The organism is Tardiphaga sp. OK246, assembly GCF_900188215.1.
Taxonomy (GTDB): Bacteria; Pseudomonadota; Alphaproteobacteria; order Rhizobiales; family Xanthobacteraceae; genus Tardiphaga; species Tardiphaga robiniae.
The window spans coordinates 580,348-638,018 of record NZ_FZOX01000004.1 but is presented as its reverse complement, the minus strand read 5'-3'; the positions used below and the strand labels follow the sequence as shown (position 1 = coordinate 638,018).

The 57,671-nt window shown below is 58.1% G+C and carries 52 protein-coding genes and 1 pseudogene (2 of these 53 only partly in view); 18 read left to right on the top strand and 35 right to left on the bottom strand.

The window, feature by feature from the left end; translation table 11 throughout:
- Positions 1–259 carry the 3' portion of a VOC family protein gene (locus CHC01_RS21350; protein WP_210421695.1) on the top strand. The gene continues 140 nt to the left of window position 1, outside the view, so only the last 259 of its 399 coding nucleotides appear in the window; the start codon falls outside the window, past its left edge; its stop codon occupies positions 257–259.
- Positions 260–308: 49 nt separating this feature from the next.
- Positions 309–1,082, top strand: a complete 774-nt coding sequence (locus CHC01_RS21345; protein ID WP_089266200.1) for an SDR family NAD(P)-dependent oxidoreductase — start codon at positions 309–311, stop codon at positions 1,080–1,082.
- Between the two features lie 1,284 nt (positions 1,083–2,366).
- Here the strand turns inward: CHC01_RS21345 and CHC01_RS21330 are convergent.
- The 6 genes from CHC01_RS21330 to CHC01_RS21305 all read right to left on the bottom strand — a co-directional run bounded on the left by CHC01_RS21330 (position 2,367) and on the right by CHC01_RS21305 (position 7,235).
- Positions 2,367–2,672 carry an antibiotic biosynthesis monooxygenase gene (locus CHC01_RS21330; protein WP_089266197.1) on the bottom strand — a complete coding sequence of 102 codons (306 nt, stop codon included), beginning with the start codon at positions 2,670–2,672 and terminating at the stop codon, positions 2,367–2,369.
- 36 nt (positions 2,673–2,708) lie between these two features.
- A complete protein-coding gene (locus tag CHC01_RS21325; protein WP_244558466.1) occupies positions 2,709–3,683 on the bottom strand; it encodes an ABC transporter ATP-binding protein in 975 nt (324 codons plus the stop codon).
- 68 nt (positions 3,684–3,751) lie between these two features.
- Entirely contained in the window at positions 3,752–4,552 is an 801-nt protein-coding gene (locus CHC01_RS21320) for an ABC transporter permease (protein ID WP_089266196.1), read from the bottom strand.
- Positions 4,545–5,282 carry an ABC transporter permease gene (locus CHC01_RS21315; protein WP_244558465.1) on the bottom strand — a complete coding sequence of 246 codons (738 nt, stop codon included), beginning with the start codon at positions 5,280–5,282 and terminating at the stop codon, positions 4,545–4,547. The genes CHC01_RS21320 and CHC01_RS21315 overlap by 8 nt, the downstream gene beginning before the upstream one ends.
- A gap of 117 nt (positions 5,283–5,399) precedes the next feature.
- Positions 5,400–6,434: an ABC transporter substrate-binding protein gene (locus CHC01_RS21310; RefSeq protein ID WP_244558464.1), complete on the bottom strand. Its 1,035-nt coding sequence runs from the start codon at positions 6,432–6,434 to the stop codon at positions 5,400–5,402.
- Positions 6,435–6,557: 123 nt separating this feature from the next.
- Positions 6,558–7,235 (bottom strand): DUF1028 domain-containing protein, encoded by a 678-nt coding sequence (locus CHC01_RS21305; protein ID WP_139285964.1) that lies wholly within the window; start codon positions 7,233–7,235, stop codon positions 6,558–6,560.
- A 169-nt stretch (positions 7,236–7,404) separates the two neighbouring features.
- Here CHC01_RS21305 and CHC01_RS21300 point away from each other — a divergent pair, with 169 nt between their 5' ends.
- Positions 7,405–8,421 carry a LacI family DNA-binding transcriptional regulator gene (locus CHC01_RS21300; RefSeq protein ID WP_141137143.1) on the top strand — a complete coding sequence of 339 codons (1,017 nt, stop codon included), beginning with the start codon at positions 7,405–7,407 and terminating at the stop codon, positions 8,419–8,421.
- A gap of 30 nt (positions 8,422–8,451) precedes the next feature.
- On the opposite strand, the gene CHC01_RS21295 is transcribed toward CHC01_RS21300, so the two are convergent.
- The 6 genes from CHC01_RS21295 to CHC01_RS21270 form a co-directional block, all read right to left on the bottom strand.
- Positions 8,452–8,739 carry a DUF1330 domain-containing protein gene (locus CHC01_RS21295; RefSeq protein ID WP_089266297.1) on the bottom strand — a complete coding sequence of 96 codons (288 nt, stop codon included), beginning with the start codon at positions 8,737–8,739 and terminating at the stop codon, positions 8,452–8,454.
- Between the two features lie 134 nt (positions 8,740–8,873).
- Positions 8,874–9,551 carry a DUF1028 domain-containing protein gene (locus CHC01_RS21290; protein WP_089266192.1) on the bottom strand — a complete coding sequence of 226 codons (678 nt, stop codon included), beginning with the start codon at positions 9,549–9,551 and terminating at the stop codon, positions 8,874–8,876.
- 157 nt (positions 9,552–9,708) lie between these two features.
- Positions 9,709–10,491, bottom strand: coding sequence for an ABC transporter permease (locus CHC01_RS21285; protein ID WP_089266191.1), 783 nt, complete (start codon positions 10,489–10,491; stop codon positions 9,709–9,711).
- A gap of 4 nt (positions 10,492–10,495) precedes the next feature.
- The gene (locus CHC01_RS21280; RefSeq protein WP_089266190.1) at positions 10,496–11,323 is read right to left on the bottom strand and encodes an ABC transporter ATP-binding protein; all 828 of its coding nucleotides are present in this window, start codon (positions 11,321–11,323) and stop codon (positions 10,496–10,498) included.
- Complete coding sequence (locus tag CHC01_RS21275) at positions 11,323–12,366, bottom strand: ABC transporter substrate-binding protein (protein WP_089266189.1); 1,044 nt, start codon at positions 12,364–12,366, stop codon at positions 11,323–11,325. Before CHC01_RS21275 ends, CHC01_RS21280 begins: the two co-directional genes overlap by 1 nt.
- A gap of 102 nt (positions 12,367–12,468) precedes the next feature.
- Positions 12,469–13,557, bottom strand: coding sequence for an Ldh family oxidoreductase (locus tag CHC01_RS21270; RefSeq protein ID WP_210421694.1), 1,089 nt, complete (start codon positions 13,555–13,557; stop codon positions 12,469–12,471).
- A gap of 512 nt (positions 13,558–14,069) precedes the next feature.
- On the opposite strand from CHC01_RS21270, the gene CHC01_RS21265 reads away from it, so the two are divergent.
- Positions 14,070–15,095, top strand: a complete 1,026-nt coding sequence (locus tag CHC01_RS21265; protein WP_089266188.1) for a LacI family DNA-binding transcriptional regulator — start codon at positions 14,070–14,072, stop codon at positions 15,093–15,095.
- Positions 15,096–15,301: 206 nt separating this feature from the next.
- Here the strand turns inward: CHC01_RS21265 and gfa are convergent, their stop codons facing one another.
- Together gfa and CHC01_RS21255 are read right to left on the bottom strand one after the other, a co-directional pair.
- Positions 15,302–15,868 carry an S-(hydroxymethyl)glutathione synthase gene (gfa, locus tag CHC01_RS21260; RefSeq protein WP_089266187.1) on the bottom strand — a complete coding sequence of 189 codons (567 nt, stop codon included), beginning with the start codon at positions 15,866–15,868 and terminating at the stop codon, positions 15,302–15,304.
- A 20-nt stretch (positions 15,869–15,888) separates the two neighbouring features.
- Positions 15,889–16,998: an S-(hydroxymethyl)glutathione dehydrogenase/class III alcohol dehydrogenase gene (locus CHC01_RS21255; RefSeq protein WP_089266186.1), complete on the bottom strand. Its 1,110-nt coding sequence runs from the start codon at positions 16,996–16,998 to the stop codon at positions 15,889–15,891.
- Positions 16,999–17,094: 96 nt separating this feature from the next.
- Between CHC01_RS21255 and CHC01_RS21250 the strand changes: the two genes are divergently transcribed.
- A complete protein-coding gene (locus CHC01_RS21250) occupies positions 17,095–17,979 on the top strand; it encodes a LysR family transcriptional regulator (protein ID WP_089266185.1) in 885 nt (294 codons plus the stop codon).
- Positions 17,980–18,165: 186 nt separating this feature from the next.
- Here the strand turns inward: CHC01_RS21250 and CHC01_RS21245 are convergent, their stop codons facing one another.
- Positions 18,166–18,612, bottom strand: a complete 447-nt coding sequence (locus tag CHC01_RS21245; RefSeq protein ID WP_089266184.1) for a MarR family winged helix-turn-helix transcriptional regulator — start codon at positions 18,610–18,612, stop codon at positions 18,166–18,168.
- A 146-nt stretch (positions 18,613–18,758) separates the two neighbouring features.
- Here CHC01_RS21245 and CHC01_RS21240 point away from each other — a divergent pair, with 146 nt between their 5' ends.
- Both CHC01_RS21240 and CHC01_RS21235 read left to right on the top strand, forming a co-directional pair.
- A complete protein-coding gene (locus CHC01_RS21240; protein WP_244558463.1) occupies positions 18,759–19,916 on the top strand; it encodes an HlyD family secretion protein in 1,158 nt (385 codons plus the stop codon).
- 1 nt (position 19,917) lies between these two features.
- Positions 19,918–21,540: an MFS transporter gene (locus tag CHC01_RS21235; protein ID WP_349636624.1), complete on the top strand. Its 1,623-nt coding sequence runs from the start codon at positions 19,918–19,920 to the stop codon at positions 21,538–21,540.
- A 21-nt stretch (positions 21,541–21,561) separates the two neighbouring features.
- Here the strand turns inward: CHC01_RS21235 and CHC01_RS21230 are convergent, their stop codons facing one another.
- The 5 genes from CHC01_RS21230 to CHC01_RS21210 all read right to left on the bottom strand — a co-directional run bounded on the left by CHC01_RS21230 (position 21,562) and on the right by CHC01_RS21210 (position 25,345).
- On the bottom strand, positions 21,562–22,452 hold the full coding sequence (locus CHC01_RS21230; protein WP_089266183.1) for a LysR family transcriptional regulator: 891 nt from the start codon (positions 22,450–22,452) through the stop codon (positions 21,562–21,564).
- Between the two features lie 8 nt (positions 22,453–22,460).
- On the bottom strand, positions 22,461–22,820 hold the full coding sequence (locus CHC01_RS21225) for a DoxX family protein (protein ID WP_502695679.1): 360 nt from the start codon (positions 22,818–22,820) through the stop codon (positions 22,461–22,463).
- A 56-nt stretch (positions 22,821–22,876) separates the two neighbouring features.
- Positions 22,877–23,503 carry an alpha/beta hydrolase family protein gene (locus CHC01_RS21220; protein WP_089266181.1) on the bottom strand — a complete coding sequence of 209 codons (627 nt, stop codon included), beginning with the start codon at positions 23,501–23,503 and terminating at the stop codon, positions 22,877–22,879.
- Positions 23,500–24,291 (bottom strand): DODA-type extradiol aromatic ring-opening family dioxygenase, encoded by a 792-nt coding sequence (locus CHC01_RS21215; protein ID WP_089266180.1) that lies wholly within the window; start codon positions 24,289–24,291, stop codon positions 23,500–23,502. Before CHC01_RS21215 ends, CHC01_RS21220 begins: the two co-directional genes overlap by 4 nt.
- Before the next feature lie 145 nt (positions 24,292–24,436).
- Complete coding sequence (locus tag CHC01_RS21210; RefSeq protein WP_089266179.1) at positions 24,437–25,345, bottom strand: LysR family transcriptional regulator; 909 nt, start codon at positions 25,343–25,345, stop codon at positions 24,437–24,439.
- Positions 25,346–25,483: 138 nt separating this feature from the next.
- Here CHC01_RS21210 and CHC01_RS21205 point away from each other — a divergent pair, with 138 nt between their 5' ends.
- The 5 genes from CHC01_RS21205 (at position 25,484) to CHC01_RS21185 (ending at position 29,129) form a co-directional block, all read left to right on the top strand.
- Positions 25,484–25,687 carry a tautomerase family protein gene (locus tag CHC01_RS21205; RefSeq protein WP_089266178.1) on the top strand — a complete coding sequence of 68 codons (204 nt, stop codon included), beginning with the start codon at positions 25,484–25,486 and terminating at the stop codon, positions 25,685–25,687.
- A gap of 57 nt (positions 25,688–25,744) precedes the next feature.
- Positions 25,745–26,746: an alpha/beta fold hydrolase gene (locus CHC01_RS21200; protein WP_089266293.1), complete on the top strand. Its 1,002-nt coding sequence runs from the start codon at positions 25,745–25,747 to the stop codon at positions 26,744–26,746.
- 63 nt (positions 26,747–26,809) lie between these two features.
- Positions 26,810–27,166, top strand: a complete 357-nt coding sequence (locus CHC01_RS21195) for a putative quinol monooxygenase (protein ID WP_089266177.1) — start codon at positions 26,810–26,812, stop codon at positions 27,164–27,166.
- 87 nt (positions 27,167–27,253) lie between these two features.
- Positions 27,254–28,237, top strand: coding sequence for a zinc-binding alcohol dehydrogenase family protein (locus CHC01_RS21190; protein ID WP_244558461.1), 984 nt, complete (start codon positions 27,254–27,256; stop codon positions 28,235–28,237).
- Between the two features lie 190 nt (positions 28,238–28,427).
- On the top strand, positions 28,428–29,129 hold the full coding sequence (locus CHC01_RS21185; protein WP_210421693.1) for a LamG domain-containing protein: 702 nt from the start codon (positions 28,428–28,430) through the stop codon (positions 29,127–29,129).
- An 85-nt stretch (positions 29,130–29,214) separates the two neighbouring features.
- Here the strand turns inward: CHC01_RS21185 and hpaH are convergent, their stop codons facing one another.
- The 3 genes from hpaH to CHC01_RS21170 are packed head-to-tail and all read right to left on the bottom strand — an operon-like array spanning position 29,215 to position 32,228.
- Complete coding sequence (gene hpaH / locus CHC01_RS21180; protein ID WP_089266176.1) at positions 29,215–29,997, bottom strand: 2-oxo-hept-4-ene-1,7-dioate hydratase; 783 nt, start codon at positions 29,995–29,997, stop codon at positions 29,215–29,217.
- A 27-nt stretch (positions 29,998–30,024) separates the two neighbouring features.
- Positions 30,025–30,864, bottom strand: coding sequence for a cyclase family protein (locus CHC01_RS21175; protein WP_089266175.1), 840 nt, complete (start codon positions 30,862–30,864; stop codon positions 30,025–30,027).
- Positions 30,861–32,228, bottom strand: coding sequence for an MFS transporter (locus tag CHC01_RS21170; RefSeq protein ID WP_210421692.1), 1,368 nt, complete (start codon positions 32,226–32,228; stop codon positions 30,861–30,863). The genes CHC01_RS21175 and CHC01_RS21170 overlap by 4 nt, the downstream gene beginning before the upstream one ends.
- A gap of 142 nt (positions 32,229–32,370) precedes the next feature.
- Between CHC01_RS21170 and CHC01_RS21165 the strand changes: the two genes are divergently transcribed.
- Positions 32,371–33,270 carry a LysR substrate-binding domain-containing protein gene (locus tag CHC01_RS21165; RefSeq protein WP_089266173.1) on the top strand — a complete coding sequence of 300 codons (900 nt, stop codon included), beginning with the start codon at positions 32,371–32,373 and terminating at the stop codon, positions 33,268–33,270.
- A 404-nt stretch (positions 33,271–33,674) separates the two neighbouring features.
- Here CHC01_RS21165 and CHC01_RS21160 read toward each other — a convergent pair whose 3' ends face one another.
- Genes CHC01_RS21160 through CHC01_RS21150 form a run of 3 tightly spaced genes read right to left on the bottom strand, consistent with a single transcriptional unit; the run spans position 33,675 to position 36,602 of the window.
- On the bottom strand, positions 33,675–34,952 hold the full coding sequence (locus CHC01_RS21160) for an ATP-binding protein (RefSeq protein ID WP_089266172.1): 1,278 nt from the start codon (positions 34,950–34,952) through the stop codon (positions 33,675–33,677).
- Positions 34,949–35,860 carry a response regulator gene (locus CHC01_RS21155; RefSeq protein ID WP_349636623.1) on the bottom strand — a complete coding sequence of 304 codons (912 nt, stop codon included), beginning with the start codon at positions 35,858–35,860 and terminating at the stop codon, positions 34,949–34,951. Before CHC01_RS21155 ends, CHC01_RS21160 begins: the two co-directional genes overlap by 4 nt.
- Positions 35,748–36,602, bottom strand: coding sequence for a DUF3313 domain-containing protein (locus CHC01_RS21150; protein ID WP_089266171.1), 855 nt, complete (start codon positions 36,600–36,602; stop codon positions 35,748–35,750). The genes CHC01_RS21155 and CHC01_RS21150 overlap by 113 nt, the downstream gene beginning before the upstream one ends.
- Before the next feature lie 693 nt (positions 36,603–37,295).
- Between CHC01_RS21150 and CHC01_RS21145 the strand changes: the two genes are divergently transcribed.
- Together CHC01_RS21145 and CHC01_RS21140 are read left to right on the top strand one after the other, a co-directional pair.
- On the top strand, positions 37,296–38,453 hold the full coding sequence (locus tag CHC01_RS21145; RefSeq protein WP_244558460.1) for an efflux RND transporter periplasmic adaptor subunit: 1,158 nt from the start codon (positions 37,296–37,298) through the stop codon (positions 38,451–38,453).
- Between the two features lie 50 nt (positions 38,454–38,503).
- Positions 38,504–41,590, top strand: a complete 3,087-nt coding sequence (locus CHC01_RS21140; protein ID WP_089266169.1) for an efflux RND transporter permease subunit — start codon at positions 38,504–38,506, stop codon at positions 41,588–41,590.
- Between the two features lie 288 nt (positions 41,591–41,878).
- Here CHC01_RS21140 and CHC01_RS21135 read toward each other — a convergent pair whose 3' ends face one another.
- The 5 genes from CHC01_RS21135 to CHC01_RS21115 form a co-directional block, all read right to left on the bottom strand.
- Positions 41,879–43,123: a c-type cytochrome gene (locus CHC01_RS21135; protein WP_089266168.1), complete on the bottom strand. Its 1,245-nt coding sequence runs from the start codon at positions 43,121–43,123 to the stop codon at positions 41,879–41,881.
- Positions 43,120–44,886: a GMC family oxidoreductase gene (locus CHC01_RS21130; protein WP_089266167.1), complete on the bottom strand. Its 1,767-nt coding sequence runs from the start codon at positions 44,884–44,886 to the stop codon at positions 43,120–43,122. Before CHC01_RS21130 ends, CHC01_RS21135 begins: the two co-directional genes overlap by 4 nt.
- Positions 44,887–44,890: 4 nt before the next feature.
- Positions 44,891–45,640 (bottom strand): gluconate 2-dehydrogenase subunit 3 family protein, encoded by a 750-nt coding sequence (locus CHC01_RS21125; protein WP_089266166.1) that lies wholly within the window; start codon positions 45,638–45,640, stop codon positions 44,891–44,893.
- A 277-nt stretch (positions 45,641–45,917) separates the two neighbouring features.
- On the bottom strand, positions 45,918–46,307 hold the full coding sequence (locus CHC01_RS21120) for a c-type cytochrome (protein WP_089266289.1): 390 nt from the start codon (positions 46,305–46,307) through the stop codon (positions 45,918–45,920).
- A gap of 101 nt (positions 46,308–46,408) precedes the next feature.
- Positions 46,409–48,574: a pyrroloquinoline quinone-dependent dehydrogenase gene (locus tag CHC01_RS21115; protein ID WP_210421691.1), complete on the bottom strand. Its 2,166-nt coding sequence runs from the start codon at positions 48,572–48,574 to the stop codon at positions 46,409–46,411.
- Positions 48,575–49,530: 956 nt separating this feature from the next.
- On the opposite strand from CHC01_RS21115, the gene CHC01_RS21110 reads away from it, so the two are divergent.
- Positions 49,531–50,631 (top strand): LLM class flavin-dependent oxidoreductase, encoded by a 1,101-nt coding sequence (locus CHC01_RS21110; RefSeq protein ID WP_089266165.1) that lies wholly within the window; start codon positions 49,531–49,533, stop codon positions 50,629–50,631.
- Positions 50,632–50,719: 88 nt separating this feature from the next.
- On the top strand, positions 50,720–51,274 hold the full coding sequence (locus CHC01_RS21105; RefSeq protein ID WP_089266164.1) for a flavin reductase family protein: 555 nt from the start codon (positions 50,720–50,722) through the stop codon (positions 51,272–51,274).
- 29 nt (positions 51,275–51,303) lie between these two features.
- Here the strand turns inward: CHC01_RS21105 and CHC01_RS21100 are convergent, their stop codons facing one another.
- Positions 51,304–53,163, bottom strand: a complete 1,860-nt coding sequence (locus tag CHC01_RS21100; protein WP_089266163.1) for a sigma-54-dependent Fis family transcriptional regulator — start codon at positions 53,161–53,163, stop codon at positions 51,304–51,306.
- 262 nt (positions 53,164–53,425) lie between these two features.
- Positions 53,426–53,665, bottom strand: a pseudogene (locus tag CHC01_RS21095) (ABC transporter ATP-binding protein); the annotation flags it as partial.
- A gap of 122 nt (positions 53,666–53,787) precedes the next feature.
- On the opposite strand from CHC01_RS21095, the gene CHC01_RS21090 reads away from it, so the two are divergent.
- Positions 53,788–54,018 carry a DNA-binding protein gene (locus CHC01_RS21090; protein ID WP_089266162.1) on the top strand — a complete coding sequence of 77 codons (231 nt, stop codon included), beginning with the start codon at positions 53,788–53,790 and terminating at the stop codon, positions 54,016–54,018.
- Positions 54,019–54,608: 590 nt separating this feature from the next.
- Here the strand turns inward: CHC01_RS21090 and CHC01_RS21080 are convergent.
- Positions 54,609–55,775, bottom strand: coding sequence for a PepSY-associated TM helix domain-containing protein (locus CHC01_RS21080; RefSeq protein ID WP_089266160.1), 1,167 nt, complete (start codon positions 55,773–55,775; stop codon positions 54,609–54,611).
- A gap of 57 nt (positions 55,776–55,832) precedes the next feature.
- A protein-coding gene (locus CHC01_RS21075; protein WP_089266159.1) for a TonB-dependent receptor crosses the window boundary here: on the bottom strand, positions 55,833–57,671 show its 3' portion. Its footprint extends 177 nt past the window's final position; the window shows 1,839 of its 2,016 coding nt (coding positions 178–2,016); the start codon falls outside the window, past its right edge; its stop codon occupies positions 55,833–55,835.

Here is a 57,671-nt window from a genome sequence, read left to right as displayed (position 1 = left end):
AACGACCGAGTTCCATATCGCGCCGCAGGATCTTGGAGTGGCCTTCCGCACCAAGCAGAGTCTCAACCCTCTCGATCGCGGCCATATCGCATTCCGCACCGATGATATCGAAGCGTTCAAGACGATGCTGAACGAAAAAGGGATCCAGTTCGCCGACTACGGCGTCTGGGCCGTCGGCGGCTGGTACCAGATTTTCCTTCAAGATCCTGATGGAACGATTATCGAGGTGCATCAGGTGGATTACAAGGAAGCAGGCTGACCTGCAGCTTCCTCTCGATCGCGGATCAAACTTAGAGGCGAAGACCGATATGCTTCTCAATGACAAGGTATGCCTCATCGTGGGTGCGGCATCCGAACGGGGAATTGGCTTCGCGACAGCTAGACTGTTTCGCGAACACGGCGCATCTGTCGTCGCGCTCGATATCCAGATGGAAGGCAGTATTGTCGCCACACTCAATCGGGTTGCAGGGCATGATGGTGGACCTGCGGGCAGGATTGAAGGACGACGGTGTGACGTGACCAACCGCGACGATTGTGCAGAAGCCATTAGGTGGACCTGCGAACGCTTCGGTCGGATCGACGGACTGGTGAATTGCGCGGGCATCGTGACAGCTGGTTCGATGTTGAGCATATCGGCGGCGGAGCTGGATCGAATGATCGACATCAACCTAAAGGGCGCCTTCAATGTCTGCCAGAGCGTCGTCGAGGTAATGTCGAGGCAAGGCAGCGGATCGATCGTGAATGTTGCCTCCGTGGCAGCGCAACGGGGCGGCGGACTGGTAGGCGGCGCGCATTACGCGGCATCGAAAGGAGGCGTCATCAGCCTGACGCGCTCGATCGCCCGGGAGTTCGGCCCGACCGGCATGCGAGCAAACACGGTTTGCCCATCCTTGATCGAAACCGCCATGCTGGATGGCAACATCAACGAACAACAAATGAGTTCGCTGCTTGGGCAGATCCCCCTGGGGCGCGCCGGGCACCCCATCGATGTCGCCGGTGCCTGCCTATTTCTGATTTCCGAGCTATCCGCCTACGTCACGGGCGCAACCATCGATGTGAATGGCGGCAGCCACATCCACTAGCGTCACCCAGTACCGGTCTCGGCGCCGCGCAAGACGATCTCCGTGAGCTGACCGCACGGCGAAGAAAGGCTCGACAAATCCGTTCAACTCAGTTTGCCCTCCGTTGCCGCGGCCACGAGATGGTCCACGACATAACGTACGCGAGGACTGAGCTGGACCTGACGCGGCCAGACCGCATGGACGTCTACCCGAATGGTGGAATGCCCCTGAAGGACCTTCTGCAAGGTGCCACGCCCAAGGTGATCTCGGACAAGCACATCGGGAGCTGGCAAAGCCCCAGCCCGCCGACGGCGGCATCGACCATCGCGTCCCCATCTCCTACCTGGTGCGTGACCGGAGGCGAGATGCGCTTTTCCGATACACCATCGCCTACCTGCCTCCCGATGTCCATTGGCTCGTCAACACCGTGACACGGAAGGGCTACGTCGCGCGGGTTACATGTGCGATTGCGGTTTGAGCTACTCCGAATGCCCTGCTGTCTCTGGTCAACGGCACTTGTCTATCCCACTTGCCCACCCTCGATGCTGACGCCACCATGCGGCGCTCGGGTGCGGTTGTTCGTGGTGATGAAGACTAGCACGGCATTCGGAGTAGCATTCTGGGTCCAGCCCCCGGCGCGCCCGCCCTCTAACGGCCAGCGACAGACCTTCGGTTCAGTCCGACGAGCGCTCCAAAGATGACACCGACGCATATCGGCATTCCGATCATTGACAGGGGCGACACGAGCAACTGCATTAGCACCGCGTAACCCTTGCCATCAGCCTCGCTTGCCGACTGAGACTGCAAGAAGCTCGTCACGAACACGGCTAGGAGCATCCCGGCCACCGCGACCTTGAGCCATGTGATGCCCCTCGGGAGGCGCCGCGCAGTGTAGCTCACTGCGACCGCCGGGAGTACAGTGAGTGCGACGAACAGCAGAATAATGAACATCAAGACCAGTCTCGCTTGCAGCGGCGCACGGTCCTCTCGACACTTGAATGCTGTGGCAGAACTAACGTGATCGCCGTGAATGTCGTGATCCAGAGCAACATGTAGAGCGGCAGAGCGACGCCTTGATAGTACGCTGACTGGCTCGATGTTGACAGCGCCAATTGGTAGTCAGCGATCTCCCGCTGGGACTTTGGCAAATTCGGCCTGAACTAGGCATGCTGGCAGATCGACATCAATAATATCTTCCCGAGGGCACAAAGCGCGACGCGGTTACCTTGCGAGCGCGCTTCGCCCCTTCGACGTTTTGAACGCGACACCAGCACACGCGCTAGACAGCCGACGATTGCCGGATGGTCACGGGCACCAGGTCGCTTCGAAATGCGCCGACCTGTCATCCCAGCGCGTCAGGAAAACCTGCGTTTCCGGCGGCACGACCGCCTTGGTGCTGTCCTGCCCCGCGAAGGCTTCAATCGCGGCCATTGATTCCCAGAACGTGATCTCGACGATGGCGACTTCGTCCGCCTCGTTGTTGCGCATGAAGTACGAGCCCTTGTAGCCGGGCACCCGATGCAGTGCAGGCAACGTTTCCGTCGTCAAAAGTTTTTCATAGGCGTCCGCCTGTTTCGGCTTTGCCCAGCCACGCCATACGCGTCCAATCATCGTCGTCTCCTATGTGATGTGAAATTCGACCCGAGTTCAATCGAGAACCCGAATACGGTTCGCCGCGACACGTAATGTAACCGTGTCACCTGCCCTGAAATTCTGGCTGTCAGTGGCGAGACATCGAATGTGATGGGCGCCCACCGAGACCACGTAGCGGACCCGTGATCCTAGAAAGATTGCCGTTTCCACCCGCGCACTACATCCCGCTTGGCCCGCCGAGGCCAATTGTACGTCTTCCTGCCGAAAGGTGATGGTCGACGCGCCTTCGCGGACATGGCCGTCCGCCAATGGAAGCGCACCTTCAGCAGAGATTCGTGCATGACAAGTGGCGCCATCTGTTTCCAGATTCACATCAAGAATATTGGAGGAGCCCATGAAGGCCGCAGAGAACCGCGTCGCCGGTGCGCCGTAGAGTTCGGACGGCGTGCCCTGCTGTTCGATCTTCCCTTCATTCAGGAGAATGATGCGATCCGACAAACTGAGCGCCTCTTCCTGGTCATGTGTCACGAAGATGGTGGTCAGCCCGGTCTGCCGATGCAGCTGGATCAGTTCCTCCTGCATGCTTTCGCGCAGGCGGGCATCCAGGTTGGACAGCGGCTCGTCGAGCAGCAGCACCTGCGGCCGCGAGACAACGGCCCGCGCGACCGCGACGCGCTGCTGCTGGCCACCGGACAGCTCACGCGGCCTGCGCGCGGCGAGATGACTGAGCTGAACCATCTCCAGCACGTCTTTCACCCGCTTGGCCTGTTCCTGTCTGGTCCCGATGCTGCGCATCCGGAGCGGAAACATCACGTTGTCGAACACGCTGAGATGCGGCAGCAGCGCATAGGACTGGAACACCATGGCGATGTCGCGCTTCTCCGGGGGAAGCGCGGTCGAATCCTTGCCGCCGATGACAATCGATCCGCTGGTCGTCTGCTCAAGACCGGCGATCATCCGCAACAGTGTTGTTTTTCCGCAACCACTCGGTCCGAGCAGGCTGACGAATTCGCCCTTGGCGATCGACATGGAAACGCCCTTGATGACGGCGGCATCACCGAAGCGCTTCGTGATATCGATAAGCTCAACCGCGGCCATCAAGCTGCTACCTTCTGCACGCCGAGCAGCCGGTCGATTGCCAGCAGCATCACAATGGTCAACCCGATCATCAGGGTGGAGACGGCCGCGATCGACGGATCGGGGCTGAACTCCAGTTGCGTATAAATTTGAATGGGCAGGGTCATGATCTCCGGCGAGCGCAGGAATAACGAGACGATGGCCTCATCGAACGATATGTTGAAGGCGAAAAAGGCGCCTGCAGCGATGCCGGGAAGGCACTGCGGAAGAATCACGTAGAGCAGTGTCTTCCAGCGGCCTGCCCCCATGGTGCGCGCCGCTTCTTCCAAAAACTTGTCGGACGTCGACAGCACCGCAAGCGTGGTGCGGATGACGTAAGGCACCGCGATCACGGTATGACCAATCCAAAGGGATACGAAGGACGTCCGGCCGATCTGCGCACTCCAGAACATCAGAAGTCCGAGCGCGAACACGATCGTTGGCAGCACCAGCGGAGACAGCACCAACGCCGAGAGGATGCCGGTACCCGGAATGCGCCCGCGATGAAGTGCGATGGCCATTCCCGTTCCGACGACCGTCGCAGACGCCGTCACGACCGCGGCGAGCTGCAAGCTGTTCCAGGCTGAATGAACATAGACATTCGAGTCGAGGACCGTGTGATACCATTTCAGACTGAAGCCCTGCGGCGGAAACGCAATGTAGTCACCTGCCGTGAACGATACGCCCGCCACAACGACGATCGGTCCGAGAATAAAGACGAGCATGACCGCAACGAAGAGCGCGGTGACGATACGAACCCAGGAAGGAATGGACCTAACCATGGGATTTCCTCGTCAGCCGAATATAGGGGATGAGGAGGATCAGCACCCCCACGAAGAGGATCAGTGACTGGGCAGCAGCGAAGGGCCAGTCCTGTGATTTGGTCGCGGTTTCGTAGATCGACCCGGCGAGCACCGGCAGGCGAGCGCCGCCGAGCAGTGACGGCGTGATGAAGTAGCTCACCGACAGCGTGAACACCAGCAGCGACCCGGCAACGATTCCCGGTACAGACAGCGGAAGGACCACGCGCCTGACGGAAGCGAGAAAGCTGCACCCCATGACGCGCGATGCTTCTTCGAGGCGCGGATCGAGTCTCAGTATGACACCGAGGACGGACAGGACCATGAATGGAAAGAGGATCTGGATCATGCCGATCACGATGGCGGCCTCGGTATGCATCATCGAATAGTTGCGCCGGACAAAACCCATCGCATACAGCGCCTCGGGCAATAGCCCGCCCCGCCCCAGCAGCACCATCCAACCGAATGTCCGGACGACGACGCTGGTCATCAAGGGCAGCGTGATGAAGATCATCAGCCAGACCCGCAGGCGGGGCCTCGCGCGGGCCATGACATAGGCGAACGGGAAGCCCGCGATCGCGCAAACCAGCGTGATGATGCAGGATAGTTTGATGGTTCGCCATGCAACGCCGAGGTAATAGGCGTCGGTCAGAAAACGTTCGATATAGGAAAGCGTAAAGGATCCGTCCGGGTACTTGACGCCGAGCACCATGATGCCGGCGACAGGAACCAGAAACGCCAGACACAGAAGAAGAATCCCGGGAGCGGCAACGATCCAATCGTCATAGTACCTGTTCATCGCGCCCTCGGTATTCGTCTATTGCAGCGGTCAGCGTGCGATCAGCTTCTTCCAGCTCTCGATCAGTGCCGCCCTGTTGCCGTCGACCTGAGCCGGGTCGAAGCGGATCAGAGACTGCACGCCGTCGCCGAACACCACTTCGGATGCGACGGCATCATCAAGCTTGGTCTTGCGGTTGGTGGGCGAGTATCGCATCTCGCGGGCAAATGCCGCCTGAACGTCCGGAGACAGTTCGAAGTCGATCAGCTTCTTGGCAAGCGCCTGGTTGGGACGACCGGCAACGAGATTGGCGGTAAAGAACACCGCCGGCGCGCCTTCTTCGGCCATCACGAACTTCACCGGCTGGCCGGCTTGACGGATGACATGGGCGTAGTCCTGCGAGAACGCGGCAACCCATGCATCATTCTGGGCAAAGTTCTGTTGCACTTCCGGCGATGACGAGATGATCACCGAACGGTTGAGCAACTGGCCGACCTTCTCGAGGCCCGGCTTGGGGTCGTCGAGCGCTCCGCCCCACACCTTGTTCATCATCAGGAAGCCGAGCAAGCCATAGGAATTGGACAGGTCGGTGAGCACGAGATGGTCGCCGTATTCGCTCTTCCAAAGATCCTTCCACGCCTTCGGCGGAGCCGGAACCTTCTTCTCGTTGTAGAGCAGGCCGATTGCCGTTACCAGATGGACAGGGCCTTCGCCGCGCGCCATGCCTTCGGTGGCGAACGGATAAAGATCGGCGGCATTCGGCAGTTCCTCGGGCTTGATCGGCGAGATCAGGCCTTCCCGTGCCGCAACCACTTCCTGGCCGCCCGAGAAATGCACCACGTCATATTGCGGAGCGCCCTTCTGGGCACGCAGCTGCGCCAGCGTATCCGCAGAGTAAACCGTCACGACCTTGATCTTGACGTTGTTGGCCTTCTCGAAGGGCTCGAACACGAGCTGCTTGTGCAGCTTCTCATAGGCGCCGCCCCACGAATTGACGACGAGCGTCTCCTGCGCAACGGCACCGGAGACGGAAGGCATGATAAGGAAAGACGTTAGGAGCGCCAGAATGGTCTGATTTGCTTTCACTGCACTTCACCTTTCAATGTCTGATCAATGCTTGCGGATATTGCCTCGATTGAAGCGCGTAGCCGCGCTTCAAGACCCCTCGGAATTTTGCCGGAGTATCGCGCGAGACACCGGCAATTTGCCCTAGACGTTCATGGGCGAGTTTTCGAGCAACGTCAGTTCACCGGGCGTCAGGACCTGCTTGATGAAGCGCTCCTGGTGCGGCTTGTAGAAATCCCACAACCGGCGCAGTTCGAGATGCGGATTTTCAGCCCAGTCAATCCGCAGATCGACAAGCGGCCAGGTTTCACGATCGGCAATCAGCAGCGCAGACGACATGATGGGCTTGGTCTCGCCACCCGCAGCCAGCCCTGCATCGACCGCGGCCAGCAGCCGCTCCGCAAAGACCAGGTGCTCGCTCGCCTCGAACGTCTCGACCATCGCGCGCGGCACGTCTGTATTCGCAATGAAGTTGCCGGTCGAAACGCAAGATTTCCCGGTGAAGCCCGCATTGATGCACTCGATCTCTGGACCGTTGAAGAAGGCGACACGCCCCTCCTTGTCGACCGCTGCGAATTGGCGCTCCTGAGGAAAGTCGTTTGTCGCGGCCAGCAGGTTGACCGTTTCCTGCGCAGAACACCCGCGAGACAGCAGGTCGATACCGAGCGGGCCTGCCCGCGTATCGGTACGGTGCTGTGTCGTGACGGCCCCGACCCCGGCCTTCACCCAGGGACAGCGATTGCCGACCGCAACCGCGGATGTGGCGATGCCAATGCCGAACATTCCTGACTTTGGATCCCGTGCCATGATGGAAAACGTCAAAACTCTCTCCAATACCGTTCGAACGTGTTATTTTAGCGCTACAATATGGTAAGAGTTTCGCTCGTCAACTTAAAAAAGCAGCAGATTGCAGCAATGTCTGAAATTGGGGCAGCATGACCAAAATCGGGCAATCTATGCAACTTTCCGACGGCAGAAGGTGGATGACATTTTGAACGACCAGAAGAGCCCAAAGCGCTCCATCAAGATGTCCGATGTCGCGCGGGAAGCCGGCGTCTCTCCCATGACCGTCTCGAACGCGTTCAAACATCCAGCAAAGGTCGTTGCGGAAACGCGCGAGCGGGTATTCTCGGTCGCGGCCCGGCTCGGCTATGTGCCAAATCTGATGGCAGGAAATCTGGCATCGGGTCGCAGCAACATCGTCGCCGCCATCGCGCCGTCGATCCAGAACTCCAACTTTGCCGGCATGATCATCGGGCTCGAGAACACACTGCGGGCCCGCGGCTACCATCTCATCATTTCCGTGGTGGATAAGATCGAGAGGGAATTCGAAGCCGTACGCGCGCTGATCGGGCGCCGGGTCGATGGTATTGTTCTCACGGGAGTGAATCGTGATGATGCGACGCGGACAATGCTCGTTAATGCCGGCATTCCCCTTGTCGAGACCTGGGATCTCGAGGGGCCGTTCATCGACATGGGTGTCGGCTTCTCGGCCCGGAAAGCTGCCAAGGACATTACGCGCCTGATGATCGCCAGCGGCAAGCGGCGCATCGGGCTGGCGGGTTACGAAGTCAGCAACAACCGTCGCTTCCAGGAGCGGGTCATCGGCTTCAAGGAGGCGATGATGGAGGCCGGGCTAAGCCCCAACCTCACGGCATTCGTTCCGGACTGGTCCGGTTTCTCGGGCGGTCGTCTTGCGATGGACGAGCTCCTTGGGCGTGAGCCGCTGCTGGAAGGCATGTTCTGCTTCACCGACGTTCTGGCAACCGGCGCACTGTTCGAATGCATGCGGCGAGGCTGGGACGTGCCGGGTCGATTTGCCATTGCTGGATATGGCGATTACGAAATCGCTGCGGAAGTACCTCCCGGGCTGACCACGATCCACACGCCGGGCGACAAGATCGGTGAAGCTGCCGCCGACATGATTCTGCGCCGCATTAACGGCGGCGACACGTCGGATATGATTATCGACGTCGGCTACCGTCTTGTGGTTCGAGGCAGCGTCTGACGCTGGGCGGACCCAGTGTCAAATAGCCGATCAACCTACGCCTTCGACAGCAACCACGTGACGCTCGGAAGCGCCTTCGGTAAATTGCCGGGCTTCGGCATATTCTGACGAATGGTAGCATGCCTCTGCAGCCGCGAGGCTGGGAAATTCGATCACCACGGTGCGTTCGAAATCTCCGCCCTCGAAGATGATCTGCGTGCCTCCCCGCGCCAGCATGACCCCACCGTATTCCTTGATCGCCGGGCCAGAGAGCGCGACATATTTTGCGTAACGCTCGGGATCGGTAACGTGCACCCTGGAACACCAATAGGCGGGCATGCGACTCTCCATTGCTACAGAACGAGATGTGTCGGGAAGCCAGCTCGTCATTCGGAGCCGGCGCTGTTCCGCCGCACCGACAGATCGTTCCCGGAGCGGGTGATCGGGTGCGGCGGATTCTTGCGCTGCGCGCGTCAGACGTTCATCGGAGAGTTAGCCAGGAGCGAAAGCTCCGATGGAGCCACGACCTGCTTCACGAAGCGTTCCTGATGCGGTTCGTAGAAATCCCAGAGGCTGCGCAGTTTCGACAGCGGCTGCTCCTCCCAATCAACGCGCAGATCGACGAGAGGCCAGCTCTCCCGATGGGCGATCAGCAGCGCAGCCGACATGATCGGCTTCGTTTCGCCGCCGGCTCGCAGACCCGCATCGACGCCGTCAAGCAAGCGGCGGGCAAACGTGTCGGCCTTCGACACATGATAGCCGTCGATAATGGCCTCCGGCACGGAAGTGTTGGCAATGAAGTTTCCCGTGGACACGCAGGCATTGCCGATGAATCCGGCATTGATGCATTCGATCTCGGGGCCGTTGAACAAGGCGGCGCGGCCTTCCTTGTCGACGGCAGCAAACTGGCGTTCCTGCGGGAAGTCATTGGTCTTTGACAGGACATTGACCGTCTCCTGTGCCGAGCAGCCCTTCACGAGCAAGTCGATGCCGATCGGGCCGGCTCGGGTGTCAGTGCGGTGCTGGGTCGTGACCGCGCCGACACCGGCACGAACCCACGGACAGCGATTACCCACTGCTACCGCCGACGTGGCAATCGCAATTCCGAACATGCCGGTCGCCCTGTCGAGGGCAGCTATCGAAAACGTCATTTTCTTCTCCTTTGAGTCCTTCAGTAAAGGTCAGCCTATAGACGAGCGAAACCGTCGCACCGGATTGCCAGGGCCATGTTGGTCGCGCGTTTATCGATGCAGGGCGACTAGCTTGAAACCGCCGCCGTTGAAGCGACAGGATGTTTCAACCGCTGCGTCATGTTGCTGTTATCCTGCTGCGTTGCGAGACGTGCCAGGGCAGAAGCCAGCGCTCGCACAACTCGACCGCAAAAAACATGATGGTACCGATGATGCTAAGCAACACGATTGCCGCGAACGCACGCGGCGTGTTGAACGTCGCCTGGCTGATCAGGATGACATATCCCAGACCGCGTTCACCGGCGACGAATTCACCCACGATCGCGCCGATCAGCGCAAACGAGATGCCGACCTTCGCTCCTGCAAAGATACTGGGCAACGCATTGGGAAGCCGGATCTTCAGCATGACGTGGCGCTTCGACGCCCGGGCCGAGCGCGCGAGGTCAATCATGTCCGAATCCACCGCGCGCAATCCCAGCGCCGTGTTGATGACAATCGGAAAAACCGCAATCAATGCGGCAATTGCCGCCTTCGGCTCGCTGCCCGTCCCCATCCAAATGACGAAGATCGGCGCAAGGGCTACTTTCGGCACCGAATTCGTGGCGATGAGCAGTGTATAGAGCGCTCGGTCGAGAAAGCGCGATGACACGATGGCCATAGCCAGGCCGACTCCGATGACCATTGCCAGCCCAAAGCCGACCGACGTCATGTAGATCGTATACAGGGACTGATACAGATAGAAATCCGGATTTCGGTAGATTTCGGTTGCGATCAGCGACGGCGACGGCAGCAGAAACGTTCGGACTCCGAACATGCGAACCGCGAGTTCCCATAGACCGATCGTCAGTAGCAGAACGGACGCAACCGTGCGCGCGTGCTCGCTTTCTTTCCAGACTTTCATCGCTTCACTCCGATCCGACAACGCCGAGCGATGCGAACAATTGACGGATGTGGGTGGTGTATTTCCCGAATTCCGCGGTCTGCCGCACCGCGAGCGCCCGTGGACGCGGCAGATCGATGTCCACGATCTCGGCGATGCGTCCCGGGTTGCGCGCCATCACGACGACGCGATCCGCAAGATAGACCGCCTCGTCAATGCCGTGGGTGATGAACAACAGCGTCTTGCGGGTCGCGTGCCACAGCCGCTCGAGCTCGACGTTGAGGTCGTCCCGCGTCATGGCGTCGAGCGCGCCAAACGGCTCATCCATCAGCAACAGTTCGGGATCTACGAGCAGCGCGCGGCAGATCGCGGCCCGCTGCCTCATGCCACCCGACAATTCCCATGGATAGCGATGAACGAATTTCTCGAGCCCATAGCTCTTGAGAAGGGCGACAGCCCGATCTTCGTAGTCCTTGCGCCTGAGGCCGCGCAACTCGGCGATCAGCAGGACATTGTCCAGCACGGTGCGCCAGTCGAGCAGCACGTCGCGCTGGAACACGATCGCCATATTGTCCGGCGGCGACACGACGTGCTGGTCCTTGACCATGATCCGGCCTGCGGTCACCGGCTGAAGGCCGGCGATGCATTTCAGCAGCGTGCTTTTGCCGCAGCCGGACGGACCGACGACACTGACGAATTCGCCCGCCGCGATATTCAGCGTGACATCCTGCAGCACCGGGACAGCATTCGCACCGGCATCATAGGATTTGCTGACGGCAGAGACTTGCACATAGGGCTTCGTCACCTCGCGTGGGGTGACGTCATCGACCACAGCTTCGCTCGACATCGGCATCAGGACTTGATCAGGTCATTCGTGAAGAAGTCATCCGGCTTCGCACCGGGCTTCAGAAGTCCCGCCTCGGTCATGGATTTGATGGCCAGCGTCCAGTCGTCCGTCGACTGCCAGCCGTTCGGCTTCCCTTGCGTGTTGGGCGTATTGAGGAAGTCCTTGCTCAGGACAAGCTGCGCCTTGAGCACCTCGGTCTTGAGCTGCTTGTCGGCACGAGCCGCCATGATCGCCGCCACAGCCTCGTCGATATGCGCGGGATTTTCGTAGATGTATGTCCAGGCGCGCGTCTGCGTTTCCGACAGCCTGCGCAACGCGTCCTTTCGCTTCGTCAGACTGTCGTCGGTCGTCACCAGGCCGTAGCTTGGAAACACGATCCCGGCGTCTGCCGCCAGGAACGAACGGCCCGGCCGCGTATCCATCACCAGTGGCTCGCCGAATTCGGAGAGCGAGAAAAAGCCATCTGCATCGCCGCTCGCAAATGTCGAGACCATCGCGGCGGGCGATACCATGACAGCGTTGACCTGATCGGCGCCGGTCCCTTTCTGCAGGCCGATCATCTTGATGTACTGGTCGATGAACGGCGCCCACGGGCTGTTCGCAAAGCAGACGATCTTCTTGCCGGCCAATTCCTTGACGGTCTTCGGTCCTTTGGCAGCATCGACGATGACCGAAAGATCGCCCTTCCGAAGGTAGCCAGCGAACGACTTGACCGGCAGCCCATTGGCGCGCGCCACGGCCATGGGACCGACCTGCACAAGGCCGACATCCACCTTCCCGGCGGCCACCAAATTGATCGTGTTCAATGTGCCGGTGCCATCCTGGAGGTCCATCACCAGGTTGCTGTCCTTTATCCAGCCCTTCGCCTGCGCAAGATGTAGGGCGCCATGAACACCCCACGGCGCGAAATCAACTCTCACCGAGATGGCGTCGGGCTGCTGCGCGATCGCAGGCGACCTCAGCCCAAGCATCGGCAAAGCAGCCATGGACCCGATGATCGTGCGGCGTGTCACGGACGTAACGCGCATGGGTTTCTTGGAGAAGGTCATGGAGGGCCTCACATTGACTTTGCTGATGACAAAAGGACTGAAGAAATCTGCCTGCATACCGCGTGCGCTATGCGTACCGAGCCTGTCCAGGACACCTGTGCGTCACCTGGCGGCGCCCTCCAGCAAATTATGATCCGCCTCGTAAGTCTGGAGCCGGAGGGAGCTTGCTCCTGAACGAAGCTCTTTGAGAGTGTCGTAGAGGGAACGTGGCACGAGCACGCCATCCTGGGGCGTGCGCTTGCGCGCCTGGTAGCGCCGGTCGGACGGAAGACGCGCACCTTCCTGCTGAAGGATTCGCTCGAACAGTCGCTCGCCATGGGCGAGCTGAGCCTCGCGACTGCCGCCCGACAAACATCGCACGGGATCGATGGCGATGATGAATTCGCCCTTGCACGGGGCCCCGGTCCCCGTCTTGTCGTCTTCGCCGGCTTCGTAGCTCAAGGTGTCACCGATCAGCGGGCCGGCAAGAAGCTCGATCATGAGCGCAATCGACGACCCCTTGGCGCCGCCGAATGGAAGCTGCGCGCCATCAAGCGCCTGCTTCGCATCGGTCGTCGGTTTTCCGTCGGGGCCAAGCGCCCAGTTCTGCTCGAGAGGCACTCCGTCGCGCAGCCTGACCTGGATTTCACCGCGCGCGCAGGCGCTCGATGCCTGATCGAACACCAGCGGGAAGGTATCGGCCCGCGGCCAGGCGAAGGACATGGGATTGGTTCCGAACAGGCGGCTCGTGCCGCCGGCCGGCGCCACATACGGAGCAGCCGACACGAAGGCCAGAGCCACCAGACCCGCCTCTGCGAGGTGCTGGGTTTCGGGCCACAGCGAACCGAGATGGACGGCGTTGTTGATGGCCAGCGCGGCGATGCCCTGCTGCTTTGCGCGCGCGATCAGAGGCTCATAGCTCCGCTCCAGAGCCAGAGGAGAGAAGCCGCGCTTGGCATTGATGCGCAAAACGCTCGGCGACAAATCGGACAATTCGGGTTCAACGACGCCCGAAGCGTGACCGACCTTCACCGCGTTGACATAGAAAGGAATTCGGAAAAGTCCGTGATGGCGGCACTCGTCCCGCTCGGCCGCGGTGACCGTACGGGCGATGGCAGAGGCATGCACCTCGCCGAACCCCTGAGCAAGGAGCAGCGATCGGGAAGTCTCGTGGACCTCCTCCAGAGACATCCGTACGGCATCGTTCGTCATCATTTTGATCCTGTGCGCAGAAAACCGAGGTGCAGGAGCACCGGACAGATATCGATCGGCTGAGAGGCTGACAATTTTTGTAGCGCTACAATATAAATAATCGTTATTGGGTCAATGGCAAATAATTGGTTTTTTATGCGCAAATGCGCTTCTTTATGCCCAAGATTCAGTCAAACGATCGAAAAAGTACATCCACGATAAAGGCTTGTCGATCTATTTTGTAACGCTACATAATCACATCGAATGCGGTTCCGGCCTGGCATTGGAGACCCTACTCGGAAAGTAGCTGGCAAGAACCGGCGGCCACAGGCAGACCCCCAATCGTTGTGAACCGCTGCTCTCCCGTGATGGCTCGAATGCTGATGCGTGCAAATGGCTTTTGCGATACCGAGTGCCGCGTAACCTGCTTCCTTGAACAACCGCACTGCCGTCCACGTCTCGGAAGCAGACGCCTGTAAAATCTGCATGATATCTGTCGCCGCCCGCGCGAGCCTTTTCTCCTGGGAAATCCGATGACGAAACCGACGCCGTCCCCCACTTCAACCCCACGGCGGGTCACCATGACGGACGTCGCCAAGCTTGCAGGCGTTTCGCCGATGAGCGTCTCCAACTCATTCAAATATCCTGACAGAGTGAGCGCCGAGATTCGCAATCTCGTGTTCGAGGCGTCTGCCAAGCTGGGCTACCTTCCCAATACGCTGGCAGGCACGCTCGCATCGGGCCGAACGCACGTCGTCGGCGCCATCGTGCCATCACTTCGGAATTCGAACTTCGCTGGCATGATCCAGGGACTGGAAGAGACCCTGCACGCCCGTGGCTACGAACTCATGCTGGCCGTAGCCGATGACATGGAGCGAGAGCGCAGAGCCGTACAAGCCTTTCTTGGGCGCCGGCTCGATGGGATCATTCTCACTGGCGTTGACCATTCTCACGATGTCGAAAAGCTGCTGAGGCGATCCGAGACGCCGGTGGTGCAGACGTGGTCGCTGAACGGGCCCTTTATCGACATGGGCGTCGGCTTTTCGCTGTACGATGCTGCGTTCGAGATGACGCAGCTCATGATCCAACGAGGCTATCGCCGCATCGGATTCGCCGGTTATGCCCCTCCCAACAACGCCCGCTTCGCCGAGCGGCAACGTGGCTTCCAGGAAGCGATGCAACAGGCGGGCCTCGCAAGCGATCTACTCTATTTTGGGCAGGAGACCCTAGGGTTTGCAGCGGGACGACTCGCTCTCGAACAATTGCTTGAACGCGATGCCAAGCTTGATGCGCTGTTCTGTGCGACCGACGTTCTGGCGGTAGGCGCCATGTTCGAATGCGCTCGCCGCGGCTGGCCCATTCCCGAGCGCTTGGGCGTCGCTGGATATGGCGACTATGAAATTGCTGCGGAGATCCGGCCCGCTTTGACGACGGTACGTACACCGGGCCATGCAATGGGCGCCGCGGCCGCACACTTGCTTTTTGATCGGAACGAAGGAACGCAAATCGAACGCGTCATTGACGTTGGGTACGAGATTATTGTCAGAGAGAGCATCTAGCCAACGTCATCGAACACCTAGACCGAGATAACTTTCAGACAAGTTGATGGGCGCCGGATACCGTCGCATCGTCCGGGCACTATATGAGGCATCAAAGGGCCCTGCTTGCCAACAACGAATAACTCGGCCTGGTGTCATGGTGTTAGTCTTTCCCGGCATGTCGAAGCGCGCCCGGCGCGGCCACCGTGCCGGACGCTTCGATCCCCTCAGTTCGCGTGCGCCTGCTTGTAGGCGTGCGTCGCCAGCACATCCATCAGCGTCGGATTAAGGCAGTCATAGGGTTGAAGGCCGATGCTTTCGATCTGCGCGCGGACCTTGCTCATTCCTTCAGGGGCGAATCCACTCTCGATGATCGACGAAACGAATGCCGCGAATCCGGGAGCCGCAGAACCGGCTTCCTCAAATAGTTCGGCATGAATGAAGTCCAGACCGTGGAAGGCGTGGCTTTCATTCTCGATGCGTCCGTACATATGAACGCCGCATGCCTTGCAGGCGTGACGCTGGATGGTCATCGCCGGATCGACGATCGCCAGCTTGTTGCCGTTCTCGGTGACACGAACCTTGTCGCGCGGCACCACCCCGACCACGGAAAAGACAGCGCCTTCCGGCTTCCAGCACTTCGTGCAGCCACACGCATGGTTGTGCATGACATTGCTTCCGACGGTCACCTTCACGGGATTGTCGGCGCAGCGGCAGACCAAAGTGCCTCCGGAAAAACCCTCGGCGCCCTGCTTGATGCCGTCATTGATCGTCGGGTGTAGAAGAATAGCCATTCTGTAATCCAGTCTGCCTGTCAGAACACGACGACCGAGCGAATGCTTTCGCCGGCATGCATCAGCTCGAATCCCTTGTTGATGTCTTCGAGCTTCAGGACGTGGGTGATCATCGGATCGATCTCGATCTTGCCGTTCATGTACCAGTCCACGATCTTGGGAACGTCGGTCCGGCCCCGGGCGCCACCGAACGCGCTTCCCTTCCACACCCGGCCGGTGACGAGCTGGAACGGACGCGTGCTGATCTCCTTGCCGGCCTCGGCGACGCCGATGACCGTCGAGACGCCCCAGCCGCGATGGCACGCTTCCAGCGCCTGCCGCATCACGGTGGTGTTACCGGTGCAGTCGAACGTGTAGTCGGCGCCGCCATCGGTCAGCGCCACCAGATGCTGGACGATATCGCCTTCGACCTTCTTCGGATTGACGAAATCGGTCATGCCGAAGCGGCGGCCCCACTCCTCCTTGCCGTCGTTGAGGTCCACGCCGATGATCTTGTCCGCGCCCACCATCCGCGCGCCCTGGATGATGTTGAGGCCAATTCCGCCCAGACCGAACACGATGACGTTGCTGCCCGGCTCGACCTTCGCGGTATTAACCACGGCGCCTACGCCCGTGGTGACGCCGCAGCCGCAGTAGCAGGCCGTCTTGAACGGCGCATCGCTGCGGATCTTGGCGACGGCTATTTCAGGCAGGACCGTGAAATTGGAGAATGTCGAGCAGCCCATATAGTGGTGGATCGGCGTACCCTTGTAGCTGAACCGGGTCGTGCCGTCGGGCATGAGCCCCTTGCCCTGCGTGGCGCGGATCGCCGTGCAGAGGTTTGTCTTGCCGCTCAGGCAAGATTTGCACTGCCGGCACTCTGGCGTATAGAGCGGAATGACATGGTCGCCGGGACTTACCGAGGTAACGCCAGCGCCGACCTCGCGCACGATACCGGCCCCTTCATGACCCAGAATACTCGGAAAAACACCTTCGGAATCCAGCCCGCCGAGCGTGTAGGCATCGGTATGGCAAATACCGGTCGCCATGATTTCCACTAAAACCTCGCCCTGCTTCGGTCCCTCGAGGTCGAGTTCGACGATTTCGAGCGGTTTCTTCATTTCAAACGCAACGGCGGCGCGGGTTTTCATGTCGTCCTCCAGAATTGGGTCGCCTCATCATGCTCTTCGAGCCATCCGGAAAAAGACACGTTTCGAAAAACACTGTTTCACTAGGGGGACGATGATATGACCGGCTGGGACGGAATCGAGGAAGCCGTGGCCGTCGATGCGACAGGCAGCTTCGCCAAGGCAGCAGCGTCGCTCGGCGTTTCCACGTCCCATGTCAGCCGCGCGATCGCGCGACTGGAAGATATCGTCCAGGCACCGATTTTTCATCGAACAACTCGACGCGTGGTCGTGACCGAAGCCGGCCGCGCGCTTATCGAACAGTTTCGGCTGGTGATTCAAACCCGTGACGTGGCACTTGCCAGTATTTCGCCCGACGGCGAGCCTCAGGGTTCTATCAAGGTCACTTGCTCGACTGCGCTGGGAGAACGCTTCGTGGCTCCCATCATCCGACAGTTCGCCATTGATCACCCGCGCATCAGCGTTTTCCTCGACCTGACAAATCGCGTCGTCGATCTGATCGGAGAGGGATATGATCTCGCAGTCCGCACCGGGCAGCTTGTCGACTCCCGTCTAACGGCAACGCGCATAGCATCTCGCGGTCTCCGTACCTGCGCGTCACCTTCATATCTGGAGGCACGGGGCACTCCTCAGCTTGTTGCCGATCTCGGCAACCACGAATGCCTTATCGGGTCGAGCGCGACGTGGCATTTTACAGAGAGCTCCAACGATGTCATTTATCGCCCACAAGGTCGCTGGCGATGCAACAACGGCGGCGTCGTGCTGGAAGCCGCGATCTCCGGCATTGGCATCTGCCAGTTGCCTGACTTTTACGTGCGTACCGCGCTGAATGACGGACGTCTCATTCCGGTACTAACACCATTCAGACCGAGCGATGAAGCAATCTGGGCGATCTACCCCCAGCGGCGCCATCTGCTGCCGAAGGTGCGCAAGTTGGTCGAGATGCTTCGGCTTCATCTGCCTCGATACCTGGACTTGTTGTAGACCCAGGATGCATCCATCATTATGTCTTTGGCCTTTCCGCCGAGTAGCGGCGACGCGCGCGCCGATCATCGATAGCGGCATCGCTTCGGATTGCGCCGCAATCGTCGAGCCGCTTAACGCATATGCTCGTCGATCAGCGGTCAAGGGCAGCGCGATGGAGCGATGAGATGGGTCGATCGGCGCAATTCAGATATCTTCATAGACAGCGCGCATCGGCACTCTGCTGGTCGCGTTGTTGGAGGAGGCAATCTCGACAAGCATCGACAGGAATTGTTCTGCGCGCTCCTTGCCGAGAGGAGCGAGAACACGCTCTTGCGCCCGCACCACCGAGGCCTCGATCGCTCCAAGGAGTTTGAGGCCATTCTCGGTCGGATAGAGGCGGCGCGCTCGGCGGTCGTCAAGATCGGCCTCGCGCCGTATCGCTCCGCGAGTTTCAAGCCGCTCGACGCATTTGGTAACCGACGAACGGTCGAGGCCGGAACGATGTGTCAGTCGGGTCTGATCGAGACCAGGTTCTGCAGCGATGAGTCCCAGGGCACCATATTGGGCCGGGCTGAGATCATACTCGGCCGTCTCTTCGATGAAGATTGCCATCGCCACCTGATTACACCGACGGATGAGAAATCCCGGCATCTGCGTGATGTCCTCTGACCGCCATTGGCGTTGCGACTGTCGCCTGCTCACGGAATGCTCCCTTGACGCTTCGATTTAGTTGGATTACTGAATTTCAGTGATACAACATAAATCATCGACCTTGGTCAACCTTTCCATCCGGTCTCATGCTCGACGTCACCAAATCCCAGCCAGCAACACACACCGCGCAACCGCCGGCCCGGCGTCGCCGACGTTATCGACGCATCGGTAAGGCGCTGTCGGGTGCCATGGCGCGTCTCCTGGTTCCGCTTTTCATTCTTGCGATCGTGGCAGTACTGATCGGCGTCGCTATTGGCGGATGGGAAAAGCGGATGGGTCAGGCTGCCATTCAGGTAACCGACGACGCATATATCCGGGCGGAGATCACTAGGCTTTCGAGCCAAGTAGCCGGCCAGGTGCAAAGGATCGAGATCAGCGACTTTCAACAGGTCAAGGCCGGCGACGTCCTAGTGCAGATCGATCCACGCGACTTCAAGACGCAGGTCGCCCAAGCGGAAGCGACCGTCAACGGGGCACGCGCGGCACTGCTGAACCTGGAGAACCAGATTGCGCTGCAACGTGCGACGATATCCCAGGTGGAAGCCCAGCAGGTTGCCGCCACCGCCCGTGAACTACAGTCGCGCCAGGAGCGGGAACGACAGGAAGCCCTGCTCAGGACGACGTTCGGCACCCAGCAAAAGGTGGAACAGGTGGTCGCCCAGCACGAAGCGGCGCAAGCAGACCTGAAAGCCAGTGCGGCTGCCGTGCAGGTTCAACGGCGGCAGCTCGATGTACTCTCGGGCAACCGGGAGCAACGTGCGGCCGAAGTTGCCGCAGACGAAGCATTGCTCGAAGCGGCAAAGCTTCGTCTGAGCTACACGTGGATCGTCGCGCCGACCGATGGCGTGGTCAGCGAACGGCAAGTGCAACGCGGTGACTATGTGACGATCGGCAGCAGCCTCATTTCAGTGGTGCCGCTGCCCGACGTCTATATCGTTGCGAACTACAAGGAGACGCAGCTGACGCGCGTGCTGCCGGGCCAGCATGTCGATATCAGCGTCGATACATTTCCCGGCGAGACGTTCCGCGGTCATGTCGAACGCATATCGCCGGCGAGCGGCTCCCAATTCTCACTACTGCCGCCAGACAATGCGACGGGGAATTTCACCAAGGTCGTCCAGCGCATTCCTGTGCGGATCAGGCTCGACGTCGATGACGTCGCGCGCGCGAAGTTACGCCCCGGAATGTCGGTGACGTCCCGTATAGATACCGTAACACCGGCCACCGACATCGCGGGGCGGTAACGTGGCGACCGCCAATATGGACAGGGTCACTGCGTCCGGCCGCCGGTCTCATCATCCCCTGTGTGCGGTGGGAGCAGTACTGATAGGCTCGTTCCTCGTCGGCTTTCAGACCAGGTTGTTCTCGATCGGCCTCGCCGACCTGAAGGGTCACTTCTCGCTAAGTTTCGATGAGGGAGCCTGGCTCAGCACGGCGGCAAATGCGCCCCAGATCCTGATCGCGCCTGCCGTGGTCTGGCTCGCGGTCACGTTCGGAGTCCGCCGTATCCTCTGCTTGCCGAGCCTCATCTTCGCGCTGATCTGCATAATCATTCCATTCGTACGCGACTTCGAGACCCTCCTGGTTCTCCACGTGCTGCAGGCGCTGCTGCTCGGACTGTTCATTCCGGCGACCATTATCGTGATTCTCCGCAATCTTCCGCAGCCCTGGTGGCTGCCGGCGCTCGCGATCTATGCGTTCCGTTCTGCATTCACGTCGAATTTCGGCGTGTCGCTTGTCGGATCCTACGTCCAGAATCTCGGATGGGAATGGCTGTACTGGCAGGGCACCATCCTTGCACCGATCATGGGCCTGTTCGCCTATTTCGGAGCCCCGGACGAGCCGGTCAGCCGGGATGCATTGACCCGCGCCGACTGGGGCGGAATGATCCTACTCGGCAGCGGGCTGGCGCTCGTCTATGTCGGCCTTGACCAGGGCAACCGGCTCGACTGGAGCTCCTCCGGTATCGTCATGGCGACGCTCGCAGGCGGCCTCGCATTGATCGTTGCGTTCTTCATCAACGAATCCGTCATTGCCGAGCCGTGGGCCAGTGCGCGAGTCATCATGTCGCGCAACCTGATCCTTCTGTTTGCCACGACGACACTATTCCTGCTCAGCAGTCAGTCGAACTCGCTGCTGCTGCCGAATTTCCTCACCGTCGTGGCGGCTCTGCGGCCGGAGCAAATGGGGCCTCTTTTCGTCAATTATGTCGCCATACCGCTGTTTGTCCTCACAATAATCGCCGTCTTGCTACTGCGCCGGATCGATGCCCGGATCGTATTGGCCATGGGGTTGACGGCATTCGCGTGCGCGGCGCTGCTCGGCACGACTCTGACCCAGCAATGGCGGTTGGTCGATTTCGAGGTTCTGGCCTTGTTGCAGGCGATCGGCCATGCATTCACGTTCATCTCGATCATCGTTTTCACCTTCGCCAATGTCGACCGGACCAAGGCCGTGGCTGCCGCTGCCTACATCCAGGTCTTGCGACTCGGTAGTGCCGAACTCGGCCTGGCTCTGCTGAGCACCTGGCTGCGCATACGCGAACAGATCCATTCGCATTATCTTGGTCAGCACGTCGCGTCGGGTGATCCAGCTGTGGTGAAGAGGCTGGCACAACTGAAGGCCCATTTCGCGCCCGATTTCACCGGAGCCGCCGCCAAACGAAGCCTCTCCGCTCTCGCTACGACAATCCAGAAGGAGGCGTATACCCTCGCTTATATCGACGGTTTTTGGCTGTCGTTCTGGGCGGCAATCGGAGCCCTGCTTCTGGTTGCCATGATGAAGGCGGCACAGCCCGGACCGTTCACCCCGACACCATCGCCGCGCCACGGCGGAGACGCAGCGAACCGCAATCGTCGCGCCAGCTGAACTCGCTGCAACACGGAGGAGTTACGGAGGTTGCAGCAAGGCCCTGCTCTGCTCGATAGCCCCCGAGATTGCATTCTGAACCGCCACGATCCTCGGCGCATGCCGACTGTCCTGATGGACACCCATCCAGATTTCGCGCGTCAGATGGGGTGGCTCGCCGACCCGCACGAGCGATGGGTGGCCTTCGGCGAGATAACGCGGCAGGTGGCCGATCCCCAGTCCGGCCAATACGCCACGCAGTTGAACATCGCGATTGTTTGCCAACAAAACCGGCCTGGTCCCGGCCGTGCGGTCCGCAAACCAGCGCGCGTCTGGAGTGTCCAGAAGGTCGTCTTGTACCCGTACGATACGATGCCCAGTAGCGCCGGAAGCGAGGTCCGGGATGCCACTCTCCTCCAGATAGCTGCGGGAGGCATAGACCGCGAAGGCCATCTCGCCGACCTTTCGGACAACTGTTTCGTGCGCCTGGAAGCGGCCAAGCCGAACCGCAATGTCGGCTTCGCGCCTCGCCAAGCTGAGCGCGCGGTTATCAGTAATGAATTCGATAATGATTCCAGGATGCAATGCATGGAGCGTTGGCAGGCCACGTGTGAGGACGTGCGCAGCCAGCGCATCCACGCTGGTGACCCGCACGATACCCTCCAGCCGACTGTCCTCGCCGGAGATCGTGCGTTCGAGCGACAGCGCCGCGTCTTCCATACGCTCGACCTCGCCGAGGATCGCAGACCCCGTAGCCGTCAAGCGAAAGCCCGATGGTGTGCGCTCCAACAAGACAGCACCGGCCCGACCATGAAGATGGTCGAGCCGGCGGCCCATGGTCGTCTGACTGACCTTCAGCGCCCGCGCCGCAGCCGACAACGAACCGTGGCGCGCGATGGCGAGGAAAGTCTTGAGATCGTCCCAGTCGAGCATTGAAGGCCTCAGGCGGCGCGCCCCTCATCGACACTCCATGGCCCGGCGCCAACGGCGGCGAGATAGAGGAAACCGAAGCAGTAAAGGATCGCCAGCTCACCACCGTTGACTGCCGGAAAGAAGCTCTGCGGTGCATGCACCATGAAATAGGCAACCGCCATCTGACCGGAGAGTATGAACGCGACCGGACGCGTATACAGCCCAATTAGCACGGCGAGACCGCCGACGAGTTCAAGCACACCGGCAACGCCGAACAGACCCATCAGCGGGACTTGGCCTGGCTGCGCGCCGGCGGGAAAGCCAAACAATTTCACGAGGCCGTGCGTCAGAAACAAAAGGGCCATGACGATCCGGAGTACGGATAGCAGGCGTGGAGCCCATGCAGTTGCGGTGGAGAAAGGGCTAGCATTCGTTGTTGTAGAGGTCACATCGTTATCCTTTGATCAGAGTGGAATTCGTTTCGGGAGGAGTCGGTAGTGGTGAGCCAGTCGGCGACTGCAGCGGTCGTTGGAAAACCTATGCCGTGGCCGATGCCATCGGTCAGAAGAAGCTTCACGAAATGACCGGCGGCGGAAAGTCGCGCGGCGGCCTCGACGGACAGCGCCGAAGGCATCACCCGGTCGGCACGGTCGTGGACAAGAAGAAGAGAAGCGAGACGCTCCTCGGTCGGCACGACCGGCGCAGCCAGTCGACCGGCAATCGCCACCGCGCGGCCAGGGTGTAGTCCCTGCGCCACCATAGCGAGCGTCATGATCGCCCCTTGGCTAAAGCCGAGCAGAACCAGATCATCGCGCTTCAAGCTGCGGTCCTTGGCTAATCGGTCGAGTCGATCCACTAGCGACGGCAGAGCCTCAGCGACACGAAGCGGTCGATCAGCCTCGGTCACACCAGCGACAGAAAACCACTGCCGTCCGGCCCCACCCCCATCGAACGGATCGAGGCCGTCGAGCGCCAATACTTCGGCAAAACGCTCGAGCGGTGCCAGCGCGACTGCCATATCACGTGCCGAGGAACCGACACCATGCAGCGCCACAACTAAGGGCCGGCTCATGCTTCACCGCCAAATGCAAACGCATCCATCCGTAGCACACCGTGCGTGGTACTCCGATGAAGATGCTTGGAGCGCTCGTCGTTACCCGCTCCCATCGCCACAAATAGCGGCAGTAAATGTTCCTCTGTCGGGTGGTTGCGGCGCGCGTGCGGCGCACGGTCGCGGTAAGCGATCAAGTCACTCACGCGCCCCTGCTCGATCGCATCGCTCATCCACTCAGCGAACTGGTCGACCCAGTCGGGCGCAGCTGCATTCAGTGCATGAAAATATTCTCTGAAGCTCGACAGGTCGTGCGTGAAGCTCCCCGAGCCGACGATCAGGACGCCTTGGTCGCGTAGGGGCGCAAGTAACCGTCCAATTTGAAAGTGATAATCGGGGCCAAGCGCCGTTTGCACAGACAGCTGCACCACGGGGATATCCGCATCCGGATAGACGAGTCTTAAAGGCACCCACGCCCCATGATCAAGGCCGCGGGCAGCGTCACGCCGAACTGTTTGCCCCGCTCCCTCTATAATATCGGCGACACGATCGACCAACCACGTGGAGCCCGGTGCGGGATAGCGAATATCGTAAAGCTCTCGAGGAAAGCCGTGGAAGTCGTGGATGGTGTCGTTAATCGCGCCAGCGGTAACCTGGGGCGTCGCGGTTTCCCAATGGGCGGAGATAACGAGGATAGCGCGCGGACGCTCAGGCAAACGATTGGCCAGTTGCTCAAGAAAGGCGCGCGCTGGTGCATCGGTTAGGGGAAAGGTCGGCGCACCGTGGGATACGAAAAGAGACGGAAGCATAAATCACCTGTGGCTGTGCTGCTCCCCATGTTGCCCATGCGATATCGTTTATCCATTCATCAAAATCGTGAACCGAGTCTGCATTTTCGCATATTGCATTGTGTTGGCGAAGCCCGAGTGGTCGTGCAACACGGACAGTATCCAATCAACTCAGCTTGCCCGTTGCAGCAGCAGCGACGAGTTGATCCACGACATAACGTACACGTGGGCTGAGCTGGGCTTGTCGCGGCCACACGGCATGGATGTCGACCGAAACGGTAGAGAGGTCCTTCAGTACCCTTTGCAACGTGCCTCGCTCAAGATGGTCGCGGACGAGCGAGATCGGAACCTGGCATATTCCCAACCCGCCGATGGCGGCATCAACCATCGCCTCCCCGTCCCCCACCAGATGTGTGGAAGGAGGCGTGATGCGCTTTTCCAATTCGCCATCGCGCACCTGCCAGGTGAGCGGCGGTCCTTTCGGTGATCCGACGATGCAGCGATGAGACCGAATGTCCTCAAGTGTCATGGGCTCACCATGCCTCTGCAGATAGGACGGCGCTGCACAGATCACCCGCTCCTGGGTGACAAGATGTCGCGCGATCAGGTTGCCGCTGTCTTTCAGGGCGCCAAACCGGACTGCAAGATCGACATCTTCCTGCAACAGATCACTCGTCGCATCCGTGAACGTAAGGGTAAGGCTGAGTCCAGGATGTGGCTGTGAGATCTCGATGAGGATGGGCAGTAGGACACGCCGACCGAATGCAACCGGCATGTTAATATGCAGGCGACCACTGAGTACGCGATTGCTCGATGACAGCGCTGCCTGAGCAGCGGTAATTTCGTCCATCGCAGCAGCACAAGCGGCCAGATAGGCCTCACCATCGCCCGTGAGACGCATCAGGCGCGTAGTCCTGTGGAATAGCTTGAAGCCCAGCCGCTCCTCCAGCCGCGCAATGCTCTTACCGACGGCGGATTTGGTGATGCCCAGTCGCTCGGCTGCTTGGGTGAAGCTGCCCAAACGAGCAGCTGACACGAAAATGGAGACCCCAGACAAGGGATCATGACCTATCATTTGTAGCGTCCTGCTCTACTTAGAGTCGCCCCAGGGCTTGTTTATCATCAATCATTCTACAGTGTATCACCTCCTACAAGATCAGCGCGCCGGTAAAACCTTCATCGGGCGTGCCGTGAATCTCAAAAGGAGCACACCATGCCCGTCGTTCGCGTCAGCTGGTTCGAAGGTAAGAGCCATACTCAGAAAGAGACGGTCGCTGCAGAAATCACGGACAGCATCGTCCGTAACACCGGCACAGATCCGAGCTACATCTACGTTATCTTTGAAGACGTGAAGCCCAGCGACTGGGCCGGCGCCGGTAAACTGTTCGGCAGCCCTGCGGACAAGGCCACGGCCTAACAGACGCAACTCTTGATTGATCTCAAGGCACCAGCGCGCCAAAAGCGGGAAAGCGACATGACGCGCAAGACCTTGATAAGGACGTTATGCGCCTTCGTTCTTGGTGCGATGCCAGCTCAGGCCAAAGCTGAAGCCGCATTGCAGGTGCTTGGTAAGGATTTTACCTTCCCGAACAAGATCACTTCCCTTCCGTCCAAGCTGTCAGACTTCCAAGGTTTGGAGATCAATGCCTTCGTCACGACAGACGGAGTGAAATTGTCCTACTGGGAGATGGGCGCAGGCCGCCCACTCGTCTTCGTTCCCGGCTGGTCGGCGAACGGTGCCCAATACATCAACCTGCTTTATTTGCTCTCCCGGAACTATCACGTCTATGTGCTGGACCCCCGCAATCAGGGGCTCTCGCAGCACGTCGACTATGGAAGTCGCATTGCCCGCTTTTCGATGGACCTCAAAGAGTTCGGTGATCATCTCGGGCTTAAGTCAGCCGACTACGTTGGGCACTCGATGGGATCCGCTATCCTGTGGAGCTATATCGACCTATTTGGCACCACCGGGATACGCAAGATCGCGTTCGTCGACGAACCGATCTCCATCTATTCCCATAGCGACTGGTCAGAGCAGGAGCGACTTGAGGCTGGTGGCACGACCACATCGCCGGAGCGTACTGTCGCTGGTTTTACCGGCGCGGGGCCGATCAACCAGCTCGTCACCGATATGAAGCCGTTCGAGCGCGCTCAACTGACCGACTCGTCCTACTTCGTCAATTCCGAGAGCTTTTCCAAAGCGGTTGTCCATGATGACCCGATAGCTATGGGACGGGTCCTCTTCAACCACCTCATCAACGACTGGCGCGATGTGGTCCGCCGAAAGATCGACATCCCGGCCGCGCTGTTCTCAGGTGTGGAAAGCAACAACCTACCCAGCCAGCGATGGGCTGCATCAGTAATTCCGAATGCGACGCTCTACGTCTACACCTCAGCTGAACAGGGCGATCACTTTCTGATGTTCAAGAATCCGTTGAAATTTACCCAGGACCTTCGCTCGTTCCTGGAGCGCTAATCAGCGAGCGTCGCAATCGACGTCACAGGCACAGCATCTACATCTCCAGGAGAGGACGAAACTATGCGCGGCGAAATCTACTCCATCTATCACCTGTCCGTTGAGCCATCGAAATTTCCGGCATTCCAGGCGTTGATTGCGAAAATTGTCGCTGCTACGCGCGAGGAGCCGGACACGCTCACTTATGAATATGTCGCCAACGAGGATAAGACCGCCGTCCATATCGTCGAGCGCTATCGCGCCGCCGGCCTGCTTCCGCATATTGACAAGACCTTCTCGCCTTTCGCAGAGACCTTCCTGTCACTTGCCAAGATCGAAAAGCTCTACGTCTATGGCGAGCCAACAACAGAAATGCGGACAAAGCTCGATGGCTTCGGTGCTGTCTATCTGCATCCCTTCGATGGCTTCACCCGGAACTAGAGCTCGTGGGATCGCCATCTCTCAACGTAACCGTCTCCGGATCCGCGTGCATGAGGTTCCCTCGCTTAACGCGCATGAAAGATTGAGATGAACAGAACGATGAAGGCGGTCGTGATATACGCGGCAGGTGGTCCAGAGGTACTGAAGATCGAGGAACGACCAGTCCCGATTGCTGGTGCTGGCCAAGTGTTGATCAGAGTGGAAGCGTTTGGACTTAATCGCTCTGAATTGTTTACCCGCCAGGGTCACTCACCAAACGTGTTGTTTCCCCGAGTCCTTGGCATCGAGGCGACGGGTACCGTCGCCGACGCCCCCGGTGGTGAGTTCGCTGTGGGCGAAAAAGTTGCCACCGTCATGGGAGGGCTAGGCCGCGCCTTCGACGGCAGCTACGCAGAATACACGCTGGTCCCGGTCGGAAATGTAAGGGCCTTCGTCAGCGACATGCCTTGGATGCAACTGGGGGCATTGCCGGAGATGCTCCAAACGGCTTGGGGCGCTCTATTTCGTTCGCTCCGAATCCGGCCCGGCGAACGGCTGCTGATCCGAGGCGGCAGCACATCGGTCGGCCTCGCGGCTGCGGCGATCGCCAAAACTCACGGAGTTGAGGTGGCAGGAACCTCGCGCCGGATCGCGGGCGAGCGTTTGATCCGGAAGAATGGTGCCGATCGCTTCTTTCTCGACGATGGGACGATTGCCGAACGTGTCAGACGTGATTGGGATGGCGGAGCCGATAAGGTTCTAGAGCTCATTGGCACGACAACACTCGCCGATTCCATCGCAGCAATACGCGAACCGGGTACCGTCTGCATGGCGGGGATGGTTGGCAACCAGTGGTCGTTTCAAAACTTCGCACCGATGGATGTGATCCCCACCGCCGTCTCGCTCACCACCTATTCGGGTGGCGTCGAAGACTTCACGGCAATGCCGCTGCAAGATTTGATCGATCGGGTCGCTGCTGGATCGCTGCCAGTGGCGATCGGCCGCGTGTTTCAGTTGGATGACATCGTTCAAGCGCATCGCGTTATGGAAAACAATGAGGCGGGCGGAAAGATCGTCGTACTCACTCGCTGATCTCAGCATTGGCAAGATCGGCGTGTTAGCCAAGCTGTTCTTCGGTGAGGGAGTAAGCTGCTCAGCCAACGCTGAGCAGCTTCGGGATGCCTTGGTGCGGCGCTCCACAATCAAACAAGACAATAATTCTCTGCATTCAAGACCTCACTAATATTCAACTACAAACTTCGTACATTCTTGGAGCATTGAAATGAAAATACTCTCCATCTGCGGACTGGCGACGTTCGCAAGCGCACTGCTCGGAGTTATAGTTCCGGTCGCAGCCAAGCCCGAGCCTCGCCCGGGCGATTTCCGCCTATCGCGCGTGTCGTTGCAGCAAAGCACCTATCGGGGGCAAGCCGCATTTGAACTAAAGATGCCATCCTCGGCTTACCAAGATCCAGCAAAGGAGAAACTCAGCGACCGCAATTTCATGGCATGGCTGCCGGTTGATTTTCAGAATGGAGAAATTGATGTGGAGGTCGCAAGCGAACTCGCACAAGATGCACCAGATTATGCGAGAGGCTTTGTCGGCCTGACTTTCCGCATAGACAATGAAGGGCGCTTTGAAAGCATTTACCTTCGTCCAACGAATAGCGTCGCCAGCGACCAGGTTCGACGCAATCACAGCATCCAGTATGTCGCTTATCCCGACTTCCGTTTCGATCGGTTGCGAAAGGAATTTCCAGAGAAATATGAAACCTATGCGGATATCGCGACTGGTCGCTGGATCCACATGCGACTTGTGGTCGAAGGCAATCACGCAAGCCTCTATCTCGACGGGAAACTCCAGCCTGCCCTTCTCGTTAGCGACCTAAAGCTCGGGCCCAACCAGCGCGGTGGTGTCGGTGTCTGGCTTGAGTCCGGAACAATTGCGCACTTCCGAAATCTCCGTATCACTCACGCGCGCTGACCTCACGGCCTTAACGATAAAGGCCAACAAAATTTGCCTTTGCACGAAGAGCGGAGCTCTTAGCTCCGCTCTTCCAAACGAATAATCAGATAAACGAAACGCCAATCGTACCGAGCGGGCCATAATCGACTGAAATCACATCACCGCGGGCAATATCGACCGGCCTCGTGAAAGACCCTGCGAGAACAATCTGTCCCTTCAACAGTTTCGCATCGACGTCGTGAAGCTTGTTCACCAGCCACGCGATTCCCGCGGCAGGGTGTCCCATGATGGCGGCCGAGACCCCGGATTCCTCGATGATCCCGTTCTGCGAAAGAGTCGCACCAACCCAACGGATATCGACATCAAACGGCCGGATCGTGCGACCGCCGAGGACGATGGCGCCGAAGGCCGCATTGTCAGCGATCGTATCGACAATGGCGCGAGGCACTTCTGTCCGGTAGTCGATGATCTCGAGTGCCGGAACGACAAACTCCGTCGCGCGGAGAACGTCATGAATACGGACGCCGGGGCCGCCGAGGTCCTCGCCCATGACGAACGCGAGTTCCACTTCGAGCCTCGGCTTGATGAAGCGACTCGTCGGGATTTTCGCTCCATCATTGAAAAGTGCATCGTCAAGAATGCGACCATAGTCCGGCTCGGTCATCTTTGACGCAAGCTGCATCGCGCGCGAGGTCAGCCCGATCTTGTGACCGACAACACGCGCACCCTTTGCGATCCGTTGCTCCGCCCAGAGATCCTGGACACGGTAAGCGTCCGCTATTTCCATAGCGGGAAAGGTTTTGCTGAGTTGCGGTACAGGTTTGCCTTCCCGTTCGGCGCGCAAAATTTCTTCGGCGCCCTGGCGGCGCTCGTCTTCGTTCAACATCTGGTCGTTCCTTGGTTGTAATTGAAGTTATAGCAGTGCTACCGGCCGGACCGGAGAGCCGGTGGCTCCGCTGATTCGGACCGGCAATGCGACGAATGCGAAAGCTCCCCGGGCCTGACGGCCAAGCTCTTCCAGTTCGAGGTTTTCGATGATGTGAATGCCGTTCTGGGCAATGAGGATCATATGCACTTCGAGCGTGATATTGTGGTGGTTCATCACTTCGAACGCCGAGGTATCCGAGCCGACGGAGAACGGGCGACGCTCGGCCAACCAACGCCCCGCGGCGACGCCCGGCCCCGGAGCACCGGCTGAATTCAACCCGAGGTAACGAGGAGAATCCGACCAGTAAGCGGCCCAGCCCGTCCGGACGAGCACGACGTCGCCTGCCATCACTGACGCGCCAGAAGCAGCCTGAGCCGCTTCCAGATCTGCCACCGTGATTTCATAGGCTGGTTCAAGAGCATCCACGCCGCGCGTGCGTGCAACATCCAGTAAAACACCACGTCGGAAGATCGGATCGATTGTCTCGGCGCCATGAACCTTGAACAGATCAGTGCCGGCCTGCTCGTCTGCGGCAATGTGCTTGCCGTAGAGGGCACCATGTTCGGAAACGTGGCAGAGCGCGTCGATATGCGTCGACGAATGCGTGCTCGTGACCATCAACTCGTTGGAGGAGGAGTGCCCGCAGCCACGCAGCACGTCCCCATGACGGTTGTTCAGCGTGATGTGAAACGGCGGGTGCGCCGGATGAATCGGCATACCCTTTTGCATTGGGTGACTGAGGTCGATCTGTCGGGCATGAGCGGTGGAGCGTAGCCAGGAATCGACGCGGAACTCCGTTGCATGAAGTGGGGTCGCTATATTCATTGAAGCGCATCTCCTTTTGTCTCACGCAGGAAAAACAGAACGATAAGTCCGGCCAGCACGTAAAACCCCGCCGTGCAGGCAAGCGCTCCGCCCAGGCCAAAACTTGTCGCGAGGAAGCCAACCGCGGCTGGTGCCAGAGCGCTGACAGCGCGGCCGGAATTGTAGATAAAGCCTTGTGCTGTCGCCCGGACATTGGTCGGAAACAGTTCGGCGAAGGTCGGCGCGAAACCGCTGTAAAAACCGGTCCCAACAAAGGCAACGATCGGACCGAAAATGAGCAACGTGGTCGGTGTCGTCATCTGTGTGTAGAACGGCACGGCAAGCGCGGAGAGCATAAAGTAAAGGATGAAGGCCGCCTTGCGGCCAAGCCAATCCGCAACGTATCCGAAAGAGATAAAGCCAAGTGCAGCACCGACCTGCATGACAATGATCCACGTCGTCGATTTGACCAGATCCAATCCGGGGCCGCCATTGGCAACAGGCGTCGCGAGCCAGGTTGGAATCCAGGTGAACAATCCCCAGTATCCGCACATGGCAGCGGACGTGAACGCGAAGCCGACAAGCGTGCTGCGACCATGCTGGCCGAACAGCATCCGAACGGTGGCGCCGATCGACAGTCGCTCAGTCTGCTGTTTCCAGATTTCCGGCTCCGGCGTGTGACGGCGAATCCAGAATGCTAGCAATGCCGGCGCAACACCGAAGAAGAACACGCCGCGCCATCCCACCAGCGGAATAAAGATGGCGGACACCAGAGCCGCCAAAGCGTAACCGGACGCAAAGGCGCTCTGGACCCAAGCCATAACCTTGCCACGGTGATGAGCCGGCCATGTCTCCGTGATCAGCGCCGCCCCCGCCGACCACTCTCCGCCGACACCGAGACCGACGACAATGCGGAACAGCAGAAGCTGGGTGACGCTCTGTGAGAGGCCGCAAAGCATCGTGCCGATCGAGTAACACAGGATAGACAGCACCATGGAACGGGTGCGCCCAATCCGGTCGGCAAGAAAGCCAAAGACCAGTCCGCCGACTGCCGTTGCCACCAGACTGGCCGAGGCGATCATTCCCGCAGTCGAGCGGTCCATGCCAAGTTCAGCACTGATATGGCTAAGCAGCATCGCAAACAGCAGCAGATCCATGATATCCAGCGCCCAGCCGAGATAAGAGGACCAGAAAGTTTGCCACTGAGCTTTGGTCGCGCCGACATACCATCGGCCGCCCAAAGACGCAGTTGGAGCCGCAATTGTTTCTACACTCATGGCAATCCTCCCCATTTTATGTTTGTTCTTGGTTACGCCGCTGAGCGCGGGCTTTTTTTTGCAACGCCGAAGCATCACATGACCGCAGCCAGGCAGCGATGCATGCATCCAACGTTACCGATTTCATAGGAAGGTGCCGCCGTGGCTGCAATTGACCAATTCTCAAGTGCGTTGTGAGCAGCGTTGACATGCCAACGTACATCGCTCCTGTTGGAGTGAAATGGCGATTTGGCGCAGTCCTGGGTGAAATATGACAGCCTCGTACCGATCGCTTCCATCCATTCAGGCGCTACGCTGCTTTGAGACTACCGCGCGCCTCGGCAGCTTCACCCTGGCGGCCGAAGAGATGTGCATTACGCATAGCGCGATCAGCCATCAGATACGCGGTTTGGAGGAAATGATCGGGCAGCCGCTGTTCGTGCGGCAGGGCAACCGGATGGCTCTCACCGACGTTGGGCGCACGCTTGCCATAGAGACGCGGCGGGCATTGGACTATCTCAGTCAAGCCTACTCAGTTGCACATGTCGATACGGCCGCGCGCCCACAAACGCTTAATCTGGCGGCGCAAACCGGTTTGATCGAACATTGGTTGTTGCCGCGCCTCGCAAACTTCCGGGGCGCCCTCGGCGACATTGGCTTGCGCCTGTCCAGCCTCTCCGATCTCTCCGAGAATTGTCCAGACGACGTCGATATGGCGCTGGTCTACGGCACTGGTGATGTGCCTGGCATGATCTCGGAAAAGATCAAAGACGAGGAAGTTTTCCCCGTCTGCAGTCCCGCGTTTCTCGCACAACATCCGGATTTTTCGCTGCAGCGCATGAATGAAGTGCCGCTGCTATTGCATTCACGCGTGACCTGGAACCTGTGGCTTGAGAAGGCAGATTTGCCGATCGTCTATCCGCGTCAATCCATTTTGCTGGACGACATCGCTCTCACCATACGGGGCGCGCTCAATGGCCAGGGAGTAGCTATGGCCCGCTCGCTGCTGGTCGAAGATTATCTTCGGCGCGGCGAACTCGTTCGCCTGTTTGATCTCTCCGTTCCAGGCGTGTTCAGCTACTATCTCGCATGGCGCTCTAAGGGGACAAAAGAGCATTTTGCTGCGTCTGCCAACTGGATCATCCAAGCAATTAAGTTCGGCACCGCCTGAAAACACGCCCAGCTTTGGAGCGACAGCGCTGCGAGTTACTGAGCCAGCAAGCTCTTTTCTGTCGGTGGCCCACCAAAGGTCGTCGAAGAAGCAGATCGCCCTTCGGTCGTCAGATCGGGCATACCAGTAGGAGCCTATGGCTGCCGGCATTTGCAAACAGCCATACCCATAAGGCTTTGGCTACCAGCGCTCTTTGGGGATTATGCGCTCCATTGATCCATTGGGATCTGCCCGGTCTTTGACATTTTGGATCGTGCCCTGCGACGGCAGCGGTCCCGCACTGGGCGGCCTCACACGCTCGAAACGTTTAAGGATTATTATCCCAATATCGCATATCAAATTCATGAACTAAACGGCGTTCGTACCGTCCTTGGAGCGTCAATATACTGCAGCGTATCGTCTCTTCAGGCAGACTGCGGTTGAACGGCCAGCTCAAGCGCCGCCTCCTTTGACGGCAACTTCAATGTTACTATCTGCCGAAGTCCGGTGGGCGGCCTATTGCTAATTGTCAGCGTGCCGCCTTGCCGTTCGATGATTTCCTTCGCAATGGCAAGGCCAAGACCAGCGCCGGGGATAAGTTGACGGCGCGCTGGATCGACGCGAAAGAATGGCTCGAAAGCGCTGGACAAACTCTCTTCGGGTATGCCTGGCCCAGTATCGTCTATTATTATTTGAACGACACCTTCTTCCAGACGGGCTTCGACCATCGCGCCGCCTCCGTGCGTCGCGGCGTTAATAACCAAATTCCTCAGTGCTCTTGTAAGAGCAAGCGGAGAGGCCTGGACGATTGCACTGGAAACGGTCTTCACTTCCACCGGCAGCTTGATCGAGATAACGTCGCCGCATACCTTCCTCACAAGCTCGTCAACCCGAACCAACTCATTGCCTTTGCTGACCGTCTCTTCGCGGACAAGTTGAATGGCGCTATCCGCGATCCGATCCAATTCATCTAAATCGTGTAACCAGTCGGCGCGTTCATCTTCGCCCAAGAACTCCGCGCGGATTCGCATTCGGGTCATGGGCGTTCGAAAATCATGACTCGCCGCGGCGACAAGCCTCATCTTGCTATCAATTAGCCTTTTGAAGCTATCGCCCATTCTATTCAGGGCACGGGCCGTGGCCTTGATTTCGGCAGCCCCCTCTTCCGGAACCCGCGAAAGGGTTCCATCCGCCAACACAGCCTGCGCCATTGCTTCTAAAAATCTGAGCTGCTTCGTCGCTTGATAAGCCGCGAAAAACGCTACGACCAACACACCCGCTGTGATTAGACCAATGTATCCAGCCACTCCGTACCAGACGTGTGCAGGTAGTGTATTATCGGGAAATGGCCAAGTGATATGACCCGCCCCGAAATCGACCGAAGCAACTCTCGTTCCGGATGGCGAATCAACGACAGCGACTTCGTACGGAACACCAGCCTTCTTGAATGAATCCTGAAGCTCGATAGTCTCCCTTTCAATCGGAGCGCCTTCAATTGGCTCCTTACTCAAATGAAAAACAGCAGAAGACCCATCGAATGTTAACGAAGACGCAAGCCTACTAATACGATGCGTGAACTCGGATCGAAAGTTTTTGTCCACAAGATCTGCAACCAAGTAAGACATCACCAACGTTGAAATGCACACGACGCACAGCATCGAGACCGCCAACATAACTGCGACACGAACTCTAATGTAGTTCATGGCCCAACTCCAACGGTCTCTACTCGCGCGCAGAAAAGGTAGCCACCGTTTCTCACTGTACTGATAATTTGATTTTTTTCATTGTCGCCGAGCTTCTTGCGAAGTCTACTCATGAGAACATCAATAGAGCGATCGAGGCTATCATTCGCGCGACGTTTCGTAAGTTCGACTAACTGATCTCGCGATAGCAATCGACCTGGCCGGCGCACCAAAATGAGAAGCAACTCAAATTCTGAGGATGTGAGCTCCAACGGCTTTCCTAGCCCGTCCAGAACCAAGCGCCTCGCTGGTTGAAGCTTGAATCCGAAAAATTGATACTCAAGAACGCGGGATATTTCGACGTCCTGACTCATCTTCCTGCGGAGAACCGCGCGAATTCTCGCGAGGAGCTCTCTGGGATTGAACGGCTTGCCTAAATAGTCATCCGCACCGATCTCAAGACCAATTATTCGATCAACGTCTTCCTTCAGGGCAGTGAGCAGGATGATGGGCGTCCTCGCTTCATCTCGCCGCAAATTTCGACAAATATCCAAACCAGACCCATCTGGAAGAAGGACGTCGAGCACGATTAAGTCGAAGTCGTGACTTAGAAGCGCCTCCCTCATCGTCCGCTGATCTGATGCAATCGATACATGGAATCCCTGCTCAGTTAGATAGCGCCCCAAGAGCTTTCGCGTCTCCAAATCATCATCGACAATGAGAATATGAGATGTATCCTGCATCATATAAACATAGCCAAATTGTTTCGGAGATACAAAACGAGAGAAGTGACAGCGTACGCCGTCGAAGTTATGCTTACTGCGTCGAGGCAACCGGCTTCGCGTCATCGTTCCATTCTGGCGGTGCTCCCATTTTACCGCCGACAAGCGCGGGCAGACCACTTCGCCCAAAAGCGTCGCACGCCGCATACTTCGGTTTTCCACCGAGCGACGATTGCATTCGCTGCGCACTAGGGAGTGATAGGGTCTTCTTGAACGGACTCTCAGCGGTGACCAGTAGCTTACTGAAGTCTGTGCCAAACTCACTCGCAAGATCGTAAGCATCGCCCGACGCGGCAACTCGAGGGGTACTGGTTATGAAGTCCGCACCTCGAGCCCAAACGAACGCCGCCTTCTGTCGTCCGTTGGTGTCCTTTGCCTCGCCTTCGACGGATAAGCTGCCCATGCCAAAAGGTATTCGCGGCACAGGAATTGGCATGCCCCCGCTAATGAAATTCGGTGCGATGGACGCAACTTTCGAAGCACCGGCCAAACCGGCGTCGGTTACCGTTACGTGAGTAATCGTCACATGGACACTTAGGTCGGCGGCCTCTCCCGTCGGCACCACTTGAAATCGATCACTCAATCCAAAGCACAACGATCGATCAACTGCGTTTGCGATCACTCGCCGCTGCTTTTCTGACAATTCAGCTTTTAGAGCTAAGCTAGAGAAGGTCGTCGGCACGATACGAATGCTCCTCGCGGCCAAAACACCTGCTTTGTCAACGTAAAGCTTCGATTTCGTCGTCACACCATCTTCCGGCTTGAGATCGTTGTACGCGACCAGCGAGCCGGACGTCTCGAGCGGCGCGGTCGCACAACCCGATAGCGTAATCCATAGTCCAAGTGGCCCGCACACCTTTGCTGCCAAGCGGATCATTCGGATGTTCATAACATGCCCCCAAAATCAGATGGGGAACAATTAGCGAAACAGATTGTCGAACAAATTTCAGAATTGGGTGGAAATATTACCGAATGTTGCAATGACCTCAGCGTTTATTGATATGAGTGGGCTGTGACCTGCTAGTCATTTTGTCACAGAGCGAGCATACCAACTGAATTTGATGCGTCTCCATACTCTCAAACCTTCTGTATGGCTCTTATAGATTACTGCGCGACTTCCCGTAACGCGCGGCTGCAATACTCAGCAACATTCACGACCCTATCTGTCATTTTCTGCAATCTATGCGCCCCCCTCTTCCGCTAGCCTGTTGATGGCATGCTCGGAGAGAAGCAGTGAAAATTCTAGCAGCGAGCGAGAATCGCCAGGCCTCTGGGGAAACCTGCCGGAGCGCGCGTATCGCCTACCATGAAGTAAAATCTATTTTTCGATATCGGATCTGCGCAGGTCGAGAGCCGGTTTTCAAACAAGCATCCAGCTTGCTTAGCAAGCATACTGACATTGCGATTGCGCCCACGCCGACTGCGTGTTCACCCCCTTCTGTCCGAAGCGCAGCGAACAATCACAAATCTGATGAGTAAACCATTGCCTGCTCGACAGAAAGCCAAGTTAATGAACGCCGTTCTCAGATCAACTAGCGTCCTCGTTATGATTCTAGGCTACGGCCTGCTCCGATCGCCGGTCATGGCCGAAGAAGCGCGTACGCCAGTTAAGTCACCTCTTGTACCAGTGGTTAGCGTCGTCGAAGCTGTCAAACGCGAAATCGTGGAGAACTTGGTGATCACCGGTACTCTGGTTCCCAGAGACGAGATTCTGGTAACACCAGAGATCGATGGCTATCGCGTCGTCGAAGTTCTCGCCGAAGAGGGCATGCACGTCGAGCGCGGACAGGTTCTCGCCCGTCTAGCTCGTGACCTTGTCGATCGGCAACTTGCTCAGCAAGAAGCACTCGTTGACAAGGCCGCTGCCGCGGTGCCACAGGCTGAAAATAGTATCGAGCAGGCCGAAGCTGCAGAAATAGAGGCGCGTCTCGGATTTGAGCGTGCAAAGCAACTCATGCAGACCGGCAATACAACTGCGGTGACAATTGAAGCACGCACATCGGCCCAGCGACAAGCTGCAGGAAAATTGGCGTTTGCTCGAAATGGATTGGTCAGCGCTAAGGCCGATCTGGAGCAAGCCAAGGCCGTTCGCGATGAGCTAATTTTACGACTCGCTCGGACCGAGATCCGAGCTCCTGAGGCGGGCATCATCAACCGCCGTACAGCCCGCGTTGGATTGTCTGCATCCTCATCCGCCGAGCCTCTGTTCCGGCTAATCGCGCGGGGAGAGATCGAGCTCGAAGGAGAAGTGATCGAAACAAAATTGCCTTTGCTTAACGTTGGCAATCCCGCCTGGATAGAGCTCGGAGACGGAGACCGCATACAAGGTAGCGTGCGCGTGGTGTATCCAGAAGTCGAGAAGGCCTCCAGGTTAGGGAAAGTTCGGATCAGACTGGACGCAGATACACGCCTTCGAATCGGCAGTTTCGCAAAGGGCGGCGTTGAAATTGCACGTGCTCGCGGAGTAACCATTCCTCAGTCATCTGTCGTCCGTCGCGGCAACCGAAATGCTAGCGTCCTCGTTGTATCCAACGGAATCGTGCAGAGACGCGAAGTACGCAGCGGCTTGGCCGACGACCACGACCTCGAAATCCGTGCTGGGCTTGCGGAGGGTGAAGCGGTCGTCATGCGCGCCGGTAGCTTCCTTCGGGATGGTGATCGCGTGCGTGCCATTCTCGCCAAACGAACCGCCACGGCAGCGAACGGGGCGAGATCGGCAGATGAGACTATCGCACCCTAAAGGCGCTTCTCCTTTTTTGTCTCCTTTCATATTAGCACGGGGCTGCGCCGATGCGCCTGAACATTTCTGCCTGGGCGATACGTAAACCAATCGCACCGCTCGTCCTCTTCGTCGTATTGATGGTGCTGGGCCTCGTTAGCTTTCGGGGACTGGCCGTCACCCGTATGCCGAACGTCGATGTACCGATCGTATCAGTGGCAATCACCCAGCCTGGTACCGCGCCATCCGAACTTCAAACCCAGGTAACTAAGTGGGTGGAAGATTCGATTGCCGGCATCCGCGGCGTTAAACACATCACCTCCATAATCACCGAAGGATCTTCGGTCACCACCGTCGAATTTCGTTTGGAGGTAAATGCGGACCGTGCGGTCAACGATGTAAAGGATGCGGTATCTAGAATCCGTATCAATCTCCCACGCACCATTGATGAACCTGTGATCAGTCGCGTCGAGATCAGAGGACTACCAATTTTGGTGTACGCGGTGAAGGCGCCCGCGATGACCCCAGCCGAGCTGTCATGGTTCGTCGAGGACAACATTTCCCGCAATTTGCAGGGAGTGAATGGCGTAGGTAGCGTGGAACGCGTTGGCGGCGCCTCCCGCGAAATCCGCGTTGCCCTCAAACCCGACAGGCTGCTGGCGCTCGCGATTACTGCCGCCGACGTTAACAGACAACTGCGCCTCACATCAGCGGATATGGCGGGCGGACGGGGGGAAGTCGGCGGACGCGAGCAATCGATCCGGACGCTCGCTTCCGCGCGCACCATCGGCGATCTGAAGGCTACGTCCATCGTACTGCCTGGCGGCCGCAAAGTCCGTCTCGAAGACCTTGCCGAGGTAACGGACACCATAGAGGAACTGCGCACCTTCGCTCGATTCAACGGAGAACCGGTCGTTGCGTTCGCGGTATCTCGCGGTAGTGGTGCTAGCGATGCAGAGGTCGCCGCAGGCGTCGAAATGCGCGTGACCGAATTTCAATCTAAACATCCTGAGATGACATTTCAAAGGATCGATTCGTCGGTTTCTGCGACCACCGGTAGCTATGAATCTGCCATGCACACCCTGATCGAAGGCGCGATCCTTGCCGTCCTAGTGGTCTTTTTGTTCCTGCGCGACTGGCGAGCTACAGCTATCGCCGCCATCGCGCTGCCACTCTCCGTATTCCCGACATTCTGGGCCATGGACTTGCTGGGCTTTACGCTCAATAGCGTGAGCCTCCTTGCGATTACGCTGGTTACGGGAATACTGGTTGATGATGCCATCGTAGAGATCGAGAACATCGTCCGACATATACGACTGGGAAAGTCACCCTATCGAGCGGCATTGGACGGGGCCGATGAGATCGGCCTCGCCGTAATTGCCATCACCGCTACACTCATCGCAGTATTTGCACCTGTTTCCTTCATGAGTGGCATAGCCGGACGATACTTTGTTCAGTTCGGTCTGACGATCGCTATATCGGTGTTCATGTCACTTCTCGTTGCACGACTTATCACACCAGTGCTCGCCGCTTTCTTTTTAAGCGATCAGCCGCACCGTCAAGAGCGGGACGGTTGGCTGATGCATGTTTACGGAATGCTCGTCAGTTGGTCCGTGCGGCATCGTCTCATCACACTCTTCGTCGGGCTTGGACTGTTTGCCGCCTCACTTGCGGCGGCCAAGTTGTTGCCGTCCGGCTTTGTGCCTAGACAAGACGACGCACGAACGCTCTTCACGGTCGAACTCGCACCCGGCGCGAGACTCGCCGATACCGTCGCTGTTACGGATCGTATCGTCGCTCGCGTAAGATCACTCCCGGAAGTTACATCCGTATTTGTCGAAGGCGGGAGGCAAGCGGGTGGCAAAAAAGAGACGCGGCTCGCGATACTCACGATCAATCTGACACCCAAGAACGAGCGCTCTCTCAAACAGAATGAAATCGAGAAGGAAATAACAGCGCTCATCGCCAGAGAGCCGGACATCCGGTCTTGGAAGCTCCGTGACAGTGGCCAGCGCGATCTCTCTGTAGTCGTCGCCGGTCCAGACACCGAGGTGGTCACCGACATCGCCTCGAGGCTACAGCGGGATATGTCTGCGATCCCTCATCTCATCGCGGTATTGTCGACGGCCCCCTTGAACCGCACAGAGATTCGTATCCGGCCAAGAGAGGGGTTGGCAGCAGACCTCGGTGTTTCGACCGATGCAATCGCCGAAACTGTCCGCGTAGGGACGATCGGCGACGTGGGCATGAACCTAGCAAAATTCACTACTGAAGGTCGTCAAATTCCGATCCGCGTTCAACTACCTACAAGCGCGCGAGGATCGATTTCGGGTTTGGATAACCTCAAGGTACCGGCAAAAGACGGCACTGCTGTCCCCTTGGCGACCGTGGCCGACGTAGAACTCGATGAGGGTCCGGGTGCGATCGAACGGTACGACCGTACGGTACGCGTTGCCGTAGAAGCAAACATGGAAGGTTCCGACGCGTTAGGCTCCCTGCTTCAACAGGTGATGGCTACACCGACCGCACGCGATCTTCCGCCTGGTGTGAGTATCAAGCAGAGCGGAGATGCAGAGGTCATGGCAGAGGTCTTCGAGGGGTTCATGCTCGCGATCGGCGCAGGGATCTTGATGGTCTATGCCGTCTTGGTGCTGCTATTCGGATCATTCCTGCAGCCCTTGACTATTCTCTTTTCTCTTCCGCTGTCGATTGGCGGAGCTATTCTCGGTCTCCTGCTTATGAATATGCCGATTTCATTGCCGGTCGTCATCGGGATTCTGATGCTGATGGGGCTAGTCACAAAAAATGCAATCATGCTCGTTGATTTCGCCGTCGAAGAGATGAGCAAGGGCGTCGACCCGACCACCGCCATCGTAGACGCGGGGCGTAAGAGAGCACGCCCTATCGTCATGACAACGATCGCAATGGCTGCAGGCATGGTGCCTTCCGCGATGGCGCTTGGCGTAGGAGGGGAATTTCGGGCGCCCATGGCGGTCGCCGTAATCGGTGGCCTAATCGTATCCACCCTACTCTCTCTCGTGTTCGTGCCGGCGGTCTTCTTGCTCGTAGATAGCCTAAATCAAACTCTCTCTCACCTGCTTGGCCGTTTCGTTGGCAAGCGCGACGAGCCTGAAGCTCCGATAACCCCGCGCGCGTAGGAACTCGGCTCTGCCCGGTTCAGACTTTCTCCGACCATAGGCAGTTGAAGCACGAACGATTGGAGTTGGCGCCGCTCTTCTTCGGATTGCTAATTGGGGCCTTAGCACCGCGTTCTCGTTGTCATCGTGCCACGTGCATCGGAGCGCTGGGGGACGCGACCCATCTCTAAAAATGGTTTATAAACTAGAAAATCGATCGTTCGGTCACGCAAGCCCGATAGCGGGCGCATGTTCGCGATACTCTCACCATAAACGATAGCCGCGGTCACCGGGTCAAGCTTCTCACTGTCAGGGTGTCAGAGTCTTCCGCAAGGCTGCGACGTCCTTTGTCTCAATGGCCGACGCGGCATTGCCCCAACTGTTGCGCACATAGGTCAGCACCGCTGCGATCTCCTGGTCGCCAAGATTCCAGGCGAAGGACGGCATGGCCGGACCTGTCGGAGCGGCCTCGGTGGCTCCTGCCCGGTTTCCCGCCAGCACGACGCGAATGAGCGAGGTCGGATCGTCCCCATTGACGAGCGGGGTCTGTGCGAGGCGCGGAAAGAGCTTCGGCACTCCGGCCCCGCTCGACAGATGGCAGCCCATGCAGCGATCGGCGAAAATCGCCTGTCCCGCCACCATGCGCTTGTCCGCTGCAGGAATCGGCTGCGGTGCCCTGGCCTCCCCGTTGCGCCCCTCCTTGAGATAGAGCGCGACCGCCTTCAGATCGGTATCTGTCCAGTGCTGAGAGGATTTTTCCACCATCTCCGCCATCGGCCCCGACGCGATGTCGAAGCGGTTGGCACCGGTCTTGAGATAAGCAACGATATCGTCAGTGCTCCAGGCACCGATGCCCTTCTGCGGATCGGCGGTGATGTTGGGCGCAAACCAACCCTGGAGCGTCGCGCCCTCGAGGAACTGGCCGCTCTTGTCGCCGCCGATCAGGTTCTTGGGCGTGTGGCAGGTGCCGCAATGGCCAAGCCCTTCGACGATATAGGCGCCTCTGTTCCACTCCGGTGATTTCTTTGGATCGGGCTTGAACTCGCCCGCGGAGAAATTGATCAGGTTCCAACCGATCAGGCTGGTGCGGATATTGAATGGAAACGGCAGTTGGTTCGGCTCGACCTTGTTCTTCGCAGGCTCGATGGTCTGCAGATAGGCCCAGATCGCGGCGTTATCCTCCTTCGTCACCTTGGTGAAGGTGGTGAAGGGCATGCCACCGTAGAGATGGTAGCCGCCCTTGCCGATCCCTTCCGACATCACCCGCTGGAAATCACCCAGTGTCATCGTGCCGATACCGGTCTCGGGGTCTGGCGTAATGTTGGGTGCGACCAGATTGCCGAACGGCGTCTTGAGTACCACGCCGCCTGCAAAGGCCGGCAGGCCTGGTGCGGTATGACACGCACCACAGTCTCCCAATGTCGCGAGATAACGGCCGCGCGCGACCTGTGAGAACAAGGCATCGCCGGTGTCCTGAGCACTGGCCGACATGCCCGAGACCAAGAGGATTGCGGCTGCAGCTCCACCGAGGCGGCTGGAAAGGAACGTCCTCATGCACTCACCAACGGGCCGGGATTCTTGAGATAGAGCTTGCGGATTGCGTCCGCTGCCTTGAAGGCGAGCGCGCCAACTGTTCCGGTCGGATTGTAGCCGGGGTTCTGCGGGAAGGCCGAGGCGCCAACGACGAAGAGATTCGGCACGTCCCAGCTCTGCAGATATTTGTTGACCGCACTGGTCTTCGGATCCGCTCCCATGACGAAGCCGCCCACCACATGCGAGGACTGGTAAGGGCCGGTATTCCAATGGCCGGTCATTGGCCTGGCCACGATCTCACGCGGATTCATCGACCGCGCGATCTCGGCGACCTTGCCGGTGCAGTATTGCGACATCTTCAGGTCGTTCTGCGAGAAGTCGAAGGTGATGCGCAGCAGCGGGCGGCCGAGGCGGTCCGTATAAGTCGGATCGAGCGAGAGATAGTTGGTGTGCGTCGTGTAGCTCGACGCCTCACAGCCGATCGACATGGCGCTGAGATAGTTCTTGACCGTCTGGCGCTTCCATTCGGAGCCCCATGTCGGCGTCCCCGGCGGCGTCGGCCGGTAGCCAATCGGCGCCGCGCCGATCGGCGTCACCCTGATGCTGCCGCCGCCGAAGAAGCCGAGACCGGAATGGTCGAAATTGTCGTTGTTGAACTCGTCGATCCCCATGCCGAGCGCGCCGGCGCCAATGAAGGGATTGAAGTTCTTGTCGTCGAAGAAAAGCTGCACGCTGTTGGCGGTCTGATAGGCGTAGTTGCGCCCTGTCGTCCCCACATTGGTCGCAGGATCATAGGGCGTGCCGACGCCCGACAGCAGCATCAATCGCACGTTCTCGAAGGTGAAGGCCGTGACGATAACGAGATCGGCCGGCTGCTCCCATTCCTTGCCGGAAGTGTCGATATAGACGATGCCCGTCGCACGTTTACCCGAAGGATCGAGCGTGACACGCAGAACCTCGGAGTTCGTTTGCACCCGGAAGTTCGATTTGCGCACCAGAGCAGGCAAGACCGTGGTGATCGCGCTGGCCTTGGAATAGTTGGCGCAGCCGTAATTGGTGCAGAAGCCGCAGAAAGTGCACGGCCCCATCGTGACGCCGAGTGAGTTGGTATAGGGCTCCGAAATCAGTGCAGATGGAACCGGGAACGGTTTGTAGCCGAGATTCCGCGCGGCCTCGGCGAACAGCGTCGGGCCGTAAGGCTGCCGCAACGGGCGCGTCGGGTATTCTTCCGAGCGCGGGCCCTCGAACGGATTGCCGCCCTGCTGGATCTGACCTTTCAGATTGCCCGCCTTGCCCGAGAGCCCGGCAACGCGATCGAAAGCCGTGTAATGCGGCTCCATCTCGGCCCAGTCGGTGCCCCAGTCCTGCAGTGCCAGCTCTTCGGGAATGGCGCTCGCGCCATACTTCTCGGTCAGGTGCGAGCGCAGCCGGAAGTCCTCCGGCTGGAAGCGGAAGGTAATGCCGGCCCAATGATTACCCGCACCGCCCGTGCCGTTGCCGGGGTGGAACGAGCCCCAACTACGCATTGGCAACGCCGTCTGCGAGGGGTTGTTGCGCGCCGTGACAGTATTCTGCGCCGTCTGGAGCATCAGTTCCTGACGCTGGTTGTAGCGCAGTTCGTCGGGCGCCGATGCGATGTTGAAGTCGCGGGCCGTATCGCGCCATGGCCCGCGTTCAAAGGCGATAACATCGAGACCTTGATCGGTCAGTTCATTGGCGATGATCGAGCCGGCCCAGCCGAGTCCGACCACCACGACATCCGTCGATGGGAGCTTCGTGGTCATCGGTTCAATCCTTCACACGCCATTCGGGGCGCCCGGCAATGCTGAGCGGAGGCAAATCCAGCTTCTGGTTATGCTTGTCGATATAGTCGCGGTAATCGTAACGCGCGCCCGGAAAGCCGAGCATCTTCCACGACACCATATCCTTGTTGCCGCCATAGATCGGGTCAGCGAAGAAACCCTCCATGGTGTTCTGCAGCAGGGTTTGGAAGAACAGTTTCGCATCGATGGCATTCAGCGTGATCTGGCTCTTATCAAGCCCGGTCAGAACCTGATCGCGTTGTTCGCCGGGAAGATCGGCGAATGCCTTCTGGTAGGTGGAACGACAATGGGCGTCGAGGCTGGCGAGGCCCAGCCGATAGCGCTGGCGTGGATCGAGCGGAGACTGATCTCCCTGCTCAGGCGTCCCGGGCTGGAACGGGCCCGTCATATAGAGACGCTCGGACGAACCGTACGAGCCAGCAAGCTGACGATCGATGAATTCGACGCATCCGGCATCCTTGCCGCTGGGGCTGAGATCGTCGGCGGGGATCAAACGCTCGACGATCGCACCGACCATCCGCACCTCGTCGGGCGTCAGAAAATACCAGGTGCCAAGGCCCAGAGTTTGCGGCGGACTCGCATCGAATGGTTTCCAGGGCGCGCCTCCTGCCACTGTCGCGGACACGGCTTTCCCGGCAGAGCCGAGCAGCAGCACCACGCCCGTCGATGACAGGAACTGCCGACGGCTGGGTTGCATCGTTTGGGCAACGCGCATGGGCGAGATTCCTCAATTGCTCACAGGCATGTCAAAAACGCTCACAAGCTTGTTAGAAACACTCACAGGCTTGTCAAAAACGGAATGCAAATTCCGAATTCTCCGGTGTTTGGGAGATCACGACACAATACCCGTGACGACAGAAGAGGCTCTAGCTGGCCTGAACTATCACTGCAAGCAGTTGAGATGTGTTTCACCCGCACCAGCACAATCGCGCGAACACGAGTTCGTGCATTCGTCCTTCTCGGCGTTCGCAATAGTATGATCGCCCTATTCCTTATTTGTCAGACTGATGCGGTGCAAGTGATTGACCAGTCGTCTGCTTGCCAAGGAAAACAATGTAAGCAACCAAATCCCAAATTTCATCGCGCGTGAATACGTCGCCCCATGGCGGCATCGGAGTCGCGCCACGACCTCCTTCGGCAATAGTCGTGAACGCAGAGTCCGGATCGAGGCCCTTGCGACCAATGAACAACGGCGGCTCGAGGCCGTGACAGAATGCCGCGCAAGTGGAGTCGAACGTCGACTTACCACGTGTAATCCGTGCAGCATCTGCTAAATCCGGCTCACTTTGCTGAGCGTTCATAGAGGGAGGCGGTACGCCACCTGCGAGCAGCGGATTGCACAGCATCAACCAAGCGAGAAGCGAGGCAAGTTGCCTTCTCATTTGAAAATTTCCGTTTAGCGGATCGCGTTGGAGCATAACCGAAACAACGCCCCAAGATTGCAGCCGCTGAACGGCTGAACCTTGGGCGCTTTTGCATTGATTTAGTCGATTTGCACGGCGACAAGCTGCGAGGGAAGACCTGCGCCGCCGATGGGCACGACCAAAAACCGTTTGCCGCCGGCGGCATAGGCCATGAGATTACCGAAGGCGGCACCAGGAAGTCGCAGTTCGCTGATCAACTCGCCCGTCTTAGCATCATGAGCGTAGAGGAACGGCTCCGACTCATCCACGGTGGCTTGCGTAATCAGCGCGTTACCGCGCGACGATAGGCCGATGACGCTGTTGGTGCCTTCCGGGGCGATGAAGAGGACGTTGTCGGTCAGCAGGATGTGACTTTGACGCGGCACACCAAGACGATCGAGTTTCAGCCCTCTAAGTGCGGGACTGTCGATCGGCCCTCGGCCTGCTGGAATGCGCCACAACTGCTTGCCGGTATCCATATTGTAAGCTGTTACAGTCGAGAACGGTGGCTTAAAGAGCGGTAGTCCTTGAGGCCCACCAACGCCGGCCCATGTGCCCGTGTACTCATAAACGCCAGCAACTTCCTTCTTCAGTTTGATACCGAAGGGAATAGTGAACGAAGGTACGTATAGAATATTAGTTTTTGGATTATGTGCTGCTCCAACCCAGCTAACACCACCCAGCACGCCCGGAACCTGCAGCGTGCCTGACTTATCTTCACTCGGCGGCGTAAAAAGTGGGCCCGTATTATAACGTGAATAGATTTTCTTTGCTTGCTCCTTGAGTTCAGGCGTGAGGTCAATCAGATCATCTTCCGTGGAGCCCTGCTGGACGTAAGGCTGCGGCCAGGTCGGGAATGGTTGTGTTGGAGATGCTCGTTCGCTCGGTATCGTAGATTTCGGCACCGGACGTTCTACGATCGGCCAAATCGGTTTTCCATTGGTACGATCGAACGCATACACGAACCCCTGTTTAGTAAGTTGCACCGCCGCCTTAATTGTCTTGCCGTCTACGGTCAGATCCATCAAATTCGGCGCAGTCGTCAGATCGTAGTCCCATAGCCCATGATGTACGAACTGGAAATGCCAGGCTTTTTTGCCTGAGTTCGCATTCAAAGCCACGAGGGATTCGCCGTACAAGCCATCGCCCTTGCGCCAGCCACCAAAAAAATCATTGCTGGGCGTCGATAGCGGCAAGTAAACTAGTCCGAGTTCTTCGTCGCAAGACGGCCGTGTCCACATGTTCATGCCGCCAGCGAATTCCCAAGAACCGTTCTCCCAAGTTTCATTTCCCGGTTCGTCGGGTTGCGGTGGAGCATGAAATATCCACGATTGCTTCCCAGTCTTGACATCGAAGCCACGTACATCACCAGGCGGATGGTGCTTCATCGGCGAACGACCGATCGCAAACGAGTCGAGGATCGCCAAAGGGGAAATTACCTTTCCCCCACAGACCATTGGCGCTGACGTCACCGCAACGAGCGAGCGATCGACCGGTCGACGCAACCCTTTGGTCAGATCGACGCGTCCGTGATCGCCCCAGCTCTCGATCGGCTTGCCCGTTCGGGCGTCCAGCGCGATGAGATAGGCATCCCCCGTGCCGAGGAAAATGCGCTTATCATCCCCCTCCTGCCAATAGCCGAGACCTCGACTGATGAAACCCAGATTAGGAGGTGTACCATCAACATAAGCCATCGGATCGTAGCTCCACAGCGTCTTTCCAGTGGCACCGTCGATGGCGGAAACGATGCTGAGCGGTGAAGTAGCGTACAGTACACCATCGATCGCGATTGGGGTCGACTCGTTGACCCAAGTGCGCAACTCCGGGTTTTTCTCTGAGATCTGATTACCTGGCAGATCAATCCGCCAAGCCAGCTTAAGATTTTTGACAGAGCTGAGCGTCACGGAGTCTGCCGGTGTGTAGTTGGAAGCGGCCTTGTCGGCCATATACTCCGGCCAATCACCGAGCCTCGAGGCGCTGTTCGCCACAGTCGTCAAGCCAAGGCACACAGATAAACCGAAGGCCGACAAGCTCAGCGGGCCGTTGACGCGTAGGAGAACGGCTCTCATTTTCGAGGTCAATGCAATTTCCTCCACGGCTTCCACTGCTCGGCGGAACGACGTTTCGATATCCAACGCGGGCTTCGGCACCCGCGTTTTGATATTCTGTTTTTCGATCGGTGCCGCACAGCGCTTTCGCACGGCGATGATCGACTCATGAAGGCATGATTTTTTGAAAAAGTTCATAGGGTGTTTCTCCGGTTGTTCATATGTTTACGCCTGATTTCGACAGAACAGCGCCATGCATGCCTCAACCTTCGTTGGACCCGTCTTGCATCCACTCGCGGTGATAAAAATCGGAGCGCTAAAACTTCAACATGCGGATTCTGGGTCGTCGCAATCAGCTCATAGTTTCACGCCACAAACTTCCGCTACGTTTCTGGTATCATCGGATCCGTACTTCTTATGAGCACTTTCCGAGGCTTTGGCCTACCGCTAGGATCTTTGCGTCTGATCCCTCTGCGGACAAGAGCGAAGGGCGTCGCTGGCGGATCGAGATCGCGCACAATCGAACGGGGCAGACTTCACGCTGTATCCCCCCGAAATCAAAACCACGCACACAAGTTTTCTTTTGCACAGAGCGATACATCAAATCTCCTCCCTACATTTGGTGCGTCTTGATGCGCATTGAACATGGGTTAGCAAGCACCGTGCCAGTACTAGAATCCTTAGCGTCTTGGCAAAACGGCTACCTTTCCGACGGGTCGTGCCCACACATCGTCAGAAAGAACGACAGATCGTCTCATCGTCGCGAGACATTGTCTTCCGTGAGACGATCGAGCGAAGCACGCCACCTCGTGACGTAAGTATCGAGGGACGTGTGCGTTCTCACTCGAAATCACAATACGGCGTCCGGCCGGTCTACGACCCTGAAGGGCTTTGAGACTGAGCCACTCTTGAACGGCAATCGTTTCAGAGCCAATTTGGCTTCAGGTGCTACCGTCTCATGAGTAAGACAATGTCCCGCGACGATGAGACGAATTGAATCTTCTTTCCAACATGCGTTCGCAAATACGCGTCAGAAAATGCAGACTTCTTGAAAGAAATTTTGACCAGATCGACGTGGCACAACCCTTGCTCCCGGCTACAAGCGCAAGCGAACAAAACTGCGAAACGCAATCGCCAGCAAGGAAGGAAACAAAATGGAACTCGGATATTTCTCCATGCCTTCACACCCGCCGGAGTGCGGGTTGAAGGAAGGCCATGACTGGGACCTGCAGGTCCTGCGTTGGCTCGATGAGCTCGACTATCAGGAAGCCTGGATTGGTGAACATCATACCGCGCCCTGGGAGCCTAATCCCGCACCTGACCTTTTGATCGCGCAGGCACTGCTGCAGACCAAGAAGCTTCGTATCGGCCCCGGCGGTTTCCTACTGCCCTATCACCACCCCGCCGAGCTCGCCAATCGCGTGGCGATGCTCGACCATCTCTCAGAAGGTCGGTTGAATTTCGGTGTAGCAGCTTCGGGGCTACCGAGCGATTGGACGATGTTCAATGTCGATGGTATGTCCGGCCAGAACCGCGACATGACACGCGAGGCCTTGGAGATCATCCTTAAGCTGTGGACCGAGCCGGCGCCCTTTACGCATAAGGGCAAGTTCTGGACGGTGACGAAGCCGGACACGATGTTCGACTTCCTGAAACCCCACCTCAAGCCACTGCAGGCACCGCATCCGCCGATCGGCGTCGCGGGCCTATCGAAGAACTCGGACACGCTAAAACTAGCCGGTGAGCGTGGCTTCATCCCTATGAGCCTTAACCTCAATCCGGCTTATGTCAGTAGCCATTGGGACTCGGTTGAGGTCGGAGCAGCCAAAACAGGACGCAAACCAAGCCGCAGAGACTGGCGACTGGTGCGCGAAGTTTTCGTCGCGGATACCGACGAGGAGGCATGGAGGCTCTCGGCCGGCGATATGATGGGCAGGATGATGGGCGAATACTTCCTGCCCCTTCTCGGCCATTTCGGCTTCAAAGACTATTTGAAGCATACCCCCGAGGTTTCAGACAGCGACGTTACTGTCGACTATTGTGCTCGCCGGAACTGGATCGTCGGCTCGCCTTCAACCGTCGCTGAGAAGATCGAAACGATCTATCGTGACGTTGGGGGCTTTGGCGTACTTTGCGTGTTCGGTTTCGACTACAAGCACAAGCCCGATGCTTGGCGGCGTTCACTTGAACTGCTGCAGCGCGAGGTCATGCCGCGATTAAGACATCTCGGTGCGGAGTTGCCGAAAGCAGCTTGACCATCCTGTCCCGGGTGCGGCGGATCGCCCCGCACTCGGGATAGCTTGATTTGGTGCACGTGACCGAAAGCCAATAGGAGACTGAGGCATGACTATCGATGCTCAGAGATTCAAGCAAGCCATGCGTCAATGCACGGGCGCCGTCGCATTGGTGACGGTCGGCACCAAACCGGGGCAGCGTACCGGTCTTACGGTAACATCAGCCTGTTCGCTGTCTGACGATCCGCCTTCCTTGCTTGTCTGCGTAAACCGTAACGCCAGCGCGCATGCACGTATTCGTGCCGAAGCAAGCTTTGCTGTAAACTTCCTGAGCGAGGATCACACATTACTTGCGCTAACATTTAGCGGCCAGAAGGGTCACAACGGCGACGATCGCTTCTCATTTGGGCAATGGATCGAGGGCACCACCGGCGCTCCGCTGCTGAATGATGCCGTTGTAGCGTTTGATTGCTTGCTGGCGCAGGAATTCGAAACGAAAACTCATTCGGTATTCGTAGGTAATGTCCAAGACGTACGGGTCTCGACCAAAGCTAGTCCTCTCGTATATTTGCGCAGTAGTTTCCAAAGCGTGCGCGATATCCAAGACCCGTTTTCACTCGGCGATCTGAATGCACGACGATCAAGTTGGAGCAACTTCTCCTGATTAACGCCGTAATCGCGACGATCCTTTGCCTAATCAGGTACGTCGACCTTGAGGAGCTTGATTTTGCGGTAAAGTGTAGCGCGGCTGAGCTTGAGCGCTCTTGCGGCCTTGGACACGCGGCCGCCATGATTACGTAGCGCGGTAATGATCGTCGCCCGCTCATCGACTTGATTGGCCTCACCATCAAAACCGCCGAAAGGTGGCAGGTCTAGATCGGCTTCGACGATAACGCCGTCCTCCGCCATGCAAGCAGCTAGGCGTAACGCGTACCTAAGCTGACGCATATTCCCAGGGAACGGATAGCAAAGCAGCCTCGTCCAGGCATCTTGCGAGATCCGGCAATTCGGAGCTTCTTCGCCAGCGATTTGCGAAATAACATCTGCCTTGTCGCCGCGTTCGCGCAAGGCTGGTAGCTGGATCTGCAAACCGCGTAACCTGTAGTAAAGATCTGCTCGAAACGTGCCGTCATTAGCCATGCGATCAAGATCGCGGTGAGTTGCACTGATCAACTTGATATCGACCGTTACGGGCTTTGATGCTCCCAAAGGCCAAACCTCGCGATTTTCAAGTACCCGCAGCAAACGGGTTTGCAGAGCGATCGGCATATCCCCAATTTCGTCGAGAAATAGCGTACCGCCGTTCGCTTGTACGATTAGTCCCTTCGATCCTTCACGCCTCGCGCCCGTAAAGGCACCTGCTTCATATCCAAACAATTCAGCATCGATCAGGCTTTCAGGTATGGCCGCACAATTTAACGCGACGTAGCTGTTGCGGGCGCGATTGCTAGAGGCATGAATTGCCCGCGCAAATACATCCTTGCCTGTGCCGGTCTCCCCATGCAGCAAGATCGGCAAGTTCTGGTCATTGACCATCATCAGTTGCTTAATACCCTTGGTCAGCGTGGGATCGCTGCCCGCCAGCCTGTATAAGCTGGTGAATCGATTAGATGGAGCCTCGTGACGCTGCTCGGACCGCAGCCTCATTGACTTTGCAGCTGCTGGTCGCGCGATCTGCCCCAGTCCCAGGGAAGTGCCGTCTGCCCGTCGTAGCTCAACCGACGTTTCTCGTTTCGCATTTCCATCCAGTTGGATAAGGCTTGACAGGTTGATGCCAGCTTGAATCATTTCATTCGTCAATCCAAGGATAGAGCGACCGCGCCGACATACGCCGACAACGCGACGATCATCGTCATACGCGATTAGTCCACTGCCACAATCACCGGGCAAGGTTGCTATCCAGGAAGTCTCGAATTCTCGGCGAAAGATCGAGCTTTCAATTCGTCGTGCAGTCTCCACCGCGATTGCGAATGCGAGCTGATGGGCGGCCCGCTCAAGATCGCTGCGGCAAGATGTAATATTCAAAACCCCAGCCAATCTGCCGCGATAGTCGAACAGCGGGGCTACGCCACAAGTAAAGATGCCGTACTGTTCGCGGAAGTGCTCGTCGCGATGCACCAAGATTGGCCTCTGCTCGGCGAGCGCGGTACCGATCCCGTTCGTTCCCTCACAAGCTTCCGAAAAATTCGAGCCCGTATAGATACTTAAATCGCGGAATATCGTTTCATATTCTCCTCCCGGGAGACGGCTAACGAGCACGGTCCCATTTGTATCCGCAAAATTTACGCAATAACCGGAATCGCGAAGCACTCGTGCAAGATCTTCCAACTCTGGGATCGCAACCTGAAGCAGTCGTTCAATCGGCCCGATAATGCTTCTAACTTCAGATTCAGTGAACGTCTGCGGTGGCCGCCGCTGGGCAGGATCGAGCTTGTGGTCAATCAGGCACCGTCGCCAAGAAATGGCAATCCGCGAATCGGGCTCGGCATTGGCCAGATGGTTAGCCGCCGACAAAACACGGGCGACGTGGTTCGAGGCCCCATTACTGGCCATTCGGACATCTCCCACCCTGCACTATTTTTTACCAGAATCACATACCGGAAATATAAGTCAAGCGGCGGTACATCAAGTGCGGGTGAATCGTGCCCCGCTCTCGAGCAACAAACTCCTTTGTCCGGGACGTTAATGTTGGTCGAGAATGCTCTGCGAATATGGCAATGCGGAATTGCACGGCTGTAGCGGCCGGCCCACGGGGGCATTCCATTGAGCTCAGGATGGCCGGTTTCGATCCACGCAATCCAATCGCTGCCGTGTTTGCGCGTGCAAGCGCGACTCGCTTTGTCATGCCGCCGGAACGCTCCGACGGAAACTTGGCACCGTCTTCCGGCGCGAGACCCACCATTTCCAGCTTGGCACTCGCAATCTCGGTCATGAGTTCGTCCGAGAGCGTTGCATTCTCGCGAAGCGGAAACTCGACGTTCTGCAGTGCCGTGAGTGACGAGAACAGTGCTCCCTGCTGAAACAGCACTCCCCATTTTGCAGCGACATCCCTTGTCCGGCGCCCGGGCGTCAGACGCATCGCGGAGTCCCCTTGGCTGTGCGAGGGCGCTTCGAGAGAAGAAGGAAAGCCGATAGTGCCGCTAGACTCAGGTTGTTGGCAACGCTAGGGAGAGGTCGATGTCTGATAGAAAGTTTCTGACCGCCGAAGAGGTCTCCGAAAGATATCGTGGCAGCGTTTCAATTGGCACTCTTCGAAATTGGCGGGCGATGAGGATAGGTCCGGCCTTCGTCAAACTTGGCAAGGCCGTCTTGTATCCGACGGATGAGCTGGATACTTCGGATCGAAAGAATACGGTGACGTGCCGCGCGCCAAAGAGACACGAAGTGAACGCAGTTGAAAAAGCGTGAGAATCAGGGATGAGCACGCAGAACCGCTCCCAATTACCGTCCCCTGGCGGGGTAAAGCACCACTCTAGAACACATGAAATTCAACGCGTTATTTGATTTTCGCAGACTCATGCACAATTATCCCCCTCAATACCCCACTTGCATGTTTGGTCACAGACGGTACCGGAACCGAAATGATCGAGGGTGATCTGGTGCCTTTGCACAAGTCAGAGCGATCGGCGGTAGACAGTCCTGGTCGGACCAGCCCATCAAGAGAATAATGGGGCTAAGTCCAGCCAGCGCGAGCCAGTGAGATCTACCATCCACACCTCAACGACCGCTTCGCGCCAGAACCTGACATTCGAAAGAGGTCACAGCCTGCGCCTCTAACATTTTGCGCTATGCAGACCTGGCGTGGGTATCTTCGCCCTTGGTACTTTTTGCGCGTAGCCCGAAACGAGCTATGGCGATTAACGGCGCGCTGAGCGCTATCCAGCATATAGCCCACCAAAGGCCGCCTTCTCCAAGCAGAGCCGAGAATAGGCCTACGACCGTGACCACGCTAAACGCCAGCGGCCATGACCAGATCTGCCAAGTCGTTTGAGCTCTCTTCATTCGGCAGCCTGCCCTACTTCAATTGCTGATTCCGATCGCAGCGTCATCGCCTGCCGCCCGCGAGCCCACCAAAGATAGACCCCCGTACCAAGGACGATAATCGTCGCAATATCGAGAAGGGCCCAGAGTATCTTGAGCGGCAGCCCACCGTAGTCGCCAAAGTGCAGTGGCCGTGAAACCTGCAAAGCTCGGAGATACCACGACATTGCAACGACACCATCGAGCCGTCCGGACCGTGCATCGACCAGCACAGGCTTGAAGAGACGCGACGTTAGAGCCTCGTCGCCTCTCATCCAGACCAGAAAGTGGAACGGTGTGCCAATCGGTGACCCGGGATAGATCAACGACATTGGCTTCATGTCTGGCACCTCTGCAGAGGCGATAGCGAACGCGGCCTGCGGCGATATGAGTTCATGGTCGGCCGGCGTGCTCATTCCCTTGTATTGATTTAGAAGCCCCTGCACTTCCGTCTTCTGCCACAAGGCGAAGATCGGCTTTGTCAGTTCGTTGATAACGCCAGTAACGCCGACAACCAGCATCCAGGCCAGAAGGATCACGCCGATCATGTTGTGGTAGTCGAGCCACTTGGCCCGCGAACGATCCGTGCGGATCGTACCGAACTTGAGCTTGCGCATGAATGGACCATAGACGACACCACCAGACACAAGCGCGACCACGAACAAAGCCGCCATGGCGCCCATGAACAGCTCGCCGGGCAAGTCGGCAAAGAGATCTTTATGGAGGCGCAGCATCGTGCCCATAAAGGTCACGTCCGCCTGATTGGCAGGCTTATACTGCTTCAACGGCTCGGCCGTTCTGGAATCCAGCCTTATCGCGTGGCCGATCTTGCGATTGGCCGTATAGGCTTCCAGGGAAGGTGCCATGAAGACAACGGCTTTCGGCTCGTCGTTGTCGACGAAAATGGAAAGCACGGATTCGCCCGGGTATAGTTTGCGGGCACTATCCGCGAACTTGTCCAGGCTCGCATTGGGCATTGATGGCGGGACGTTGGCGTAAGGTAAACCATCGTAGAGATAGTCATTAATCTCATCACTGAACACAAGCGGCAGGCCGGTCACGCAGATAACCAGCAAAAACATCGTGCAGATCAGGCTCGACCACTTGTGAACCCAGAGCCATCTACGAACGGCTGAACGCGTCATGAGCAATCCATCCCAAAAGGGGCCCGAAGGCCCCTCTTATCACACATCAGAAAATCCTTAGAAATCAAACGTCGTCGAAAGCATGTAGGTACGCGGGGCGCCTAGCACCAAGCCGAATGTAGGCGTAGCAGCAGCCCAGTAACCTTTGTTGGCAACGTTGATGACATTGGCGCGGATCGTTATGTCCTTGCCGGTCCAGGGCGAGACGAAGGCATAACGCGCACCAACATCGAAGCGAACCCAGTCGGGAATCTGCTGCAGGTTGGCATTGTCGTAATACTGCTCGCTCGTATAGATCGCGCGTCCGGAGAGGGTGAAGCCTTTCAGGAAGGGCGTATCCCATTCGGCGCCGAGATTGAGCTGAACATCGGGCACACCCGGCGCCTTGTTGCCGATCAGCGCAGCATTGGCGTTACGCATCAGCTTCCCCTCCATCAGCGTGATGCCGCCGAGCACGCGGAACGAGTCGATCACCTCGCCGGTCGCATTGAGTTCGACGCCGCGATTGCGCTGCTCGCCGTCCTGCGAATACGTTCCGAGCGATCCAGCCGATGGATAGATGAGCAGGCTGGGCTGGGTGATCTCGAAAAATGCTGCCGTCGTGATTACACGGCCCCAATTAACCTTGACGCCGGTTTCGACCTGCTTGGAGACGTAAGGTGCCAATGTCTGCCCATAGTTCGTATAACCGATGGGCACTGACGGGCCGGCCTGAAGGCCCTCGATGTAATTGACATACAGCGATACGTTCTGGAGTGGCTTGACCAAAAAGCCCACCGCCGGCGTAAAGACGCCTTTGCTGTAGGAGGCAGTCTGGGCGCCCGTGGTGCCACTGAAGTTGGCGCTGTCGATTTGCTGCTGCCGGCCGCCCAGCGTCAGTTGAACACGATCATTGAGCACCGACATCGTATCCGAAAAGGCGACGGTCGTTGCGTGAAGCGTCGTCAGAACCTTCGGGTCCAACCGGGTATAAGCAGGCTGAGCGATGAAGGTTGGATTGTAGAGATTGGAAGCAATGCTCACCAAGGTCGGGCTCTGGCTACCCGCCTGATCGTTCAGGTTGGTGCCGGTCAGCGAGACCTGATGCTTTACCGGGCCTGTCAAGAAGCGCCCGCGAACGCCAACTTCCTGCGACGTGTTGTCATGCAGCACAGGGAAATTGAACGGCGCTTCGGTGAGGTTGCCGTTCGAGTTGCTGATGTTGGCGAAGCCGCTGACGAGATAGTCGCGATTTTGCCGACCGCCGACCGCAGCGAACACGGTCCAGTCGTCAGTGATGTCGAATTCCCCCCGCAACGCTCCATAAAAGTCGTGAACTTCGGCGAAGGTCCAAGGCTGGAACCAGTTGGCGTCCGCATTCGGCGCCTTGGGAATGGCAATTCCCGCTGCAGTATAAGTAGGGCGCAGCGGCGATTGGGTGTTCTGGTTCTGATAGCCCACGTCGAGCGACAAACGGGCGCGTTCACCGCGATAGTCGAGTGCGAGGGCCGCGTTGCCGAGTTCGGTCGACTGATTGCTCGTCGAAGTGTTGCCGTCGCGATAGCTGCCGTTGAAACGGATGCCCCATTCCTTGGTGTCGCCGTAACGGCGGCCAACATCAATCTGGGTGCCGAATGTGCTGTTCGAAGAATAGAGCCCGGTCAGGCGTGTGATGGGATCGTCGGTCGCCCGCTTCGGTACGATGTTGATGGTACCGCCCACGCTACCGAGCGGCGGCAGGCCGTTCAAAAATGCGCTCGGGCCGTTGAGGACCTCGACACGTTCGACCGAGTCTGCGGCAAAGGTCAGGCCGGGGACGACGCCGAACAGGCCATTGAAACCAAAATCCCACGGACTGACAGGGAAACCGCGGATCATAAGGGCGGATGTGTAGCTGTTATCCGCCCAGGTCGTTCG

Coding starts and splice junctions, on each gene's coding strand:
- CHC01_RS21345 (WP_089266200.1), top strand. CDS start 309: ATGCTTCTCAATGACAAGGTATGCCTCATCGTGGGTGCGGCATCCGAA.
- CHC01_RS21330 (WP_089266197.1), bottom strand. CDS start 2,672: ATGATTGGACGCGTATGGCGTGGCTGGGCAAAGCCGAAACAGGCGGAC.
- CHC01_RS21325 (WP_244558466.1), bottom strand. CDS start 3,683: ATGTCGATCGCCAAGGGCGAATTCGTCAGCCTGCTCGGACCGAGTGGT.
- CHC01_RS21320 (WP_089266196.1), bottom strand. CDS start 4,552: ATGGTTAGGTCCATTCCTTCCTGGGTTCGTATCGTCACCGCGCTCTTC.
- CHC01_RS21315 (WP_244558465.1), bottom strand. CDS start 5,282: ATGGTGCTCGGCGTCAAGTACCCGGACGGATCCTTTACGCTTTCCTAT.
- CHC01_RS21295 (WP_089266297.1), bottom strand. CDS start 8,739: ATGCCCGCCTATTGGTGTTCCAGGGTGCACGTTACCGATCCCGAGCGT.
- CHC01_RS21290 (WP_089266192.1), bottom strand. CDS start 9,551: ATGACGTTTTCGATAGCTGCCCTCGACAGGGCGACCGGCATGTTCGGA.
- CHC01_RS21285 (WP_089266191.1), bottom strand. CDS start 10,491: ATGAAAGTCTGGAAAGAAAGCGAGCACGCGCGCACGGTTGCGTCCGTT.
- CHC01_RS21280 (WP_089266190.1), bottom strand. CDS start 11,323: ATGCCGATGTCGAGCGAAGCTGTGGTCGATGACGTCACCCCACGCGAG.
- CHC01_RS21275 (WP_089266189.1), bottom strand. CDS start 12,366: ATGACCTTCTCCAAGAAACCCATGCGCGTTACGTCCGTGACACGCCGC.
- CHC01_RS21270 (WP_210421694.1), bottom strand. CDS start 13,557: ATGACGAACGATGCCGTACGGATGTCTCTGGAGGAGGTCCACGAGACT.
- CHC01_RS21265 (WP_089266188.1), top strand. CDS start 14,070: ATGACGAAACCGACGCCGTCCCCCACTTCAACCCCACGGCGGGTCACC.
- gfa (WP_089266187.1), bottom strand. CDS start 15,868: ATGGCTATTCTTCTACACCCGACGATCAATGACGGCATCAAGCAGGGC.
- CHC01_RS21255 (WP_089266186.1), bottom strand. CDS start 16,998: ATGAAAACCCGCGCCGCCGTTGCGTTTGAAATGAAGAAACCGCTCGAA.
- CHC01_RS21250 (WP_089266185.1), top strand. CDS start 17,095: ATGACCGGCTGGGACGGAATCGAGGAAGCCGTGGCCGTCGATGCGACA.
- CHC01_RS21245 (WP_089266184.1), bottom strand. CDS start 18,612: ATGCCGGGATTTCTCATCCGTCGGTGTAATCAGGTGGCGATGGCAATC.
- CHC01_RS21240 (WP_244558463.1), top strand. CDS start 18,759: ATGCTCGACGTCACCAAATCCCAGCCAGCAACACACACCGCGCAACCG.
- CHC01_RS21230 (WP_089266183.1), bottom strand. CDS start 22,452: ATGCTCGACTGGGACGATCTCAAGACTTTCCTCGCCATCGCGCGCCAC.
- CHC01_RS21220 (WP_089266181.1), bottom strand. CDS start 23,503: ATGAGCCGGCCCTTAGTTGTGGCGCTGCATGGTGTCGGTTCCTCGGCA.
- CHC01_RS21215 (WP_089266180.1), bottom strand. CDS start 24,291: ATGCTTCCGTCTCTTTTCGTATCCCACGGTGCGCCGACCTTTCCCCTA.
- CHC01_RS21210 (WP_089266179.1), bottom strand. CDS start 25,345: ATGATAGGTCATGATCCCTTGTCTGGGGTCTCCATTTTCGTGTCAGCT.
- CHC01_RS21205 (WP_089266178.1), top strand. CDS start 25,484: ATGCCCGTCGTTCGCGTCAGCTGGTTCGAAGGTAAGAGCCATACTCAG.
- CHC01_RS21200 (WP_089266293.1), top strand. CDS start 25,745: ATGACGCGCAAGACCTTGATAAGGACGTTATGCGCCTTCGTTCTTGGT.
- CHC01_RS21195 (WP_089266177.1), top strand. CDS start 26,810: ATGCGCGGCGAAATCTACTCCATCTATCACCTGTCCGTTGAGCCATCG.
- CHC01_RS21190 (WP_244558461.1), top strand. CDS start 27,254: ATGAACAGAACGATGAAGGCGGTCGTGATATACGCGGCAGGTGGTCCA.
- CHC01_RS21185 (WP_210421693.1), top strand. CDS start 28,428: ATGAAAATACTCTCCATCTGCGGACTGGCGACGTTCGCAAGCGCACTG.
- hpaH (WP_089266176.1), bottom strand. CDS start 29,997: ATGTTGAACGAAGACGAGCGCCGCCAGGGCGCCGAAGAAATTTTGCGC.
- CHC01_RS21175 (WP_089266175.1), bottom strand. CDS start 30,864: ATGAATATAGCGACCCCACTTCATGCAACGGAGTTCCGCGTCGATTCC.
- CHC01_RS21170 (WP_210421692.1), bottom strand. CDS start 32,228: ATGCATGCATCGCTGCCTGGCTGCGGTCATGTGATGCTTCGGCGTTGC.
- CHC01_RS21165 (WP_089266173.1), top strand. CDS start 32,371: ATGACAGCCTCGTACCGATCGCTTCCATCCATTCAGGCGCTACGCTGC.
- CHC01_RS21160 (WP_089266172.1), bottom strand. CDS start 34,952: ATGAACTACATTAGAGTTCGTGTCGCAGTTATGTTGGCGGTCTCGATG.
- CHC01_RS21155 (WP_349636623.1), bottom strand. CDS start 35,860: ATGCGGCGTGCGACGCTTTTGGGCGAAGTGGTCTGCCCGCGCTTGTCG.
- CHC01_RS21150 (WP_089266171.1), bottom strand. CDS start 36,602: ATGAACATCCGAATGATCCGCTTGGCAGCAAAGGTGTGCGGGCCACTT.
- CHC01_RS21145 (WP_244558460.1), top strand. CDS start 37,296: ATGGCCGAAGAAGCGCGTACGCCAGTTAAGTCACCTCTTGTACCAGTG.
- CHC01_RS21140 (WP_089266169.1), top strand. CDS start 38,504: ATGCGCCTGAACATTTCTGCCTGGGCGATACGTAAACCAATCGCACCG.
- CHC01_RS21135 (WP_089266168.1), bottom strand. CDS start 43,123: ATGAGGACGTTCCTTTCCAGCCGCCTCGGTGGAGCTGCAGCCGCAATC.
- CHC01_RS21130 (WP_089266167.1), bottom strand. CDS start 44,886: ATGACCACGAAGCTCCCATCGACGGATGTCGTGGTGGTCGGACTCGGC.
- CHC01_RS21125 (WP_089266166.1), bottom strand. CDS start 45,640: ATGCGCGTTGCCCAAACGATGCAACCCAGCCGTCGGCAGTTCCTGTCA.
- CHC01_RS21120 (WP_089266289.1), bottom strand. CDS start 46,307: ATGAGAAGGCAACTTGCCTCGCTTCTCGCTTGGTTGATGCTGTGCAAT.
- CHC01_RS21115 (WP_210421691.1), bottom strand. CDS start 48,574: ATGAACTTTTTCAAAAAATCATGCCTTCATGAGTCGATCATCGCCGTG.
- CHC01_RS21110 (WP_089266165.1), top strand. CDS start 49,531: ATGGAACTCGGATATTTCTCCATGCCTTCACACCCGCCGGAGTGCGGG.
- CHC01_RS21105 (WP_089266164.1), top strand. CDS start 50,720: ATGACTATCGATGCTCAGAGATTCAAGCAAGCCATGCGTCAATGCACG.
- CHC01_RS21100 (WP_089266163.1), bottom strand. CDS start 53,163: ATGGCCAGTAATGGGGCCTCGAACCACGTCGCCCGTGTTTTGTCGGCG.
- CHC01_RS21090 (WP_089266162.1), top strand. CDS start 53,788: ATGTCTGATAGAAAGTTTCTGACCGCCGAAGAGGTCTCCGAAAGATAT.
- CHC01_RS21080 (WP_089266160.1), bottom strand. CDS start 55,775: ATGACGCGTTCAGCCGTTCGTAGATGGCTCTGGGTTCACAAGTGGTCG.